Source organism: [Clostridium] symbiosum ATCC 14940 (assembly GCF_000466485.1).
In the GTDB taxonomy this organism is placed as follows: Bacteria; Bacillota; Clostridia; order Lachnospirales; family Lachnospiraceae; genus Otoolea; species Otoolea symbiosa.
Genome location: NZ_KE992946.1, coordinates 19,407 through 74,714 on the forward strand (window position 1 = coordinate 19,407; position 55,308 = coordinate 74,714).

Genomic DNA, 55,308 nt, shown 5'->3' on the forward strand with positions numbered 1-55,308 from the left:
CTCATTCGGGCCAAATCTCCCACAAAGTGTGACGTACAGCTGGCAGAAAGCAATTTTCAAACACGCTCTAAAACAGGACAACAATACTTCTGTAGAAAAGATAAGGTTTTTTGCATCTAATGTTTATGATACAATTAGCAGGGACAAGATATGAGGATAGTTACAGACCGAAACGGTATTATCAGGAGGCATATTTTTATGATGAAATTTATTAAAGCTGCATAGCACGGGCTTATGCAGTAAATGAAAATGAATTGTGTAGCCTTTGCTATATCCGGACAGAAAAATAGTTTGGAGGCGGCGATGCGCTATCAGAAAGCAAATGAGATCTTGCCGAAAGAGCTGGTGGAATTAATTCAGTCTTATATGGACGGAGGATACGTTTATATCCCCAGAAAAGAGGAAAACAGGAAAAGCTGGGGTGAGACTTCCAGTGCCAGAAAAGAAATTCAGGCAAGAAACAGAGAGATATATAAGAAATACCGGCAGGGAATGAAGGTACAGGAGCTGGCGGAACAGTTTTGTCTGTCGGAGAAGAGTATCCAGCGAATTGTGCTTCAGGAAAAAAAGCTGGCACAGAGGAATAAGAATTTAAGCATACATCAGAGTAATGAGAGCGGTGCATCGGATTAACGGATGCACCGTTTTTAGATCTCACAGGGAAATCACAGCCGCAGGACGGTTCCTTCGGCGTATTGTCATTTCTGGCGTGAGAAGGAGGTATAGTTCCGGCGCCTGCTGTGTTAAGGTTGTCATCGGAGGAACTTAGAAATGACACGAAAACACAGAATAAAGTGGCTTGTGGTGCCAAAGGAGCTTCCGGCAGTCCTGAGAAGATGTCCGAAGTGCGGTAAAAAAACGGAATATGAAAACAGCGGAAAATTCCGTGTAAACGCCAACGGGAGCCTGCTGGATATATGGCTGATATACCGCTGCGAAAGCTGTGAGACTTCCTGGAACATGGCCGTCTATGAGCGGATTGCGGCAAAGGACCTGGACAGCGGGGAATATATGGGATTTCTGAGCAATGATGCGGCGCTGGCGGCCAGATATGGCAGCAGCCGTGAAGTATTTGCAGCAAACAGGGCGGAGCAGGTGTTGCATGCGGGGGAATACACGGTCCGGGAAACTAAGCTTTCGGAGGTATGTCTCACACAGGAATGGGATGAGACGGAGATTTCTCTGGAGGGAGCCATAAAAATAAGGGTTGATGCATTATTTGCAAGGCAATGGGGAATTTCCAGAAGCAGGGTCAAAGAACTGTGCATCCGGGGACTGCTCCGGGACGGGAACGGGATGGTGGATCCGGGGATGCGGGTGAGGGATGGGCAGTTGTTTTACTCGAGAAATGAATGACACAGGCCCGGGATTGACCGGTTTAACAGGAAGGCAGTCTGTATCTGCGCCGATTTGTTTATAGGGCTGTCGGCTCTTGTTTTTAGTGCATATGTGGTTTTTCGTCACAGGCATTGCGGTTATTCTGATTACAATCGCTGCATTACTGGCAAACAGAAGTGCCGGCGACGGAGTAAATCCTGACTGAAAATGGAGGTGCGGCATAACCGGCTTAAACCGGTCCTGCCGCACCTCCGATGCGTTTAAAATCAAATCCGACTACTGTTTCTTATATCCGCATTTTGGGCAGATACCGTTTTCATTTAATGCGATGCCGCACAACGGGCACCGGTCGATCCGGTTCTTTGTCTGGAACTCTTCCGAAGCTTTATTAACACCGCTTGAAAAGGTGATTTTTGCAATGTTAAGCTTGTCCTTCAGCAGATCATATACGATCTTGATCATGCCCTCAACGGTCATCGTCTCTTTTGTGACAACCAGCCGGCATTCCGGATAAGCAGTTGCAAGGTCAGTGTGAAAAGCCGGGCCCTTCATCTGATTGTGCGGTGCGCCGTCTTTAATGCCCTGTTCCTCATAAACCTTGAGGATTGCAGGCAGCAGCGGATCGTCCTCTCTCAGAATCAGAGCATGGTCAAAGTTCTTTAAAACGTCCCAGGCTGTTTTCTGGATTTCGTTACAGGGGAAAACCATATTAACGCCGGGTTCTACAGAATCTTCTACTTCAATAGTAAGAATTCCTGTGTGTCCGTGTAAATACTGTGCTTCTCCTTTGAATCCAAAGAATCTGTGTGCGTATTGAAGGTCTAACGTGGTAATACTTCTCATAGTTTGTTCTCCTTTTCTTATTGTAGTGTTTGCGGGGTAACAGTTCAGCCGTGATGTATTCCGCGAGGTGTTTTCGCTGTTTTTTGCGAAAATCCCGAGTTGTGCGGCGCGAAACGGCGTTTTTTGCCGTTTCTGTGCATTATTTATTACGGTTTAGCCGAAGGCTGAACTGTAACTTTGCAGGGTTTCTATACTCCTATATGTATTGACAATGTAATTGTTCCGATATACGGCCATTGTTTTATAGGTATTATTTATTACAGTCCGGGCAGATGCCCTTAAAAATGATATCGTGGCTTGTAAACTCAAACCCATGGGTATTTTTAATGGTTTTCTCCAGATCCTTCATATAGTCCATGTCAACATCAAAGACCTGTCCGCATTTTGTGCATACTACGTGATAATGGTCGGTGCACAGGAAGTCATAGCGGTCGGCCCCTCCTGGGATTTCCCTTTTGCGTATCTCACCCAGTTCAGACAATCGCTGCAGATTACGGTACACCGTCCCTCTGCCGATGGTAGGGTGATCTTTGGCAATGGCATTATAAATCTCATCTGCGCTTGCATGCTTCCTCATCTTCTTAACTGTTTCTGAAACTAAAGCGTATTGAATTGTTTGACGTTTTACCATGATTAAAGTCCTTGCTATTAATATTTTGTTCTTAATGAGATTATATCCCAATAAAAATAAAATGTCAATAGAAAAATGAGAAAAAATTCCAGAGTGCGATCCTCCGGTTACTGTTCACACGGTTGCGTTACGCGAAGCGTGTTATTGTTCGCAGCACGCCGCTTTTTGGCGGGGTGTGAACAGTAACATCCTCCGCGGAGGGGTTTTTATTTAACAGGAGAACTCTCCTGTTAAATAAAAATAGAGCAGACCATATTTCACGGTCTGCTCAGGCCGGCATCAGCCGGGGGTTCCATATTTTTGGCGCCACCAGATATAAGACATAAGACATGGGACAAATGCGCTTGCTAGCAGCATTGCCACAATGACATAGCCGCTCCATCTGTCAGTTATGGACCAGCCCAAAATCACTGCGGCAGCTCCTGCGGCAAACATGGTTTTGCCTGCGAAACGGTGGGTTCTCAGCCAGATTTCTTCATCGGACAGTGTCCAGGGCGTCTTGATTCCCAGGTAAAAATTACTCTTGATTTTCGGCATGATATTGCCTATAAACATAAACAGGACTCCGATGGCCAGCGTAACAATTTTCCCAACAGAGATATGGCCGGGGAAGAAAGATTCACTCAGCGTAATTCCCAGCATAATGAGCAGGAAAACCTGTAAGAAAACACAAAAGGTGTCATAGTAGGCATTGAATTTCACATAATTTCTTCTGCGCGGATCAATTTGCGGCAGATAATCAAACAGGAATGCCATGAGAGGCAGCAGTCCGCAGCACAGCCAGATTCTGCTTTTCGGGCTGTAGGTGACGGTACCGTTAAAGCCCCAGTTCGTGGGAATCTGTTCAGGCAGCCGCGAATACACGGCGGCAGTTATAAGGATGCCGATGGCTGCCAGGGTGTAATTTAAAATTCTCAGTTTCTTACTTTTCATCGGATGTCTCCCCTTTCAATGTTAAAATCCAGTTCATAATATCATCCATAACGGTCGTGTTGAGAGAATAGTAGATATATTTCCCATTTTTTTCGTCGTCAATCAGGCCGGCGGATTTCAGGATAGACAGATGGTGGGAAATGGTTGCCCCCGTCATCTTGAAATGCTCTACAATGTCACCGGCAGCCATCGGGCCGTCCTTCAGCAGGTTGAGAATTTCCCTCCTGGTAGGATCGGATAGCGCTTTAAAGGTATCTCCGAAAGCCATGGCAGCCTCCCTTCTGTTTTGTGGTAATTCGGTTCACTGTATCAAAACATTTAGACGTTTAGAAAATTATCTAAATGTATTGTTCCTAAAGAATATCACAAGATATTGTCATTGTCAACATAACAGCTCAAATTAGTATTACCTGTATATTCCAACTGTGAAACTGACCGGTCGGCTTTCAAATATACGCAGAGAGTGTTCTTAAAAATAAAAAAGGATAAAATAAGTCAACAAAATTGATTAAAATCGTACCTTGTGGGGCGGAGAAAAGTATGTTACCATTTACAAAGAAAGTTAAAACTGAATAGAATAAAGCGAAGAAGAGGAAGAGTAATTGTTCTTACGGAAAATACAGAGAGCTGCCGGATGGTGCGAGGCAGCCGGGAAAGTGCAGTGAACTGGCCTCAGAGCGGCCGGCTGAAGGTCTTTTAAAGATTGGGTAGGTACGGACGGAGCTCCCGCCGTAAAAAGGGGAATGGCATGACAGTGCCGGTAAGTGCATGGCGTATCCGCCGTGAAATAGAGTGGTACCGCGTAAATGATTACATTGCGTCTCTATAAAAATGTCTCAGACAGGCATTTTTATGGAGATTTTTTTATTTAACAGGAACGTCCTCCTGTTAAATAAAAACCGCTCCGAGGAGAATCCCGCGGGCGGGATTTCATTAACAAAACAGGGAGGAACCGAAAATGAATGCAGAAGTAAAATATGGAAAATCTTATTTTATGCCTCCGGTCGTGACCTACGACTGGGTGACGAAGGATTATATTGATAAAGCGCCGATCTGGTGCAGCGTGGATTTGCGCGACGGAAACCAGGCCCTCGTGGAACCGATGGGACTGAGTGAGAAGCTGGAATATTTCAAGATGCTGATAGAGATCGGGTTTAAAGAAATCGAAGTGGGATTTCCGGCTGCCTCCGATACGGAATACCAGTTTATCAGGGCGCTTATTGAACGGAACATGATTCCGGACGACGTAACGATTCAGGTGCTGACCCAGGCGAGGGAGCATATCATTAAGAAAACGTTCGAGGCGGTAAAAGGGGCGCCGCATGCCATCGTCCATCTCTACAATTCCACTTCCGTTGCACAGCGGGAGCAGGTATTTAAGAAGGATAAGGAAGAGGTCAAGAAAATTGCGGTTGACGGCGCCGTGCTGTTAAAGAGCCTTGCCGATGAGACAGAGGGGAATTTTACATTTGAATACAGCCCGGAAAGCTTTCCGGGAACAGAGGTTGACTATGCGGTAGAGGTGTGCAATGCCGTGCTTGATATCTGGAAACCGTCACCTGACCGAAAGGTGATTATCAACATACCGACCACGGTCCAGATTGCAATGCCTCATGTATTCGCCACTCAAATTGAGTACATTCACAAGAACCTGAAATACAGGGACAGCGTGCTTATCAGCGTTCATCCCCACAATGACAGAGGATGCGGAATCAGTGATGCCGAGATGGGCGTGCTGGCCGGAGCCGACCGGGTGGAGGGCACGCTCTTTGGAAACGGAGAGAGAACCGGTAATGTGGATCTGGTCACAGTTGCAATGAATATGTTCTGTCATGGTGTGGAACCGGGACTTGATTTCAGCCGCATATCCAAAATAAGAGAGACATATGAGATTCTCACAGGCATGAAGGTACATGAGAGAACTCCTTATGCGGGTGATTTGGTATTTACCGCCTTTTCCGGCTCCCATCAGGATGCTATTTCCAAAGGCATGGCCTGGAGGGAGGAAGGTAAGAGCGGGGAACGGTGGGATGTTCCCTATCTGCCCATCGATCCGGCGGACGTGGGCCGTGAGTATGAGTCGGATGTAATCCGTATCAACAGCCAGTCCGGAAAGGGCGGCGTTGCCTTTATACTGAAACAGAATTTCGGAATCGATGTGCCGGATAAGATGAGAGAAGAAGTGGGTTATCTGGTGAAAGGCGTCTCCGACAGGAAACATCAGGAACTGGCCCCGGGAGAGATTTACCAGATTTTCGAGGATCACTATGTCTGCCCGCGCAGCGTATTTCATATTGCGGACTACAGCTTTAAACAGGCGGAGGACGGTATTGCGGCCCAGGTAACAATAGAACAGAATAAGGAAAGACGCGTAATTGAGACGACAGGCAACGGACGCCTCGATGCGGTCAGCAATGCAATCAAGCTTTACTTTGGCATCACCTATGAGCTGAATGTCTACGAAGAACATGCGGTGTCAAGAGGGTCTTCCTCAAAGGCGGCCGCCTATGTCGGCATCATGAACCAGGGCAATATGTTCTGGGGCGTTGGAATCGACGAAGATATCATGGCGAGCTCCATTGAAGCACTGGTATCGGCAGCCAACAAACTGGCGGCCAGCCAGAATGTGAAGGAGGGCAGGGAAGAGAGAATTGTCGATATCATGAAATATGTGCAGAACCACTATTATGATGTGACGCTGGAGGATTTGGCCGAGAGCTTCAACCTGTCTAAACCTTATCTTTCCAGATATATCAGGCAGAAATCAGGTATGACTTTCCAGGAGGCGGTCAAGAAAGCCAGGCTTAAACGGGCCAGGAAGATGCTCAAGGAATCAAACCAGACAGTGGAGTCCATTGCGGAAACAGTTGGATATGAGACGGTGGAGCATTTTAACAGGCTGTTTAAAAAGACGTATAACATGACACCGGGGCAGTACCGGTCGCAGAACAGATAGAAAAACAGAGAGAAATTTTCCGGGTTATGAAGCGCATGGTTACTGTTCGCGGAGCCGCGCTTTTCAGCAGGGCCGTGAATAGTAACAGCGCATGAATGCCGGGAAACAGTAAAAAGGGCCTCCCATGATTAAATTCAAAAATCATGGGAGGCCCTTTTTACTGGAGGCAGTAGCGGAAGCTATTGTATAGTGTGCAAAAAGAACTTATAATGAATTTATATAGGACAGGCGGATATATAACAGTTCAGACAACGTGAACTGCTGCGCGGATTGATAATATAACGAAGGGAGGTAACTGTATGGCAGTTGCGGGAGCTTTTATCGTTCCACATCCACCCCTGATTTTACCTGAAATAGGAAGAGGGGAAGAACGGAAAATCCAGAAGACAATTGATTCCTATCGGGAAATTGCAAAAGAGGCGGCTTTGATGGAGCCGGAAACAGTGATAATACTTTCACCGCATTCCGTTATGTACCAGGATTATTTTCATATTTCTCCGGGAACGCGGGCGAAGGGGGATTTCGGACTTTACGGATATCCTGAGCTTCAGATAGGCGGAGTTTATGACACGGAGTTTGTCTCCGAGCTGTGCGGTCTTGCGGAGGATTGGGGAATTGCGGCGGGAACAGAAGGCGGGAGAGGGCGTGAGCTTGATCATGCCACGATGATACCTCTTTATTTTCTGAGAAGAGAGCTTGCAGATTTTAAACTGGTGCGGATTGGACTCTCCGGACAGTCCTTTAATGAGCATTTCAGGCTTGGACAGTGTATCGCTGAGGCGGCGGACAGGCTTGATCGCAGAATCGCAGTTATCGCCAGTGGTGATCTTTCCCATTGCCTGATGGACAGCGGACCCTACGAGTACACGAAGGAAGGGCCGGAATACGATAAAAGGGTGACGGAAGTGATGGCCGGAGGCAATCTTCAAAAGCTGATCGGGTTTTCGGAAGAATTTTGCAAAAATGCGGGTGAGTGCGGGCACCGGGCTTTCTGTATTATGGCGGGGTGCCTGGATGGAAAGGTACTGCGTTCCCGTCTGCTGTCCTATGAGGGACCATTTGGAGTCGGATACGCGGTGGCTTCTTTCCGGGATGCCTATGTGGCTCTGGCCAGGGAGTCCCTGGCATATTACCTGGATACGGGAAGGGAGATGCCTGTCCCGGAGCATCTGCCGGACGTGATGATAAACAGACAGGCCGGGGTTTTTGTGTCTTTGAAGAAGGACGGGGAGCTGAGAGGCTGCATCGGAACCATACAGGGAACCTGTAAGAATATAGCCGGTGAAATTATACGCAATGCAGTCAGTTCTGGGATATACGATCCCAGATTTCCGCAGGTGGAAAAAGGAGAACTGGGGCAGATTATCTGTACGGTTGATGTTCTGGGAGAACCGGAAACGGTTCATTCGGACGAGGAATTGGATGTGAAAAAATACGGGGTCATCGTCAGCCATGGACGTCGCAGAGGCCTGCTGCTGCCGAACCTTGAGGGAATTGACACGGTGGAACAGCAAATATCCATCGCGCTCCGAAAGGCAGGTATTGACGAGGATGAAGCGTATGAGACGGAACGTTTTGAGGTGGTGAGACATTATTGAAAACTGTTTGCAGGGTATGTGCGGGCCGGTGTGCACTGGAAGAGGGGCAGACCGGATTTTGTAAAGTAAGAGTTAACAGGGACGGAATAATTACCAGTAACGCCTACGGAAAAGTGACTTCACTTGCTCTTGATCCGATTGAAAAGAAACCGCTTAATTACTTCTATCCCGGCAGCCGTATTTTATCGGTTGGGAGCTATGGATGTAATTTTGCCTGCCCTTTCTGCCAGAATCATGAAATTTCCATGGCAGGCGAACGAGAAATTATTGACGGGCTGCTTCCGATATACCATCTCAGTCCGGGGGAGGCGGTGAAAATGGCGGCGGAATACGTAAACAGGGGAAATATCGGGATTGCATATACGTACAATGAGCCTCTTATCAATTATGAATATGTGAGGGACTGTGCAATCCCTGCCAGGGAAATGGGATTGAAAAATGTGGTGATCACGAACGGCTCGGTTTCTCTGGAGGTCCTTGATGAGGTTTTGCCCTGGATCGACGCTTTCAATATCGATTTAAAAGGGTTTACCGATAATTTTTACAGAATGGTGCATGGGGAACTGGAGGATGTGAAACGGTTCATTGTCCGGGCTTCGGGAAAAAGCCATGTGGAAATTACAACCCTAATCATACCGGGGCTTAACGATACCGAAAGGGAAATAGAGGAAATGGCTGAGTGGATTGCATCGGTCAGGAGGGATATCCCTCTTCATCTGAACCGCTTTTTTCCTCGCTATAAGATGACGGACCGGGAGGCTACGAGTCCGGAGCTGCTGCTTCGGCTGGCCGGTGCCGCCCGGAATCATCTGGAATATGTGCGTGTCGGCAATTGCTGAGGTTTAAAGGCGTAATTGCCCTTTCTTGAACGGCTGCTTACGGTTTATACAATTTATCATAATAGTGGCAGTAAAGCGCTGCCACCGGGTTATGCCCGAGCACACGGTCTTTTGCTATCAGGGTGGTGACAGGCGCTTCGGAATGTTTGTTAAACAGTGCGTCATGGCCGACACAAAGTCCGATTACGATGTTTAAGTCGGTACCTGCCCGGTTGAGATATCTGGCCTGCAGGACCGGATTGCACATCGGCTCAAAGGTGCCCGGTTTTATCTTATCTTCCTCGGGCAGCCCCATCTCTGTCTTGTCCCGGCTGCCCACCTTACATATCACGCTGACATGGTCGATACCGTTTTTCTTGAGTATTTTGGAAAAGGTTTTGGCTTCGTTAATCAGGCCTGCACAGGTTGCAATTCCCACGCGTTTTGCCCCGATGGCCTTGATGAACAGCACCGTCTCCTCGACTCTTGTCTTTCTGCAGTAATAGTTTCCCTCAATTTTGGCCGAGGCTCTTGCAATCGTTCCGTCGATTGAATCAGATGCGTAGAGGGCGGCAATTTCATCCAGTTCGCCGCTTTCCGTCTGCATCGTTAAACAGAAGGGCGGGTAGTTTCCGTCCTCTTTCCGGCAGCCGGTCAGTCCGCAGTCCGTACAGGTGTATATCTGTCCGCTGTTTTTTGGGACTGTGCTCTGTTCCGGACACTGCGCTTTGTCTGCCGGTTCATTTTGCTTTTGTGTATTTCCCATCGAAATCCTCCTTTGGCCCGGTACGGGCTTTTTTTTCAGTATATAATCAGCGGAGGAGGATGTCAAATAAAGCTATTGTTTGGCGCCCGGCCATTTCGTGCTTTGCCATAAACCGCTTTTATAATAGGAGGCTCAGGTATCGATTGACAGGATTTTTCAAATGGATTAAAATAAAAATATCCATTAGAATATAAAATGAATTTTTATATTTATTTCGTGTCAATCGAAAGGAGCAGAGAAAATGTTTGGAAAACAGGATATTATGGAGGCCAGAGAACGGCTGGCACCATACATCTATCAGACTCCGGTACTTCACTTGCAGAATCTCGATGATATTCTGGGATGCCGGGTTTATATCAAACCGGAGTGCATGCAGCGGACTAATTCATTTAAAATCAGAGGCGCGTTAAACAAGATGCTCTCCATGCCGAAAGAGGAGCTGGAGAATGGCGTAGTTGCGGCATCCTCAGGCAACCATGGAAAGGGCGTGGCTTTTGCCGCAAAGCTTCTCGGTGTGAAGGCGACGATAGTCATACCGGATAATGCTCCCCAGGTGAAGGTGGACGGCATCAGGAAGCTGGGTGCTGAGGTGGTTCAGTGTAAGCTGAGTGAGCGCCACATCATTGCCGGACAGCTCAGCGAACGGTATGGCTACACGATTATCCATCCATATGACGATTATCAGATTATAGCCGGACAGGGAACTCTGGGACTTGAGATTGCAGAACAGCTTCCGGATGTAAATTATGTGGTGGTGCCGATAGGAGGAGGGGGGCTGATTGGCGGCGTGTCTGTGGCGGTTAAATCACAGATTCCAAAGGCTCAGGTAATCGGTGCGGAGCCGTATGTCCTCCGCCGATATGCAATGAGTGTGGAGGCAGGTGAGAGAGTAAATCTGGAAGAACAGAAATCAGTTGCCGACGCGCTCCTGACGCAAAAACCGGGGGAACGGAATTACCCGATAGTTACCGGTAATGTGGAAGGTTTCGTGGGTGTTAAAGATGAATCGATGCTGAAAGCGATGAAGCTCCTCTTAATGGAAGGGAAAATTCTGGCAGAGCCGTCTTCCTGCATTGGAATCGGCGCGGCAGTTCAGGGAGAGCTTCAGAAATGGAACGTGAAGAAATCGGATAAAGTCTGCTTTGTTGTCTCAGGCGGCAATGTGGGACTGGATCAGATAAAAAAACTTGAGGAGGTAGAATTAGAATGAAACAGGTTTTCAACGAGAACAGCCCGTCGGGCCACTACACACCGGGAATGATCAGCAATGGGGTACTCTACATATCAGGTCAGACGTCGGCCGATCCGGCAACCGGCCTTCCGGCTGTGGGGGGCATTGAAGCCGAGACAAAGATGGCTCTGGCCAAGATGGAAAGCGTCCTGAAAGCGGCCGGCTGTGAAAAAGAGGATGTCGTGATGTGCCGGATTTATGTCAGTTCGATGGATTACTGGGGCGATGTGAACAAGGTCTACAGTGAGTTCTTTGGGGAACATAAACCGGCCAGGATCGTCCTTCCGGTGGGCCGGCTGAACAAAGGCTGTCTGTTGGAGCTGGAGGCGACGGCAGAGGTGCATGAATAAGACAGGACGGCCGGTATAAACAGCCGGGGCAGGAGATTAGATGAAGCTGGAAGAAATGGCGGGGACAGTAAATTTATCCAAAAAAGAACAGATGATTTTTGATTATGTGCTTCGACACAGGGAAGAGGCTGCCGTGATGACCGGGGCAGAACTGGCCGAAGCAGCGGGGGTGGGAGACACTACCGTAATCCGGCTTGCCAGGACGCTGGGCTTTGATAGTTTAAAAAGTTTCCGCCGTTTCCTCCAGGAGGAGGCTCTGTCGGTAAAGCAGGCGCTGAGCCGTTCGGAGCTTCCCTATGAGAAGATTAAAAATGCCGACTGCCTGGCGGTGGAAGAGATACCGGATGCGGTTCGAAGACAGCACGCCAGCCGGGCCGCATGCGATCAGGTGGCAAACGGTGATGATAAGTATCTGAGAATTGCCGGGATGCTCATTGGGGCAGAAAAAAAATATATTGCGGGCTTTAGAAATACGGCAGGCCTGGCCGATTACTTTACAGCGGTTTTATCCCATGTTCTTGAGAATGTCAGAAATGTCAACCGGAGAGACGGATTTGAGGATGAGGCAATAGACATGGGGGAGAGGGATGTACTGATACTGTTCAGCCTCCCCAGATACTCGGGACATGCGCTTACCGTGGCGGAGATGGCCCGCAGGGCCGGGTGTCCTGTCATTGCATTCACAGACAGTGTTTCTTCTCCTGTCGCTAAAGGTGCCGGAATTACGGTGGTGAACCAGGTGGATTCCTTCAGCTTTGCAAACTCCATAAGTTCCCTGGCGCTTTCGATGGAAATCATCGTGACGCTGGTTGGGAAGCTGAGCGGGGAAAAAGGCCGGAGAAGACTTGAGAAGCTGGATGAATATATGACGAAAACAGGTCTTTATTAATCTTGCCGCACGTAACACAGCTGAATTGGCCTGCAGATAAGCATAACCACGCAGAAAAACGGCCGGGAGTCTGAAAATAAACTTTTCAGGCTCCCGGCCTTTATGTTATTCAGGTTTGAGATACAGGCTTATAATATCCGTGGGAAAATATTAATTTTATTTAGCCTTCTCAACCTTAGTAACCACGCAGTCGGAATCTCTGTCGGCCGGATCCCCGCCTTCATAGGAAACGATAATTTTATCTCCGTCTTTTATACCGTCCAGGCTCTTTTCGTCATCCAGAGAAAAAACATAGGATTCCCCGTCATCATCGGAAATGATAGTAAAGATGAAGCCCTTATTCTCTTCCAGCACACCTGTCATCTGTCCGCTCTTTTTAGATTCGGCATCCTTTGCTTCGTCCCCGGCTTCCGTCTGCTCTGCGGCAGTTTCCTCTTTTTCTGTGGAAGCGGCAGTTGTTTCTGCCGATGCGGCTACAGGCGTCTTAGGCGTTTCGTTTTTTTTACCCGCGCAGGCAGTTGCAGTCGATAAGGCGGCTATTGCCAGAATTGATACGATAATTAATTTACTTTTTTTCATGATTATTTCCTCCTCTTTTTGTATTCAGAGGTTAGACGGAGAGAGGAGGAAAAAAGTTTCAACTTCTTTTAATTATTTTTTAACCGCTGATCCAGCATCTCGCAAAGCAACGGAATCTGGGACTCAAATTCCACTGCATACCATCTCGCATTTTCAGCGGAGGCAGTGGCTTCGATGCAGGCCACAACGAAATCAGCCGCGAGGGAGAGGGCATTCCCAAGGCTTAATCCCCTCATCAGGCCGCCCAGAACAGTTGATGAGTATAAATCTCCCGTGCCGTGATAACTCTGCGGACAGTGACGGGTAAAATAGGAGAATGTATCACCGTTTCGATCAAGGGAAACGACTCCGAGGCGGCCCTTCTCATAACTGACTCCGGTCAGGGCTGCGGTATGGCAGCCCAGCGCCAGCAGTTTCTTAAGCAGCTCATGGATATAGCTTTCATCATAGGACGTCTTATAAGGCGTTCCGGTAAGCAGGCATGCTTCCGTTATATTCGGAAGAATAAGGTCTGCTTTAGCGCAGACCTTTGCCATCTCAGCCGGAAAGCTTTCATCAAAGGCCGGATAGAGCGAGCCGTTATCCGCCATAGCCGGATCCACCAGTATCAGATTATTACCGTCATAAAAACAGTCGAAGAAAGCGCATACTTGCGAGCACTGTTCGGCTGATGCAAGATACCCGGTGTAAACCGCGTCAAACGTAATATTTTCCTGCTTCCATGCATCTGCAATAGGGCCAATCTGGTCGGATAAATCTTTGCATGTAAAAGTCTTAAACATGGTGTGGGTGGATAAAACCGCAGTGGGGAGAATACCGCACTCCACACCCATGGCAGATATTACGGGAAGGGCAACTGTGATGGAGCAGCGGCCGACACAGGATATATCCTGAAGTGTAACAATTCGTTTCATAGGCAAACCTCCTGATTCATTCTTAATTGTGTACGACGGAAGCGGAAGAAACATCGTTTCCAGCTCTTATAACCAGCACTATAACAAAAACTGGACTGATTTAAAATAACCAGAATTAGAAATAATAAAGGGGACAGTTGAACGCAGAAGAAGTGCAAGTGATGGATAATAATAAAACCATCACTTTATTATTTGTATAATTACAAAAAACATTAAAATATTTTGAAAAATGACGGAGGGGAGGCCTGCAAGGTGACGGAAAAAAAACGGAGGGGTGATAAGATGGTAGCATGACAAAGGAAAGCAAGCTTGCAGAGAAGGTACTCCTGAATAAATGATTAGAGTTTGGCCGAACGATTACTAATGTGCATATTCAGGAATAAGAGGGTCAGGAAAAAGGAGGATATTTATATGGAAAAGACAGCCGCGACGGGTAAATCATCAAACGGTGCGCTGCTAAAGTTTCTGGTGTTCAGTGTGTTTGGGGTGTTTTTCTTCTTTATCAACGTGAGTATAGGCGGAGTCAGCAAGGTGCCGTTAATTCACCTAATCGATAATGCGAAGGCGGCTCTGGGACTGCCGGCCGGGTATGTCCTGGTTATGGTTATTTCACTGCTGGTGCTGGCGTGCAGCATCTGGGGGCGGACTTCCAATCCTCCCTCCATTATAAAAGAATACTTTGCCAATATCGGCGTATTTAATTCAATCTGTTATCTTCTGGCCGCAATATTCGGCGTGATGGTTGTTTTTGAAATTGGCCCCGCCTGTATTCTGGATCCGGCAGTGGGAACCAGTTCGCTGAAAATAGCGCGCGACGTATTCTTTGCCATTGTAGTTTCCGGCTTTTTCGTAACTACATTGTTGGAATACGGGCTGTTGGAATTTTTTGGAACAATTTTGGAGCCGGTTATGAGGGTGGTATTCAAATTGCCGGGAAAAGCATCGGTGGATGCCCTGACTTCATTTGTCTGCTCACCGGCGGTTGGGGTAATGGTTACAAGCAACCTCTATAAAGGCAATGTTTATACGGCGAAAGAGTCGGTGTCCATTACGACCAGCTTCAGCTTCGTCAGTCTGGGCGCCTACGCGTTTTTAAGCGGCCTGGCCGGTTGTGAGGATTATTATTCCGTTATTATTTTGTGCAGCCTGCTTCTGGCATTCGTCGTTGCCGCCATTATGATACGGATTCCGCCCATTTCCAGAAAAGGCGATACTTTTTATAACGGCTCTGCCCAAACACAGGAACAGAGAAAACCGCAGAAATTCAGTACGGAAATTTTTGTACAGGCATACCGGACGGCGCTTGAGAAGGCCGGAAACACGAAGCCGCAGGCTTTTATAAATGCATTTACGTCATCGATGATTTTTGGCTGCAAGGTGGTTTCTTATGTTATTTCACTGTCGATTATCTGTCTCGTATTGGCAAATTACACGCCTGTCATAACATGGCTCGGGATACCGATCCGGCCGGTTCTGGAGCTGCTGCGGATACCGGATGCACAGACAATCGCGCCTTCCGCCATTGCGGCGTTTGTGGCAATGTCACTCCCGGCTACTTTAATCAGCGGAACCGGAGTGTCGGTTATGGCAGGGTTTTACATCGTGGTTCTCTCCACCTGCCAGGTTATCTTTTTTACGGAAAGCGCAAATGCAATGCTGGATTCGGCAATCCCCGTTAATTTTGCGGATTTGGTAGTGATTTTCCTGGAAAGGACCGTCCTGTTAATTCCGCTGGTGGCTATCGTGACCCATATTGTATTTGGAATGTAGGCCTGCCGGGTAACACCCGGTGAAATATTAAAACAGAGGTGAGGAAATGACAAACGAGGAAATCGAAGAGTTTATGAAAATCAGGCTGGAAGAAGGGCTGCCTGAACCGGAGACGCTGGACGCAGCCGTGCGCAGGGCGCCAAAGAGGGAGGCGAAGCTTTCCCTCGGCGATAAAAAGCTGGCGGTCAAGAATGCGCTCCGTTATATTCCGGAAAAATATCACAGAAAACTGGCGGCGGAATTTTATCAGGAGCTGGAGACGAGAGGGAAAATTTATGGTTACCGTTTCCGCCCGCACGGCCTGATTAAGGCAAAGCCGATCGAAGCATACAGAGGCAGATGCCTGGCCGGCAAGGCAATCCAGCTCATGATTGATAATAATCTGGATTTTGATGTGGCTCTGTATCCCTATGAGCTTGTTACATATGGCGAGACGGGACAGGTGTGCCAGAACTGGATGCAGTACCGTCTGATTAAGAAATATCTGGAGGAGATGGAGGAGGATCAGACGCTGATAGTAAGCTCCGGACATCCTCTCGGTCTTTTTCCTACTGCCCCGGATTCTCCCCGGGTGATTCTGACTAACGCTTTGATGGTCGGAAAATATAATGACAATGACAACTGGAACAGGGCGGCGGCCATCGGCGTATCCAACTATGGCCAGTTCACGGCCGGCGGCTGGTTCTATATCGGCTCCCAGGGAATCGTCCATGGAACTTACTCCACACTCCTTTCGGTTGCCCGGGAAATCCTGCACCACAGCAGTGAGACAATGCTGGAGGGAAGTCTTTTTGTCTCATCCGGTCTCGGCGGGATGAGCGGGGCGCAGGGAAAAGCAGTCGAGATGTGCAACGGGGTTGGAATTATCGCCGAAGTCGATGAATCGAAAATCGAATTGAGACAGCGGCTGGGCTGGGTCAGCCTGAGAGCGGAAAGCTGTGAGGAGGCCTTTAGCCTGGCGGCGGAATGGATAGAGAAAAAGAAACCGATTTCCATTGCATACCATGGAAATATCGTGGATTTGCTCCAGTATGCGGTGGATCATAATGTACATATTGATTTTATGACGGATCAGACGTCCTGCCATGTCGCTTTCGACGGAGGATATTGTCCCCAGGGGATGACATTTGCCGAGCGGACCAGGATGCTTTCGGAGGATCCGAAGGAGTTTGTACACCGGGTTAAGGCGACAATCCAAAAGCACCATGAGCTGATTGAAACACTGCGTTCCAGGGGCACATTTTTCTTCGATTACGGCAACAGCCTGACAACGACAATGTATGAGACAGGGATTAAGGAGGTCTGTGTAAACGGCGAAAATTCCCTGGATGGATTTATCTATCCATCCTTTGTAGAAGCTTTTCTGGGGCCGAATCTCTTTGATTTGGGATACGGGCCGTTCCGCTGGGTATGCCTCTCCGGCCGGGATGAAGACCTTCATAAAACAGATTTGGCGGCAATGGAGTGTATTGAAAAAGACAGACGATATCAGGACTACGATAATTACATCTGGATACGGGACGCAGAGAAAAATAAGCTGGTAATCGGATCCCAGGCCAGGATTTTATACCAGGATGCCGATACGCGGATGAAAATTGCCCTGAGATTCAACGAGATGGTAAGAAATAAAGAGATCGGCCCCGTCATGATCGGCAGGGACCATATGGATACCGGCGGTACGGATGCTCCTTCCAGGGAAACCTCCAATATCCGGGATGGAAGCAATATTACGGCGGATATGTCGGCTCTCGTATTTGCCGGAGACGCGGCTCTCGGAATGACGCTCATGTCCATGCACAACGGAGGCGGAACCGGAATCGGTAATTCACAGAGCTGCGGCTACGGCCTGCTTCTGGACGGAAGCAGAAGGGCGGACGGAATAATCGAAAGAGCGGTGAACTATGACGTGATGTGCGGAGTAGCAAGGCGAGCCTGGGGACGGAATGAAAATTCGATAGAGACGGTGCGGGAACATAAACGCCAAAATGAGATTATTACCCTGCCCTATCTCTGCAGCGACACGCTGATTGACGAGATTATTAAATAGAAAATGAAAGGAACAGAACATGGATCGGAAACAAAAACCATTGGAAGGGATTACCGTGGTGGAGCTGGCGATGTTTGTCGCCGCTCCCAGCGCTGCCAGAATGCTGGCGGACTGGGGGGCTACAGTAATAAAAATAGAGTCTCCTAAAGGAGACCCGATGCGTTTCATGGGCAAGCTGGTATCCATGCCGATTGACGATGAGAGAGAGAATCCTGCCTATGATCAACAGAATTCGGGAAAGAAGGGCATTGTTTTAAACCTCAAGTCTGAAAAAGGCCGGGAAGTGATGCACCGGCTGCTGGAAAAGGCCGACGTTTTTATAACGAACAACCGACAGGATGCGCTGAAGCGTATGGGGCTTTCCTATGAGCAATTGTCGGAAAGATATCCGTCTCTTGTTTACGGACAGGTATCGGGATATGGCGAAACGGGGCCGGATAAGGACAAGCCGGGATATGATTTTACCGCTTATTATGCGAGAGGAGGTATCAGCGGCACTCTGTATGAGAAAGGTACTTCCCCGCTTCTGACGGTAGCCGGTTTCGGTGATACGCAGGTGGGCCTCTGTCTGGCCTCCGGAGTCTGCGCCGCCCTGGTGAAGGCAAAGCAGACGGGACAGGGAGAGAAAGTAAGCGTGAGCCTTTACCAGACTGCCGTTTTCTGTATGGAGCATCTGATAGCCTCCGCACAGTACGGGAATAACCCATATCCCAGAAGCAGGATGGATCTTGCCAATCCGCTTCAGAATGCCTATGAGACAAAGGACGGAAGATGGCTCCAGGGAGCGGTGAACGATTTCGACAACCGCATTCGGGAGGTGCTTCATCTGATTGGCCGTGATGACCTGGCAGAGAATGAAGAATTCTGTCATTTTGAGCGGATCAGCACCCACTCCAGGGATTTGATCGTTGAACTTGATAAGACGTTCAGGGAAAAAAACATTGATGAATGGCTTGAGATATTTACGGCCGCAGATCTGCCCTTTGACAAAGAGGCGGTGTGGGAGGAGATTTTAACGGATCCACAGGCCTGGGCGGAGAATATCCTCTGCCATGTGGGGGGATATCCGGAGCGGGAGGACATGGGCACAGACAGGATTCTGGTCCGGACGCCGGTTAAATTCCGGGAGGCAGGCCTTTGCGAGTACCGGAAAGGGCCTAAGATAGGGGAACATACGGAGGAAGTGCTTAAGGAGCTGGGATATTCCCGGAATGAAATAGATTGTATGGAGGCGGAACAGGCTGTTAAGGCCTATGCGGGGCCGGATATTTAAAGAAAACGCAGGTGGAAAATATGAGTGCAAAGCATCTTTTAAATGAACTGCTGGATCGTCATTACGACGAGGCGTGGAAGGCCAGGAAGGAGGGGCGCCCGGTGGGCTGGGCATCATCAAACTTTCCCCAGGAGTTTCTGGAGGCAATGGGGCTGACAGTCTGTTATCCTGAAAACCACTCCACGTCGCTGTCGGCAAAGCATGAATCCATGGATATGATTGAGAGGACGGAAAAGCTGGGGTACAGCAATGATATCTGCGGCTACGCACGTGTCAATCTGGGGTATCTGGAGGATGGGCAGTGTGAAAGCCTGAATATGCCCCTGCCCGATTTTGTGGTGTGTACAAATAATATCTGTACGGAGATGATCAAATGGTTTGAGAATATTGCTAAAAAATGCGATATACCAATGATAGTCTATGATATTCCGTACAATACCGAATATGAAGTCAGCCGGTCGCGGCTGGACTATATGAAAGCGCAGATTCCGGAGCTGATAAAAAGTTTGGAACAGATAGCCGGAAAAAAATGGGATTGGGAACGGTTTAAGGAAGTGATGGCAGTTTCAAATGAGTGCGGCCGTCAGTGGAGAAGGGCTTCCGCTTATTTTGAGTCGGATCCAAGTCCGGTTAACGGATTTGAGATGTTTAACTATATGGCCCTCATGGTCTGTGCGAGAGGCAGAAAAGACACGGTGGAGGCGATCAGGATGCTGGCCGATGAGATGGAGGAACGGTGCAGAAAAGGTGAGACCACCTTCAGGGGAGAACCCAGGCACCGCATTATGATGGAAGGCATTGCCTGCTGGCCCCATCTGCAGCATAACTACCAGACGCTCAAGAATCAGGGATGCAATCTGTGCGGCACGGTTTACACCGAGACATGGGGAAGAATGTACGGCAGCCTGGATGAAATGCTGCTGTCCTACAGCGTGGTTCTCGACAATACGAATCTGGAGCGATCCTGTGACAGAAGAGTCAATCTTGCCAGGAGAACTCGGTGCGACGGCGTGGTGATGCATCTGAACCGGAGCTGTAAGGCCTGGGACGGAATCCTTTTTGAGATGGAGCGGAAAATCAGGGAGGAAACAGGGCTGCCCACCATGATGTACGACGGTGATCAGTCCGATCCCAGGTGTTATGCCAATCAGCAGTATGAGACGCGAGTGGAAGGTCTGTGTGAGATTATGGATGAGAGAGAGGCCGCACGGAAATCCGGGATTGACGGTGCGGATAAAGATAAAGGAGATATCTAGTATGAGTGAGCTTGATAAGCTGATTTCGGAGCTTGCGGCAACCGCCCGAAACACTCGCGAGGCCGTCAGAAAGGCGAAGGAGGAAACAGGGAAAGAGGCAGCTGGCTGTTTCTTGGGATTTGGACCGGAGGAGCTGGCCGATGCCGCCGGTCTGCTGCCTGTATCAGTATGGGGGGACGACAGGGAGATAGAGAAGGCCCGGCGGTATTATCCGGCATTTTTCTGTGCCCCGGTCCAGCAGATGTTAGAGCAGGCCATGGGGGGAGAATATGACGGGCTGCTAAGCGCAATGATAATGCCGGTTTACTGTGACGCCCTCCGATCGGCCGGACAAAATTTCAAGACCGCCGTACCGCATATTCCGGTAATACCGGTTGTCTATCCTGCGAACAGGAAGGGGCGTTCCGGCAGGGAGTTTCTGGCCTCGGAATACAGAAGCGCCGGGAAGGCCCTTGAGAAAATAACAGGAAAAAAGATTACGGAGAAAGCGCTGCAGGACTCGATAGAAGTATACAACCGGTACAGGAGCGCGATGAGGGAATTTGTAAAAGAGGCGTCCGGGCACCCGGATATAATCACACCGTATCTGCGGCATATGCTCATCAAGGCGGCAGGCTGCCAGGATAAGCGAATTTATACTGAAAAAATCGGGCGTTTAACCAGGCTTTTGAAGAAGGAACCGGTGAGGGATTGGAATGGAAACAAGGTGATTCTGACCGGAATCCTGCTGGAATCAGAACAGATTCTGAAAAAGATGGAAAGCCATAACCTGGCGGTGCTGTCCGACTATCTGCTGCAGGAATCCCTGCAATTCCAGACAGACGCGCCGGTGGAGGGGAAGGATTCATTTTACAGGCTGGCATGCCGGTTTGCCGACCTTAAATTCTGTTCCGTTGCGATGGATCCGGAGAAAAGCAGAATCAGCAGGCTGTGTGAAGAGGCAATTGAAAATCAGGCAGGAGTGATTGTCTGTATCCCGTCCTTCTGCGATCCGGAGGAATACGATTACCCGCTGATGAGACAGGCTTTGGATGAAAAAGGAATCAAACATATCTGTCTGGAGCTGAATACCTCCTTCGTCAGTTCACAGGCGGAGACGCTGCTGCAGACATTTGCAGAGATGGAAAGGGGGAGAGAAAAGTGATTGAATCTGAAAAATACAGGCTCATACGCAGAGCAGTCAGGGAATTTGCAAAACAGGAGGTGGCCCCTCTGGCAGAGTCGATAGAGGAGACGGGACGGATACCCAAGGAGCTTTACCGGAAGATGGCGCAGAACCAGTATTTTGGCGTAACAATTCCGGAGGAATACGGCGGCTGCGGCGCAGGATACGTGGCCATGGCGATTGTCATGGAGGAGCTGGCCAGGGCCAGCGTATCGGCCACGCTCTATGTGACGTCTCCCAACACTCTTTTGGGGCTTCCCATCCTGAATTACGGCACGGAGGAACAGAAAGAAAAATACCTCGTTCCGGTTATGAAGGGCGAGAAGGAGGGAACGTTTGCACTGACGGAACCGTCGGCAGGCTCTGACGCCGCCACCCAGAACACCATTGCCAGGAAAGACGGGGATTATTATATTATTAACGGAAGAAAGGCTTTTATCACGGCGGCGCCGCTCTGTGATTTTGCCGTTGTATTCGCAGCCACGGATGTGTCGCTGGGAGCCAGGGGAATCACGGCATTTATAATAGAGAGGGATACACCGGGCTATTCGGTGGGACAGCCGGAGAGGAAGATGGGAGTAAACGGCTCACCTACAGCCGATATTATCCTGGAAAATGTAAAGGTACATAAGAGCCAAATCCTGGGAGAAGAGGGAAAGGCATTTCAGATGGCGATGAAGACGCTGGATTCCGGCCGTCTCGTGGTTGCCGCCCAGTGCCTCGGCATAGCGGAGGCGGCTATGAAGGAGGCGGTGGGATACGTCAGGCAGAGAAGGCAGTTCGGCGCGGCATTGTCGGAATTCCAGGGGATTCAGTTCATGCTGGCCGATATGGAGACGAAATTATGCTGTGCGCGCGCGTTGATTTATGACGCGGCTGAGAAGAAGGATGCCGGTATGAATATCACAAAGGAAGCGGCGGCAGCCAAGTATTTTGCATCCGAAATGTGCAATGAGATAGCGGCAAAGGCTCTTCAGCTTCATGGCGCTTACGGCTATATGAAGGATTATCCGATAGAAAGGATTTTCAGGGACGCCAGAGTGACGACGATTTATGAGGGGACCTCCCAGATTCTCCAGACCGTGATTGCGAAGCAGGTATTAAAGGGCCGATAGAGGGGCAATGACATTTGGGGCGGATTGCGGACGACAGACCGTAATGATAATACAGGAGGTTGCGGATATGAAAATAGCAGTTTGTATTAAGCAGGTTCCGGATACGGACGATGTAAAGATAGACAGGAAAACGGGGACCCTGAAAAGAAGTGAGGTTTCCGGAATTCTGAATCCGGAGGATATGAGCGCCGTCAGGATGGCGGCGGCCCTTCGAAGAGAGATGGAAAAGAAGGGCGAAAAATCATCTCTTACGGCAATAACAATGGGACCTCCGGCCGCGTCGGAGGTTCTTAGAGAGGCAATGGCATGCGGGGCGGATGAGGGAATCTTGTTGTGTGACCGGGCATTTGCCGGAGGGGATACCTTTGCTACCTCTCTGGTATTGGCGGAGGCGGTGAAAAAAGCGGGAGGTTTCTCCGTCATATTTACCGGAAGACAGACCACGGACGGTGAAACGGGCCACGTGGGGCCGCAGCTGGCAGAACATCTTGGAATTGGGCAGCTCACCCTGGTAAGACGGGTAAACTGGAACGGCAGGCTAACGGCCGTGCGCAGGTTCGAGGGATGTCTTCAGACCGTGGAGTGTGACACCCCGGCTGTTATTGTCTGTTCCGGGGAGGAGAGCGCGTTTGAGAGCATTCCAATCGGGGCAATCTGTAAAGCCTGCGAAAAGCAGCTCATCATATGGGACTGCGGACAGCTTGGGCTTCTGCCGGAGGAGATTGGACTTTGCGGTTCCAGGACCGCCGTGCGCAGGACCTTCCTGCCGCAAAGCGCGCCGAAGGGGCGTATGCTTGAGGGGAATATGGAGGAGATGGCGCAGACTCTCGCGAACGAGCTGAGAAAGAGGGTGAATCAGAAATGACAGAGGAATTAAAAGGGCAGGATCAGAAAAGAGGCATCCAGGTTCATGATAAAGACAGAGGGGGAATATGGATTTATGCGCAGACACAGGGGGAAGGATTGCACCCGGTAGTCATTGAACTTCTGGGAGAGGGAAGAAAACTGGCCGACCGGTTGGCACGGCCTCTCTGCGCCGTTCTGGTGGGAGAGAATGAAGCGCTGGCACAGGAGCTGTTTGAATATGGGGCAGATGAAGTATGCCTGTTCCGGCACAGTCTGCTGCAGCAGTATTCAACGGACGGATATACAAAAGCAGTGGCAACGATGGTACAGGAAAATCGGCCCTATGCTCTGCTGTTCGGCGGAACGGATGAGGGCAGGGATCTGGCTCCGAGAGTGGCGGCGAGAACCAGAACCGGGCTGACGGTGGACTGTACGGAGTTCAGAATAGATGAAGAAAATCAGATGTGCCAAATCCGCCCGGCATTTGGAAGCCGTCTGATGGCGGAAATAGTGACGGTTGGAGGAAGCGCGGCAATGTGCACGGTCCGGCCCGGTATGTTCGAGCCGGCCGTACGTAAAGCCGGCAGAAAGGGGAGGCTGAGCCGGGTCTGTTTAGAGCTATCCCCGGAAGAAATCCGAACAAAGACAGTATCCTCCGTCAGAGAGGAGGAAGGGCCAAAAGCTCTGGAAACTTCGGGAACGGTTGTTGCCGGAGGAATGGGAATAGGAGACAGGGAGGGATTTGAACTGCTTGATGAGCTGGCCGGATTGTTCGGGGGTACAACGGGAGGAACCAGGCCTGCGGCGGCGAGCGGCTTAATACCCCATGAAAGGATGATAGGGCAGACCGGCCGGGTCATTGCGCCGGAGCTTTATATTGCCTGCGGAATTTCAGGCGCCGTTCAGCATTTACTTGGAGTGAGCAAAGCTAAATGCATTGTAGCTGTCAACAATAATCCGGACGCGCCGATTTTTGAAGCAGCAGATTACGGCATTGTTGCAGATTACAGGGAATTTATTCCAAAATTGCTGAAAGAGCTGAAAAAAACGGACGGGAATAGTAATATATAGATAAATTGAAATGGGCAAAGGGCGTGAATAGGATGAAAGTGGAAGTGCATTTTCTGGGTCAGCCGGAAATATTGATTGATCATGTGAGACTTACAATAACGCAGAAGAAAATTGAGGCAATGCTGCTCTACATTCTTTTCAACGGAACTTGTACGAGAGACGAACTGGTAGCTATTTTCTGGTGTGACTGCGATGAGGAAGGTGCAAGGGGAAATCTGCGCAACAGCCTGTATAAAATAAGAAATCTGATTGGGAAAGACTTCCTGCTTACCGGCGGGAGGTCTTATATCAGTTTAAACCCTGAAGTTGAAATCTTCAGGGATACGGATTTATTTATTATGGAAAACAGCGAACAGAGGCTGCTGGAATTAAACCGATTCTGCTTTCTTGACAAATACTATCTGAAGAACTGTCCGGGGTTTGAAGAATGGGTATGCAGCATGCAGAACACCTATGAACGGCTGCTGAGGGAGAGACTTCTTCCAGCAATGCGTGGAAGCTTCAAAAAAGGTGATCACGTGATGGCGGAAAAATATGCGGAGTATATTTTAAGGTTTGATATTCATAATGAAGAGGCGGTATATACTCTGATTAAAATATGCGGACAGAATGGCGAATATAATAAAGCCGTTTACGCGTATACCCAGTATTCAGAGCGGCTGTACCAGGATATGCACCTGGAACCGGGAGCCGGGGTAAAAAAGGAATATGAAGATGTGATGCGGATGAAGACGGAGCTTAGGAGGAACACATCCAAGGGGCCGTTTTATCTGGGCCATATCAGGGCACTGGCCGCCCTGCAGGAGGAGTACTCCAAATACAGGCAGGGGTTTCCCTATGACACCTGTATTATCTGCGGGGAGGAGGGGATGGATAAAGAGGAGGTCTGGTGGAAATTCACGAAGGAGTATAACGCCAGGGATGTGATAAAAATCCATTTAAAAAGTACGGATGTGTCCGTCGATTACTATGCAATAAGGGAACTCATTGCCCAGACAGCAAAATGGCTGAAGATACAGCCGGATGATCTGATGGCAGGCAGCCCCGGGGAAAATGCGGATTTGTATTTTATGAACCTCGTAGGAAAGCTGGCCCGGAAAGCGAAAAGCGCCAGGAACCACTGTATCATGAGAATCGATAATCTGGAATATGCGGATCAAAAGAGTCTGTGCCTGATACTGGGCTGTCTGCTGGAATATCTCAGGAGTGAAATTTTTATAATGGCCGGATTTTCTTTAAACTTCCAGATGAATTTTAATCAATACGCCCGGGAGAGGGACAAGGCAGGACTCCGCCTTATCTGCCTGGAACCGTTAAAGGAAGGCGAATGCTCCAGGTATTTGAAGGAATGCTTTCCGGACGGCCGGACCTTTCAACAGGAAGAAAAGGAGATATACCGCTATACCGCAGGCAATCTGCTGATGCTGCGGGAGGTGGCCGCCAATATTGTAAAGGGGGAGGAGAATGTTTATGCGATGAGTCCCAAGGCGCAATGCCAGTTCTTCAGCCTGCTTGAGAATTTCAGCAGGGAGGAACAGGAGTATCTGGAATATCTGGCGGTAATGGAAAACGGCGTGGAGGTTTCTGTTTTATGTGAGATGTTACAGGTGAAGGCCGTTCATGCAATCCGCTGCCTGCTCCGGCTTCTGAACAGCGGCATATTGGAGGAAATAAACCAGAAAGGCCATGAAAGGCTGAGAATCAAATCTAAAATGCTGAGAGACATCATTTACAGCCGTACAGCCGCATTCAAGAAAAATGAACTGCACCGGATGGCACAGCAATATTATGAATCGGCCAGGGCACAGGGCCGGATTCAGTATGATTTGTTTGTGCTGTCTGAGCTGAAATATCATTCCGCACAGGCCGGGAGAGTAGACGATGCGCTGTATTATAACGTTTATTATCTCAGATATATATTAGATTACTATGATGAATTCTTCCCGGCCGTACCCCATGATGTGGAGTATCTCCAGACTTTTACTGTCTCAAGGAAAGAGATTTATCAGACGCTGGATACGTTTCAGAACTGCTACGATATGATGGAGGGGGACATGGATGCGGGGAGGTGCTACGAACTCCAGATGGAAATTTATTACCTGAAGGGAAGGACACTGAACCGGGATGGGAAAAGAGAGAAAGGACTTATATATGCGGAAAAACTGATCGGGCTGGCCGGCAGGGCGGGAGATGAGAGAATGCTGCTTTATGGGTATATTGAAGCGCTCTGTTACGGGGTGAAGGCGGAAGACTCCGCTCTGATGAAGCGTTATCTCTGTCTGGTAAAAGAGATGAAGAATCTTTCTTATTATCAGCCGGAATACGGGTCAATCCTGCGGCTTGAGAGCTATTGCCATATTCTGGACGGGGAATATGAAACAGCGGAGGAACTGCTGAACAAATCAATTGAAATTTTCAGCCGGCCACGGCTTAAAAACACCTATTTTTATCCTGCGGCCGGAGCGTATGATTATCTGGCAATTACATACAGATGCCGCGGTCAGTACGATAAAGCGCTGGAAGCCATAGAGGAAGCGCTGCGGCTCTGTAAGACCAGAGGAAGCAGAAAAGGCCTGGATCTGTTTTATGAAGATTACGCCTATATTCTCTTCCTGCAGGGAAGAATGGAGGAGGCGGAAAAATTTTTCTGTATCAGCGCCCGGATATATGATGAATTCGGGACTTACTGGCTGCGCTCCATCGGTGAAAGCTGCATGGCAATGATCCATCTAGAGAAAAAAGAGGAAAAGGAGGCGCTGGAGCATTTCAGGAGGGCCGAAATTTTCAGTAAAAAGGAAAAGACAAAGGAAGAGCTGGAAGTTCTGGAAATAGCCAGAGGAAAGCTTAAAAAAGCGAAGGTGCTGGCATAGAGGCAGGGAGAATTCAAATTTTGGATTCTCCCTGTTTTGCATCTGCAGCGGACAGCCGCCTGGAATGGCTTGTCATATTTTTTTTACCATCACATATATTGAGGTAAAAGGAGGCGGACAGGATGGAGAACAAAGACAGGCTGTTTCAGATTTTTTCAAAAAAGCTCAGAGGAGTGCTGGGAACGCTTGATGTGGAGCCGGAGGGTCTTGAGGAAATCCGCATGCGGATCGGCGCTCCGCTTTTTATCATTTATAAAAACAGGGAATATACGGTGACAGCGGAAGGAACACTCAAAGAACCGCCTGGAATATGGAAAAAAGACGATAAAGAGAAGTGCTGTCATATAACACGCGAAGACTTGGAGGAGACGCTTCAATGTGCGGTACGCTATTCCTTATATGCCTATGAGGAGGAGCTGAAACAGGGATTCATCACGGTTGCGGGAGGACATAGAATCGGAGTCGCAGGACGGGTGATTTTGGATAAAGGAACCGTGAAGACGATTCAGCCTGTTACATTCCTGAATATCCGTTTATCCCATCAGGTCAGGGGATGCGCGGATAAAATCATGCCTTATCTGTATGATGATAAGACGGGAGAATTTTTACATACGCTTATCATCTCACCGCCCAGATGCGGTAAAACAACGCTCCTGCGCGACATTGTCCGGCAGGCCTCCGACGGCGGAAGCTCAGGAAAACGTGTCAGGGCAGGAAAAACAGTGGGAGTCGTTGATGAACGTTCTGAAATTGGAGCCTGCTTCCAGGGGATACCCCAAAATGACGTGGGTCTGCGGACCGATATACTGGACTGCTGTCCAAAAGCCGCCGGCATGATGATGCTGATACGTTCCATGGCGCCTGATGTGGTTGCGGTGGATGAGATCGGCGGGGACCCGGATTTGGAGGCGCTGCGCTGCGTGATGAACTGCGGCTGCCGGATTCTTGCAACGGTACATGGAACTTCAATGGAGGACATCCGGAACAAACCGGGATTTTGCAGGTTTCTGGAGGAAGATATCTTTGAACGGTATGTGATTCTGGGAAATAAGGCGGGACCGGGAACCGTTCTTGATATCTGCGACGGACGGGGAAGGAGTCTTTTATGTGGCTGAAAACGTTGGGACTGATACTGGTGATAGCTTCCTGCAGCGGTATCGGCGCTGAAGCGGTCCACCGCCTGCGTGAGCGGCTGAGGCTCCTTGAAACGCTCCGGAGAATGGCATCCCATATGAAAGGGGAAATTTTGTACGCTAATGTCCCGCTGGCCGAAGCGCTTTACAGAACAGGGAAACGAAATAAAGGCGCTGCCGGTGAACTGTTCATCGCGATTGCAACAGAGCTGGAACAGGAGACGGGAGAGAGCTTTGAAGCAGTCTGGAGAGCAAAAGCGGGGAAGTTTGCCGCCGGCAGCGTACTTAATAAAAAGGAACAGGAACAGCTCCTGCGGTTTGGGGAAAGCCTGGGGTACCTGGATCGTGATATGCAGGAAAAGGCAATCTTATTTTATCTGGAAGATTTGGAGCATTCCATAGAGACGCTGAGAAAAGAGGAGCCGGAAAAAAGCCGCCTGTTCTTTGGAATGGGTATCCTGTCCGGGCTATTTCTGGCAGTGGTGCTGATATGATAGAACGAATAGATGCAGGAGGATTTTACATATGGGGGTAAGTTTGATTTTCAGGATAGCGGCAGTGGGAATACTGGTGTCGGTCATCTGCCAGATACTGAAGCACAGCGGCAGGGAAGAGCAGGCCTTTCTCACCAGCCTGGCGGGGCTGGTTCTGGTGCTGTTCTGGATGATACCGTACATCTATCAGCTGTTTGAGACGATGAAAGAGCTGTTTGCGCTGTAGCCGTCTGATTCGGGGAGCAGCGCGACGGGAAGCGGAGAATGAAAGAAGGGAAGGTGCGGTTATGTCGATTATTACGGCATCGGTACTGGGGCTGGCAGCCGTGCTTCTGGCCGTTCAGTTCAAAAGCAAGGGCGGTGAGTATGGAACCTACCTGATTATGGCGGCCGGGCTGATTCTGTTCTTTTACGGGACAGGCAAGATGCAGATCATCATCGATACGGCTCATCAGATACAAAGCTATATTCATATAAACAGTGTCTACCTGACCACGCTTTTGAAAATGGCCGGAATTACTTACATAGCGGAGTTTGCTTCCGGCATCTGCAAGGACGCAGGATATGGGGCAATAGGGACACAGATAGAAATATTTGCCAAGCTGTCAATCCTGGCCGTCAGTATGCCGGTACTGCTGGCATTGCTTGAGACACTTCGGGATTTCCTGGCCTGACAGAACGCGGCAGATAGGCAGAAAGGCGGATTGTATTTCTCTATGGCGGATGCAGTAAAAGAAAAATATGGAAAAATAAGAAAGTATATTAAAAAATTTATTCCCATCCTGTTTGCCACTGCCATAATTTTTCCGGGCTTTTATTTTCAGGCAGCGGCGGCGGAAGAGGAGCAGGGGGAAACGAAGAGCTGTGAAGCAGAGGCAGATAACCTGCTCAATGATTTTGATCTGGCGGCAATCGAGAATTTTATGAATGAGGAGAGTGGAAACGGCTCATTTTCTTTTACATTTAAAGAGCTGATTAAGGAGCTGATAAAGGGCAACTTTTCGGAAGTTTTCCATGAGTGTCTGCTGACGTTACGGGACAGCCTGTTTGGTGAAATTACGAAGAACGGAAAATGGATCGGCCAGGTTTTGATATTAGGGCTGATAGGGGCGGTATTTGCTAACTTTTCCAGTATATTTTCCAACAGCCAGATTGCTGAGACGGGATTTTATGTAACCTATCTTCTGATGTTTACCTTTCTGGCATCCAGCTTTCTGACAGGGATTTCGATAACAAAGGAACTTCTTTCACATATTATTGAATTTATGCGGGCGTTGGTCCCGACCTATTTTCTGGCGGTTTCCTTTGCCGGGGGCAGTATTACTTCGGCGGCAGGATACGGATGGATGCTTTTTTCCATCAGCATAGTGGAATGGCTGGTGCTGAGGCTGCTGATGCCGCTCCTTCGGATTTATATCCTGTTTGTCCTTGCAGGTCATATGGTGAAAGAAGACATTTTTTCCAAAATGACGGATCTGTTGGACAGTTCCATCCGGTGGGGACTTAAAACCATGATGGGGGTGGTGCTGGGCTTTCATCTGCTCCAGAATCTGGTGACTCCGTATGCCGATGCCCTGAAGAATACATCCCTGCAGCGGTTCGTCAGTGTTATCCCGGGGCTGGGACAGGGGGCGGCGGCCGTATCACAGATGGTCATGGGAACCGGAGTGCTGATTAAAAACAGTATCGGAGCCGGAGCCGTAATTATACTGGTACTGATATCGGCCATACCCCTGCTGAAGCTGGTAATTCTCTGCCTGTTCTATCAGGGGGCGGCAGCACTTCTGCAGCCGGTCTGTGATAAAAGAATGGTGGCCTGCATCAGCGAGGTTGGAAATGGCTGCCGTCTGCTGCTTTCGATGGCCGGCGCCGCACTCCTGCTGTTTGGCGTCTCGCTGGCAATTATATGTACGGCGGCCAACGCCACCTATTTTGCAGGTTAAAGGGGGGCTGAGATATGGAAGGAATATACCGCTGGGTCAGCAATATCGTTTACTACCTGATATTTGTGACAATTATTACAAACCTTCTGCCGGCTGGAAAGTATGAAAAATACCTCAGGCTGTTTGCCGGCTGCATCCTGATACTTCTGGTTCTCCAGCCTCTGACCGGGGGGCTGAGGCTGGATGAAAAAATCAATGCAATTTTCCGGTCCGTCTCCTTTGAGAATGAAGCGGGCGAACTGAAAGGCCGGCTCGATGAGATGGAACAGAAAAGGCTGGACCGGGTGATTGGCCGGTATGAGGAAGCGGCGGAGGATGAGCTGCTCCGGCTGGCTAGAGAGGAAGGGCTTGAGGCGGCGGAGGCTTCCGTTGTGATAGAACAGGACAGCAGGAACCCTGATTTTGGAAAAGTGAAAAAAATCGTGCTGAAATTCAGGAAAGAAGATGAGGCTGAAAGCGCTCCCGCCAATTCAGGGGCCGGAGGCGGCGTGGACCGGATTACGCTGGAAGAGGTGGAGAAAGTGTCGGTACGGCTGGATAAAAAAAGTGCGGAGGGAGAGGGCGCAGAGGCGGAAGAAGTACGCAAAGAAAAACGTGACAAGAAGAATGCCGCGCCTGCTGCGGGAAAAGTTATTGCACAGCAGGAACCGTATGGGCGGGATTCGGAAGCGATCAGGCAGTTCAGACGGACGATAGCCGGTTATTATCAGATGGAGGAAGAAAATGTGGAAATCGGGCTGGAAGATTAATAAAGACTGGGTGAAGGGAAAAGAAAAATGGATGCTTCTGCTGGTGTGTGGACTGATTCTTCTGATTCTGTCATTTCCGCCGGGGAGCAAAAAAGACAAAGAGGAGGAGGCGGGGTCTCCGGTCGTCCAGGGGCAGCTGGTGCCGGAGGCAAAAGAAGGAGATTCGGACTCGCAGACGGCGGCCGGGAAAATATCCGGGACGCAGGAGGATGAGGAGAGGAGATACGAAAAAGAGATGGAACAGCGTGTGAAGGATATTCTTAAAAACGTGGATGGAGTGGGAGAGGTTGACGTGATGCTTACGCTCAAGTCATCCAAAGAAAAGGTTCTCCATGTAGACAGGGACAGGAGCCGTTCCACCACGGAGGAAAAAGACAGCGCGGGCGGTACCAGAAAATCACAGACAGAGGAGATGAAAGAGTCGTCACTGACGACAGGAACGTCGGGAACTCAGGAGCCGGTAATTGAAAAAGAATTGCAGCCTGAAATAGAAGGAATCATCATCAGCGCCCGGGGCGGAGGCAGCGCTCAGGTAAAAGCAGAAATTTCCGAAGCAATGGAAGCATTATTTGGGCTCCCGGCACATAAAATAAAAGTATTAAAGCGGGTGGAATAAAGGAGCATAAAGTTATGAAGATGAAAAGAATCTTTAGGAGAAACCAGATAATCATTACCACACTTGCCATCATGATTGCAGCAGCAGGGTACCTGAATTATTCAGGAAAGAAAGAAGTAGCGGGCGGAGACGTCTATGAGGCCGGGGTGACAGAGATTTCCGATGAGGATATATTGGCAGAGAACCAGGCTGTATCGGGCGGAGCTGCCGGCCAGAATGCTGAAAATGTGTCATCCGGTGATGTGAACGGAGATGGCGGACAGTTACAGGAGATTGCAAGTCTCGACGATCCGAACGAGGGTGACAGCGCCCTTACCGGTTCCGATCAGGCAGACGGAAGCTCATCCATCGACAATCCGGGAGAAGCCGTACTGACCGGCGGAACCAGCGTAACGGATTACATAGCCAATGTCCAGCTGAACAGGGAGCAGGTTCGCGCAAAGAGCAAAGAGACATTGATGAGCATAATTAATAATGAAAGTGTGGATGCGGCATCGAAAGAAGCGGCAACCCAGAGCCTGATGGCCCTGTCTGCAATTGCTGAAAAGGAAAATGCGGCAGAAACGCTTCTGATGGCAAAAGGATTTGCCGACCCGGTTGTCAGCATCACGGACGGAAAAGTAGACGTTGTCATTAATGCGTCCAGCATCACCGATCCGCAGCGCGCCCAGATTGAAGATATTGTAAAAAGAAAAACAGAAACAGGAGCTGAGAATATCGTTATCACTCTGATGAATCTCCAGGAATAATCGGAATTATGGACTAAAAATGCGCCAAAGAGGGAAAACTCCTTTGCAAACCACAGCCTTTTTGATATAATGGAATTATCATGTGGATTCAGGAGGAAACAGAGGTGTCGAAAGAGATGGAAGATAGAAATACCCATATATTATATGAAAAAGACAAGATCGGCGAGGTACAGATTGCAGATGAAGTAGTGGCAATCATAGCCGGACTGGCAGCAACCGAGGTAGAAGGCGTGGATTCCATGGCCGGCAATATTACCAACGAACTGGTGGGTAAGCTTGGCATGAAGAATCTGAGCAAGGGAGTCAAGGTGACGGTGACGGAAGAACACGTGAGCGTGGATCTGTCCCTGAATATGAAGTACGGCTACAGCATCCCTGCTGTCAGCGAGAAGGTACAGGATAAGGTGAAGACTGCCATTGAGAACATGACGGGACTGACGGTTTTGGAGGTAAATATCAAGATCGCAGGCGTTAATATGGATGAGAATAAGTAGGCGGTAAAGAAACCGTAAAGAATACCAGAATCCCAAAGTAATCTCTTTTTTATTCTTGACTGCCATGGCGACATGTGGTAAGATGAAGCCGTTAAAAGGGAGTAGTTGCAACATGTAATCAACATACCCTGGGCCGGATTGACGGGTCCATGGTTACATGCCTGTATGATTTGTAGAGGAACAAGACTTTTAGCATATGAAAATATGCTGAAAGTCTTTTTTATTTAACAGGAAAGTTCACCTGTTAAATAAAAACCGCTCCGCGGAGGATCGCACTGCGGCGGTAGGGAATAATGTCGCCGAAGCGACCCGCCGCAGGCGGAGAATCCCGCGAGCGGGATTCTTTCTTGTTTAACAGGAAAGTTATCCTGTTAAATAAAAACCGCTGTATCATTCAATACATAAGAAATATCCTCTAAGGTATGTTTTCCGGATTCTGTGTGAACAATCTAATTGGCTGACAGGAACTCGGCGGTTTTTTGGAAGCCGGTTGTAACAATTCATGCTGTCAGAACTGTTACCGCCGGTTTCGAGCAGGGATTGATTGCAGAGAGCAGCGCCCAACAGTTAGGAAGAAAATGCTGATTAAGCAAATTTAAGGAGGAAGATTCATGGATTTTTTACTGGAAGGTATTTTGGCGATTACGCCCCAACAGCTTGTAATGTACGTTGTAGGTATCCTGCTTATCTGGTTAGCCGTGAAAAAAGAGTATGAGCCGGCACTGCTTCTGCCGATGGGGTTTGGTGCCATATTAGTAAACCTGCCGTTGTCCGGCGTCATTGATCAGGTTATGCCGGGAATCGGAGAGACACATGGTGTTATAGAGTGGCTGTTCCAGACTACAATTGAGGCGTCCGAAGCGCTGCCGATCCTGTTATTTATCGGTATCGGCGCGATGATTGACTTTGGCCCGCTTCTTTCGCAGCCTGTTATGTTTTTATTCGGTGCCGCCGCACAGTTTGGCATCTTCTTTGCCATCTGCGTAGCGACATTAATGGGATTCGATTTAAAGGATGCGGCTTCCATCGGTATTATCGGTGCTGCCGACGGTCCTACATCTATTCTGGTATCACAGATAATGCGTTCCGACTATGTCGGAGCGATAGCGGTTGCGGCCTATTCCTATATGGCTCTTGTGCCGATTATCCAGCCGTTTGCCATCCGTCTTGTAACAACGAAAAAAGAACGTCAGATTCATATGACATACAGCCCGAAGGCGGTTTCAAGGTCAACGAAGATTGCTTTCCCGATTATCGTTACCATCATTGTAGGCCTTATCTCACCGGCATCCGTGGCTCTGGTGGGCTTCCTGATGTTTGGTAATCTGATCAGGGAGTGCGGCGTATTACAGTCGCTTTCCGATACGGCACAGAATGAGCTTGCAAACCTGATAACACTGCTGTTGGGTATTACGATTTCCTTCAGTATGAGGGCAGATGCATTCGTACGTGTAGATACGCTGATGATCATGGGTATCGGACTTGTTGCGTTCATATTTGATTCCATCGGCGGTGTGCTTTTTGCCAAATTTATTAATCTGTTTATTAAAAATAAGATTAATCCGATGATCGGTGCCGCCGGAATTTCCGCATTCCCGATGTCGGCCAGAGTTGTCCAGAAAATGGCTTCAGAAGAAGAGAAAGGCAATATTATCCTGATGCATGCGGTAGGCGCAAACGTATCCGGCCAGATTGCCTCTGTTATTGCGGGCGGACTTGTAATCAAACTTGTCAGCCAGTATCTGTAAATTGTTGAAGCAGGCAGAAAAAGGAGGATCATTTTATGTGGAATAATTTATTAATCGCTCTGGAAATAATGGGTAAGGGGATGGGCGGAATCTTTGTCGTAGTCCTTATTATAACAGTGGTAGTTATGCTGTTAAGCAAGTTGAAATAATTCAAGACAGAAGACCGGCCGCCGCAGATTTTCAGCGGCGGCTTTTGGTTGAAGGCGGTGACCTGTGCGCGTAGCGTGCAGGTTATCCTTTGAATAGAATTCCCGCGAGCGGGATTCTTACGTGTCATGTTTCATGGGTTGCTTGCTGACTGGCAGCTTTCTGGAATACGAATATTAGCTACATTATGGAACTTATATTTCTCTACCATATGCTTCTTCACACTAATCAAAATATAGCGGTAGCAGTCTGCTATGCCGCCGGCAAAGGAACCCGTATTACCCTCATTTAACTGCTTAAGCGCCAGAATGACTTGCTTATTGAGATGGGAAAGCGTATGCTTTTTAGCCGGATAGTAAGCAAAATGATGTCCCCATTCAAGAAGATGATTGGTTTGAGATAAAATAACACATAAAGGTTTTAAAGAGGTATGTTTCATTATGGTTTCTAAAATAACTGCTAAATGAACAGAGCCTGAAGAAGTAAATCTATCTGTTAACTCGTCTATTTCCTCTCTGGTAAACTGCGGTGCTGCAGCTAAAGCCGCCGGGCGGATAATTAATATCATCAGCTGCAGGGCGTGAAGGTAACGCAATGCCTTTTCTGCATATCCGCAATTAAGAGCCAGACGATGAAGTTTCGTATCATCTGGTTCTATAACTACAGTGCCTTTACCGTTTAAAGTCTTTACAAATCCTCTTTGTTCGAGTTCTGACAATGCCTTTCTGACTGTTGATATTGAGACATCGTACTGTCTGGCCAGCTGCTTTTCGTAAGGAAGATACATTCCGACAGCATATTCCCCAAGGCCAATTTTCAGATTCAGTTCGTCGACAATTTTTGAGTAGTAGTAATCATGGCCGCGCATGGGATTCCACGAAAATGACAGACCGGTTTGAGTTGGACAATCTGGCGCCGTATCTGACAAGTATTTTAAAGTACTTTCAATAGAATCCGTAAGATTTTGATACATATATGATAATTGTTCCTGTTTTGCAAATGGCTCACTGCCTTTCAATATATCTATAATAACTCCTGTTACAGATACCGAACCCTGTAAAAAGCATTCAGAGAAATAAGGGCATTCTTCCGTGAAAAATGTGAGTTTATTGTAAAGGTCAAAGGTTGAATAAAGCTCGCTGAACAATTCATTTCCGCCGATTTTTAGTATGTCTGCCCCAAAGCTGGATGGAACGCGCCATCCTCCGGCCGCCCTCCCTAAACGTGATTCTCTTACAGCTTGTTTATAGTGAGGCAGAAACTCTAATTCGCAGTTCTGTGAGGCAAAAACCAGGAGCGGAGGGATAATCAGCCCAAAAGTCTGATATACCTGTATAATATTGTCTTTTTGCTTTAAAATATCTGTCAGAGTGTCCGATACACCAGAGATATCTCTTTTAAAAGTAACGGTTGGCGCAAGACGCGGTTGAATTTCAATAAAATTTTCTTCCCGCAATGTGTCAAAAACACGGTTAATTGTGTATCTGCTTACATGGAACTGCTCACAAAGCATTCTTGAAGAGGGAAGACACTTTCCATAAGGTATCTGGCCGGACAAAATACGCTGCTTAATTTCGTTATATACAAATATGTATTTTGTTTCTTCTTGTTTCATAACCTGCCTCCTATCTGTCTGAATTATATCATGAGAAAGCTATTTTGTCAGTATTAGAGGACACAAACCTATTTGCATACCTGACCAATATGAATGTTGCCATTATATAAGGATAACATTTATAATAAAACCGTAAATTTATCAGGGAAAGAGTTTCAGTATTATGGAAAAACAAAAAATCTTAATCGTCGATGATTCAGAGATGAACCGCTCTCTTTTGGCGGATATCCTGGAAGAGCAATATGATGTGGTGGAGGCTGAGAATGGTGTGGAAGCAATTTCTCTTCTCTCGCGGCAAAGAGCCGATTTTTCCCTTCTGCTTCTGGACATTATGATGCCTGAAATGGATGGATTTGAAGTATTAGCCTACATAAACAAATACCACTGGAATGACACCTTTGCCGTTATTATGATTTCTGCCGATGATTCCCCCGCAAATATAAAGCGGGCTTACGACTTGGGCGCATTTGACTATATCAGCCGTCCTTTTGATTCGACCATTGTACAGCGCCGGATTTCCAATACGATGTTTTTATATGCAAGGCAGCAGCGTCTTGAGAAAATTATCGCAGAACAATTCCATGAGCAGGAGAAAAATAATAAGCTGATGATTTCAATCCTGTCTCATATTGTGGAATTTCGGAATGGAGAGAGCGGCTTACATATCCTGCATGTCAATACGATTACTAAGTATCTGCTAAAGCAGCTTGTCCGGCGTACCGAGCAGTATCCCTTGTCCAAAGCTGATATTTCCTTAATCAGTACGGCTTCAGCGCTGCATGATATTGGAAAAATCGCAATTTCCGATACAATATTGAATAAACCTGGACGTCTTACGGAAGAGGAGTTTGAAGTGATGAAAACCCATTCGATGGTCGGCGCTAACATGCTTTTAGACCTGCCCGTTGAGCAGCAGGAGGCTCCGCTTGTCAAAGTAGCTTCTGAGATTTGCCGGTGGCACCACGAACGGTATGATGGAAACGGTTATCCGGACGGGCTTAAGGGAGACGAAATTCCCATAGCCGCCCAGGTGGTCGCGCTGGCCGACGTATATGATGCCCTGACCAGTGAGCGGTGTTATAAGAAAGCTTATTCACATAAAGAAGCTTTGAACATGATTTTGGAAGGACAATGCGGAGCATTTAATCCGACTCTTTTACTGTGTCTGCAAGAGATTGCGGATACGCTGGAAAGTGAGCTGACTGATAATTCCCCTGAACAGGAGACTAAAAATATTCAGGATATAAGAAATAAAATAGACTATGACAGGTTGTTTTCCTATGAAAAATATACCTTCCTGTCCCGCAAACAGCGGCACCTGCAATTATTATATATTGATTCATTAACCAGTGTCTATAACCGTCGTTATTATGACGAGCATTTTCAAGGCTCAGATAATATTCAGGCGATGGTCGTAATAGATGTGGATAACTTTAAGCATATCAATGATAATTACGGCCATGACGTAGGCGATATTGTGCTGCAGAACATTGCACAAACTGTCTTATCCTGTGTGCGAAAGACAGATGCCGTAATCCGATATGGCGGCGATGAATTTGTAATTATCTTTTTTAGTATTCCTGCCAATATATTTGAGAAAAAACTGGAGAGGATTCGGTATTCTGTCGATAGTCTGATCATTGACGGCCATCCCGAATTACATATGACAGTAAGTATAGGCGGGGTATATGGAACAGGAACTGCAAAAGGACTTTTCAAGGCTGCAGACAGTATGATGTATCAATCAAAAAACACGAAAAACAAAGTGACTATATGTTATCTTGATGAGAATAAAGACATCGCGGACAATATCTAAAACGGAGGAAAAGTGATTATGAACCTGAAAGATTGCTATTTAAAATTTGGCGGCGATTTTGATGAGGTACTGGGCAGACTGCGTCGGGAACAGACCGTCCGGAAATTTGTATTTAAATTCCTGGACGATAAAAGCTTCAGCTTATTTGAAGCGTCTATGGTGAAAAAGGACTATTCCGAGGCCCTCCGAGCCGTTCATACACTCAAAGGTATTTGCCAGAATCTTTCTTTTACCAGATTATTTGAAAGCAGCAGTCTGACAACGACAGCGTTAAAACAAAACGACTGGAATAAGGCTGTGGATATGATGCCTCAATTATCAAATGACTACTATGAAATAGTTGATATTATTAGAGCGTATAAGAACTCCGGGGAGGAATAATGTCAATGAAAAACGGTAAAATGAAAAATACTACAACGCGTTTTTTAATAGGCAGCTTCATCGGGCTTCTGAGCTTTAGTATTATCATGTTCAGCCTGCTGGGAATTTATATGAGCCGAAAGAGTGAAAAGGCTGTTTATGAAATCGGGGAAATTTATATGTCCGGAATGAATAAACAAATGTCCAGACACTTTGAAACCGTCATTAAACTGCGTTTTGATCAGGCCGGCGGAATTGTATCTGTTGTCTCAACCGATACTGACGATAAAGAGCTGCTATATGAGGAACTCATTTACAGGGCACAGGTCAGGGATTTTAGTTATTTAGCACTTTGTTCCGCCGAGGGAGATTTCCAGACACTTTATGGACAGGCAATTCAGCCGCTTAACCCGGAACCTTTTGTAGAAGCATTATCACAGGGGGAACAAAGAGTCGCTGTAGGCATTGACACTGCCGGAAATGAAGTGGTATTGTTTGGCGTTGATGCTGCCTATCCAATGTCTAATGGCGACAGAAGCACCGGACTGATAGCAGCCGTTCCTCTGGAATACATTACGGATTTCCTCTCCTTAAAGGATGAAGGGCAGCTGATGTATTATCATATTATCCGGCCGGACGGTAGTTTTGTAATACAAAATCCCAACACGGAGCTGTGGAATTTCTTTGAACAGCTGCAAAAACAGTCTGATTCACCGGTGAGTGAATCATCTGCTGACAATCCGGTTGAAAAATTTAGCGTTGCTCTGAAAAAACATGAGGAATATACGGACACATTGGAAGTAAATGGTGAAGAAAGGCAAATCTATGGAATTTCATTACCTTATTCTGAGTGGTATTTAGTATCGGTGATGCCGTATAGTATATTGGACGATACCATAAATAGTCTGAGCAGCCAGCGTATGTTCATGACATTGTTGTCTTGTGCTTCTGTTTTAATCATTCTAACAGCGATTTTCCTCCGGTATTTTTCCATAACCCGTTCGCAGATGAATGAATTGGAGAAGGCCCGGCAGGCGGCTCTTGAAGCGAACAAAGCCAAAAGTGAATTTTTAGCGAATATGAGCCATGATATCCGTACACCTATGAACGCGATTGTAGGGATGACTGCGATTGCCACAGCCCACATCGATGACAGGAAGCAAGTTGAGAACTGCCTTAGAAAGATTACATTATCAAGCAAACATCTATTAGGGCTGATCAATGATGTTCTGGATATGTCTAAAATTGAAAGCGGTAAATTAACGTTAACAACGGAACAAATTTCATTAAAGGAAGTTGTTGAAGGCATAGTTAACATCATGCAGCCACAGGTTAAGACCAAAAAGCAAACCTTTGACATCCATGTTGAAAATATTTTTACAGAAAACGTATGGTGCGACGGCATACGCTTAAATCAGGTTTTGTTAAATCTTTTATCGAATGCAACGAAGTATACACCGGAGGGAGGCTCAATACAATTATCCCTCTCCGAAGAAAAATCTCCGAAAGGAGAAAATTATGTACGAATTCATATCAATGTCAGGGATAACGGAATTGGCATGTCGCCGGAATTTCTGAAAAGAATATATGAATCCTATAGCCGTGCGGATGGAACCCGGATACATAAAACCGAGGGGGCCGGTTTGGGCATGGCGATTACGAAGTACATTGTGGATGCAATGGAAGGAACCATTGAGATACAAAGCGAACCTGATAAGGGCAGCGAATTTCTTCTTACGTTTGATTTTGAAAAAGCGGACGCAATGGAAATAGATATGGTTCTTCCCGCCTGGAATATGCTGGTGGTTGATGATGACGAATTATTATGCAAGACAGCCATGGACGCGCTGAAATCCATCGGAATAAAAGCGGAATGGACATTAAGCGGAGAAAAGGCAATAGAACTGGTAATTGAACACCACAAAAAGAGAGAGGATTATCAAATTATTTTATTGGACTGGAAACTGCCCGGCATGAATGGGATTCAGGCGGCAAGAGAAATCCGGCGAAATCTGGGAGATGAAGTACCGATTCTGTTGATTTCTGCATATGACTGGAGTGAATTTGAAGCAGAGGCCCGTGAAGCCGGTATCAGCGGTTTTATTTCCAAGCCGCTTTTTAAATCTACGCTGTATCATGCTTTATGTCAGTATATGGACGTTGGAACAGAGCATGAGCAGACATGGAATCAAAATATTGATCTATCCGGACGCCGCATCCTGCTTGCCGAAGATAATGAGCTTAACTGGGAGGTGGCAAAAGAACTGCTGTCCGATTTGGGCGTGGAACTGGATTGGGCGGAGGATGGCCGGATTTGTCTTGACAAATTCCAAAAATCACCGGAGGGTTATTACGATATCATTCTTATGGACATACGAATGCCGCATATGACAGGGTATGAGGCCACACAAGCAATCCGCGGACTGGTTCATCCTGATGCCCTGTCGATTCCAATTATAGCTATGAGTGCAGATGCTTTTTCTGATGACATACAGCATTGTCTGCAGTGCGGCATGAATGCCCATATAGCAAAGCCTATCGATGTTATTGAATTAACCCGCTTATTAAAAAGATATTTAATATAAATCCGCCTCATAAAGGGAGTATCGCACAATGGCATGAAATCATTTTGATTTCGTGCCGGGAGCAATACTCCTATTTTTTTACGTCGTAAGGCTTAACCTCCACAGTCCGGCTATCGAAGTCAATAAAAAGCTGATAGGCGTACTGCCCGTCGCTGGTATCCCATACTTCCACATGTTTTGGCGTCACTTGAATCAGAATTTCCGTATCCACATGGCTGTAGGCATTGTAGCTGTTCCAGAGAAATTCCTTATAGCCTTTTTCAAAACGCTTTCCCGGTTCGTCTGCCACCAGTCCCTTGTTTTCGGCAAGGCCCTCCACCTGGATGCCGCTCCAGCACAGAGCGACCTGCGGGTTCTCAAAAAGCTGTTTTGTTTTTCTGAAGTTTTTGTCTGTTTTAAAATAGATTTTATTGTCGTAAAACAGGCAGCTTACATTTCTGACCGTCACATGGTCATTGACGCTGGTTGCAAGCGCCATAATTTTCCAGTCTCCGAGCTGACGGAACATGATTTCCACGGCTTCTTCAAATGTCAGATGTTTTTCTTTGCTGAACTTCATTATTTTTATCCTTTCATATACCGGAGAATGCCACAAACTCCATTTACCGGAAAGCAGCGGATTCACCGCGGTGCAGATTTGTCTATGGCTAATCCTGAAAACGATGCATAAAACGGAATAATTAAGTAAAGATTATTAAATACAGAACCTTCCTGTGAAACGATAACCTGCACGCTTCGCGCACAGGTCACCGTCATCAATAAAAATGCCTGAAAACAAACAGTCTTCAGGTATGCTGCAGAAAACGTCTTTCTCATCCGGACTGTCACCGCCGGTTCAGGAAGTACACAAGCTCAATAAGTCTGTGTTAAAACGTCATTTATGAGTGAAGTATATACCTGCGGTCTGAAAATGTAAAGTGTGAATTTTGAAAAAATATGAAAGACTGGACGAAAAATAGCAGACTGATTTTTGAGGTTCGTCACATACTAACAGCGTGAATGACAAACAAATGATTTAAAAGCCGAAAAGGCGGTAACAATTGTGTAAGGAGGAAGGAAAGGTGACCAGGAAAGAAAAGCTAAGAAAGTCTCTTATTGTCCTGTTCTGGGCCGGGCTTGTGGTATTAGCCGGTTCGTCGTATTTTTATATGCAGTGGTCCATTCCGGACCGTCTGAACGTGGTGGTGGACCAGGAAGAGAATTTCCATTTTTCCCTTCCGGTAAAAGTATCGTTAAAAAGCGAAAGTGAAGAGGTGGTTTTAAACAACGGCTCCAATATCCCCTCAGATGAAATACATCTGCAGTTGGATCAGCCATTTTCCCTTTATTCGGAAAATGAAGGAACATACCATCTGAACATGAAGTTGTTTGGCCTGTTCAGCTTGAAAGACATTGAGGTGGATGTCTCTGATACAAAATATGCGGTCCCCTGCGGCCTGCCCATAGGGATATATATGAAATCCGACGGTCTGATGGTGATAGGAACAGGGGAAGTTACAACGAAAAACGGCGATATTATCGATCCGGCGGACGGTGTCTTAAAATCCGGTGATTATATTGAGGCTATCAACGGTGTCCCGGCGGTCAACAAGAAGGACATGATTCAGGCCGTCAACAGCTCAGGAGGCGGCGCTCTGACGCTTTCCGTGAGGAGAGACGGGGAAGAGATGCCTGTGGAGATGACGCCCGTGGAAACGGCCGATGGTGACTTCAAGCTGGGTCTGTGGATCCGTGACGATACGCAGGGTATCGGCACAATGACCTATATAAGCACCAACGGGGAATTCGGGGCATTAGGGCACGGAATCAGCGACAGCGATACAGGAATGCTGGTGCAGACCTCGGGCGGCGAATTATATGATACCGAGATCATGGGAATTGAAAAAGGCACTTTTGGCAAACCGGGAGTCATGTCGGGTGTGATTTACTATGGGAACCAGTCTAAACTGGGAGCCATTGAAGCCAACACAAATGAAGGGATATTCGGGACTGTAAACGAAAAATTCCGCAACCGCGTAAAAAGCGAGGCAATCCCAATCGGCTACCGCCAGGATGTAAAAAAAGGGAAAGCATATGTTAGAAGCAACGTATCGGGAGAACTGAAGGATTACGAAATCGAAATACAGAAGGTTGATTATTCCACAGCCAGAAAAAGTAAAGATATGATTATCAAAGTGACGGATCCGGAACTGCTGGAGCTGACAGGAGGCATAGTGCAGGGAATGTCAGGATCGCCGATAATACAGGATGGGAAACTGATCGGAGCTGTGACCCATGTATTCATCCAGGACTCGACGAGGGGGTATGGGATATTTATTGAAAACATGCTCGAGCATTGAGTCCGGGCAGGACAGGAGGAAAAAAGATGCGATGCAGGCTTGCTTGTATGAGCATCTTTTTTGCGAGTGGCCTATGCGGCGACAAGGTGAATTGGCCGCAGGCCAAGAGAGTGCCCTCTGGAGGGAAGCCGCACAACCGCTGGTGCGCGCAGCGAACCAGCGGTTGCCGCCCGGCCGGAGTAGTGTAACGCGAAGGAACCCGCCACTCTGCCCGGTCAGTGTTCGCGAAGGAGCCTGGCAGTGAAACACAAACAACAAACCAAAAAAATTTACAGCTAAATAACAAAAAATCCCCTCTGATCCGCCCTCCAAAATCAAGTCAAATTCCGCCAAAATCCCGGGCGGCTTGACCACATCCCGTATAAATTGCCGAAGATACCGTCATCCGATCGTCAGCCGGGAACAAAATCACTCCCGGTAAATATTTTTTTAAAAGTCCGTGACATATATTCTTTCACAACATCTTGTATAAGCAATAAACGGGTTATATAATACAAAAGGGAAACCGTCAGGCAAAGGTCTTACTAGCTCTGGTATTTATTATAGAAGAAATACACCAGGTCTTGTCATCATCGGCCAAATGAAAATATGATATATCATCCCTCTCAATTCTAAACAGCAGTATTTACAATCAAAGCCGATAACATCATCTTGATTAACCCGGCAATTTATTTCACCGCGTTAGTGTGCTGCTAAATTTCCGACATCATTTTGCATCTTTCCTAAAAATGGGCTATAATAAAAAAGCCGGAAAAAGGAAATATCACGGGAGTCTACAGAATTTTATCCGGTATGACAATATGAAACCAGGAGCCAAAACCTGACATTTCGTGTCGAATTATGCGGTGAGATCGAGTTGAAAGGAAAACGGGGTCGAGTCTATAATCATCATTACCATTTAAATTTTTAGGAGGAGAGTATCATGGCAGAACTTAACATTGCAATTGCGGATGACAACAGGCAGACTTTGGAGATGCTTGGCGAAATACTGGAGAGTGAAAAAGATTATCATGTCGTTGGAAAGGCGGATAATGGTAATGAAGCATACAATATGATTATGAGAACAAAGCCGGATGTTGTCTTACTTGACATAGTTATGCCGGGAATGGACGGAATCTCGGTTATGGAGAAAGTAAAAAGCAACGAAGAATTCAAAGAAAATACATCTTTCATCATGGTTACGGCAGCCAGCAGCGAGAATCTGACAGCAGATGCTTTTAAACTGGGCGCCAGCTACTACATCATGAAGCCGTTTACGAGAGACAGCGTACTCGACAAATTAAAAAGGCTGTCAGGTTATAAAAATAAAACAACGATGCTCGCAGGAAGCAGAAAAGTGAAACCTTATGTAAATAAAACGGATTATATGGAGCAGAATCTGGAAAATGATGTAACGCAGATGCTTCATGAAATTGGCATCCCGGCGCATATTAAAGGTTATCAGTATCTAAGGGATGCTATTATTATGTCTGTCAGTGACAAGGAAATGCTGGCGTCGGTAACTAAAATCCTGTATCCGACGATTGCCAAAAAGCATCAGACTACACCAAGCCGTGTGGAGCGGGCAATCCGCCATGCGATTGAAGTGGCATGGAGCCGGGGTAAAATGGACACCATCAATGAACTGTTCGGCTACACGGTCAGCACCGGAAAGGGCAAGCCTACCAACTCAGAATTTATTGCCCTGATTGTGGATAAGATACGCCTCGACTACCGGAGAATGAATTGACAATAAAAGGTTGAAAAAGTTCTGATACTACTTTCTAAATTCATAATTCTATTGTATAATGATTATAATCATCGTGTGATGTATAACGTGAATCGTTTACAATATAAGGCAGTCGGGGAGGTAGTAGGTATGAAGAATATTCTCTTTATTGCATCAGAAGCAGTTCCGTTTATTAAGACGGGCGGGCTGGCGGACGTTGTCGGTTCGCTTCCGAAGTGTTTTGATAAAGCGTATTTTGATGTCAGGGTTATCATTCCAAAGTATCTTTGTATCAAAGAAAATCTCCGGAATGATATGAAGTATTTGAACCATTTTTATATGGATTATCTTGGTCAGAGCCGTTATGTGGGCATTTTGGAGTATGTGTATGAAGGAATCACTTTTTACTTTATTGATAATGAAAGCTACTTCTGGGGTGCGAAACCATATGGGGACTGGTATTATGATCTGGAGAAGTTTTCCTTTTTCTGCAAGGCGGCTCTGTCGTCTCTGCCTGTAATCGGGTTTAAGCCCGATGTCATACATTGCCATGACTGGCAGACCGGTCTGATTCCGGTACACTTAAAAGATAAATTCCGCGGCGGTGAGTTTTTCCGCGATATTAAATCGGTTATGACAATTCACAATCTGAAGTTTCAGGGTGTTTGGGACGTTAAGACGATTCAGCGTTTCTCCGAACTGCCTGATTACTATTTCACACCTGATAAACTGGAAGCATACAAAGACGGCAATATGTTAAAGGGCGGCCTTGTTTTTGCTGACGCGATCACTACCGTCAGCAATACGTATGCGGATGAAATAAAGACCCCGTTTTACGGGGAAGGCCTGGATGGGCTGATGAGAGCCAGGAGCAACAGCCTGAGAGGAATTTTAAACGGCATCGATTATGATGAGTTCAATCCTGAGACAGATACGATGATTGCGCAGAATTATAATGCGAGAACGTTCCGCAAAGAAAAGGCGAAGAATAAGAAAGAGCTTCAGGCGCAGCTCGGCCTGGTTCAGGATGAGAAAAAATTTATGATAGGCATCGTTTCCCGCCTCACGGATCAGAAAGGTTTCGATTTGATTCAGTTCGCGATGGATGAGATTTGCTCGGATGATGTGCAGCTTGTGATTCTGGGTACCGGAGATGAGAAGTATGAGAACATGTTCCGCCATTATGACTGGAAATATAATGACAGGGTATCGGCCAATATTTATTATTCCGAAGAGATGTCTCATAAGATATACGCTGCCTGTGATGCCTTTTTAATGCCTTCACTGTTTGAACCCTGCGGTTTAAGCCAGCTGATGGCGCTCCGATACGGAACGGTACCGATCGTCCGTGAGACAGGCGGTCTGAAAGACACGGTTTGGCCATACAACGAATATGAAGGCACGGGAACCGGTTTTTCATTTGCCAATTACAATGCACATGAGATGCTGGACTGTATCCGTTATGCGAAATATGTATATTATAATAAAAAACGCGAGTGGAATAAGATTGTGGACCGGGGCATGGCGGCAGATTTTTCCTGGCATGCATCTGCGATGAAGTATCAGGAACTTTATGACTGGCTGATTGGATATTAAGGAGAGCGATGAAAGCGTGGGACAGATAAGACTGAGCAGGCAGGAGAGGGAAGCGGCCAGACGATGGGCGGAGGATAACAACTGGGCTGCACGGGGAGAGTATAAAAAAGACGTCGGATATATGGACTGTGTCAAAGATATTCTGGAAGATCCCGTTTTTCAGTCAATGGATAATTACTTCCAGCACGGGAACACTACCTGTAAAGAACATTGCATCCGTGTCTCTTACATGAGCTACAGAATGTGCAGGAGATACGGGTGGGACTACAGACAGGCGGCGAGGGCAGCTCTTCTCCACGATTTATTTCTTTATGACTGGCATACCCATGCGAAGGAGACCGGCGAATATTTCCATGGCTTCACCCATCCCAGAACGGCGATGAGGAATGCCGAGATATATTTCCAGGTTACGGAGATGGAGAAGAATATGATACTCCGTCATATGTGGCCCCTGACCCCGATCCCTCCAAAATATAAAGAAGGCTATACTATCATTTACGCCGATAAATTCTGCGGCCTTGTGGAAGTCGGAGCGCGGATGAAGGACTGGTTCCTTTATAATCTGCATCCGGCTTGGAGCAGAAGGTAAAAAATGGAGAGCGGTTTTTCGGTTTTACACTGCCTTCAACAAGAGTCCGGCTGTCGGCCGGACTCTTGTTGAAGGCAGTGACCTGTGAGACCGGCGTACAGGTTACCGCTGACCTGCGGTGAAAGAACCGCGGAATACTTACAGATTCGGCAATGATAAAAGGAAAATACAGGAGATAAACATGACATTTTTTCAGCAAGTAACCGGTAACCAGACATTAATGAGCGGTGTGGCAGGATGGGTGATCGCCCAGGTTCTCAAGACACTGCTTGATATAGCATTGAACCGCTCTTTTAACCCGGAACGGATTTTCGGTTCAGGCGGAATGCCCAGTTCCCACTCCTCCACCATGTGCGCATTGACAACAGCGGCGGGGATGAGATACGGGGGCGGAAGCTTTGAATTTGCAGTCTGTTTTATTATGTCAATGGTTGTAATGTATGACGCTATCGGCGTCAGGCAGGAGACTGGCAAACAGGCGAAGGTATTAAACCGGCTTTTATTTGATGATTTCCTGAAGCTGGACGGCGTGGTGCTGCAGGAAAAATTAAAGGAGTACGTTGGACATACCCCGATTCAGGTTGCTGCCGGTGCGATATTGGGAGTGATAATTGCTGTGGTTATGGATCCGATGTTTATTTAATCTGAATAATTATAACAGAGAAAGCTCACATTGTGGGCTTTCTGTTTTGTTGAAGACGGCGGTTGTTAAAAAATTGCTACAACATTATTGATTTATGTATTAATTCATATTATACTGGAAAAAATTATTAGGAAGTTTCCGGCAGGGGACAACGATGCGAGACTGAAAGGACGGGAATTTGCGAATGAAGACTACAGTAGATTTATATTTCTGGATTAACTGTTTTTTTACTTTTAGCCTGATTGGCTATATTCTGGAGTGTATTGTTCTGACGGTGGAAAACAGGAAACCTGTTTATAACCGAGGATTTGGTCATGGGCCTTTTTGCATTATCTATGGTTTTGGAGCCGTTGGGGCGGCTGTTTTACTTAGACCGGTTTCTGATGACATGGTAAAGCTTTATTTTGCCAGTATGCTGATGGCAACAACGATGGAGCTTATCACGGCGAAAATAATGATTCGTCTGTTCGGAGCATTCTGGTGGGATTACAGTAAGAAGAGGTGTAATTATAAAGGGATCATCTGCCTTGAGAGCAGCCTGGGATGGGGCCTTTTAGGTATTATCTTCTTCCGGATCCTGAATGTCCAGGTGCAGAATACGGTTGCGAGAATACCTTCCCATGTGGGGAAATATGTGGCCCTGGCGCTGCTGTTTTTCTATGTATTTGACTTCTTCTACAGCTTCAGGCTGGAACTTCGTGAAAAGAATTGTGAAGATAACCGTGAGATAATCGGCAGGATGAAGATAAACTGACCGGGGAGTTGACAGATTATAAAATAAGGTATGGTTTAGGGCGCAGAACGGAAGATTCCGGAGTGCGTCCTTTTCATTGTCCGCGCCCTTGTGTTCAGAGGGGCTTTTATGGTATAAATAAGAGGATGGCAAGGCATAAAACGATAACCAACAATGGGAGAACAGGAAGAAGATATGGATAATATAAGAGTAGTGCTGGCTTCTGCATCGCCGAGAAGGGAAGAACTGCTCCGGCAGATAGGAATTATACCGGAAGTGATACCGAGCGAGATAGAGGAAAAAGTGACGGAGAAAGAGCCGGATCGGGTAGTAACCGAGCTGTCGAGGCAAAAGGCAGAGGAGGTTGCCGCGAGGCTTGGTGAAACCGATACCCAAACGACCGTTGTCGTCGGATCGGATACCGTTGTCTATGCAAACGGAGAGATTCTGGGAAAACCGGCGGATGAAGCCGATGCGGCCCGAATGCTCCGGATGCTTCAGGGAGACAGCCATTACGTGTATACAGGAGTAACGCTGATAGCCGGAAATAAAAAAAGAAGCTTTGCAGTGGAAACCAGGGTGGACGTATACCCGATGTCGGAAAAGGAAATCGAAAGCTACATTGCCTGCAAAGAGTCGGACGATAAGGCGGGAGCATATGGAATACAGGGCAGGTTTGCCGCATATATCAGAGGCATTGACGGTTCCTACACGAATGTGATGGGACTTCCGGCAGGAAGAGTGTATCAGGAAATGAAACAGCTATTGGAGGACAGGAATGATTAAATTAATTGTATCGGATATAGACGGTACTCTCGTAAAAGACGGGGAAAACCAGATTAATCCGGAGATTTTTGATGTCATTATGGAACTGAAAAAGAAAAAGAAGATTCATTTTGCGGCTGCCAGCGGGCGTCAGGCCGCCAGCATAGAATATACGTTTTCACCCATAAAGAAGGAGATTTTTTATGTGGCGGAGAATGGCTCCTATCTGGGATGCTACGGAAGAAATCTTTTTCTTTATCCCATTGAGCGGGCACTTGCCGATTCCATTGCAGTGGATATCAGAAAAGATCCGGAGCTGGAAGTGATGGTTAGCGGGGCAAAGGGAACTTATCTGGAGACAAAGGACAGGGAATTTATCGACTGGATGACGAAGGGATATCATTTCAATATTATAGAAGTTGAGGATGTCACGAAAGTCGATGACGAGATTATCAAAGTAGCGGCATACAGAAAAGACGGGATCAGCCATGCCACGGAAGGTTTTTTTAACAAGTACGGCGACCGGCTGAAGATGACGGTGTCGGGTGACATGTGGATGGACTGCATGGCTTCTGAAGTCAATAAGGGCGAGGCGGTGAAGACGCTTCAGGAGAGTCTGGGGATTGCGCCGGAAGAGACGATGGCATTTGGCGATCAGTTAAATGACATTGAGATGCTGAAACGGGCCTACTACAGCTTTGCAGTGGGAAATGCCAGAGATGAGGTTAAGAATGCCGCGAGATTTCAGGCAGATCTCAATGTAAATGACGGAGTCATGAAAATACTGAAATTATTATTATAACTTTTCACCACAATCAACGGTGTTTTTTAGATTATCACGACAGGAGCTGAAATTGGATAATATGATATGTGGAAATAGAAACAGAACAAGCCCGGCGCCGTTTAGAATGCCGGTGCTGCTTCTGGCCCTCTGCCTCCTATTTCTGGCCGGATGCGGCCAGGGGGCATCTATGCCGGCCGGCAGGAAGAGTGAGAAGGGATATTCCCTTCCGGAGATCATGGTGATTGCCATGACAGAGCAAAACCGCTATGAGGAAATCTGCACGGATCAGATATGGAATGTGGAGATAGCGGAGGAAGGGGAGAATTTTGCCTCTTATCTGACCGGACAGATTAAAAATTTTATGGAAGAGCTGAAAATCATGAATCTCCTGGCACAGGACAGGAATATGTCACTTTCGCCGGAAGAGCGTTCAGAGATGGCGGCGGCAGCGGCGGAATACTTTGGAAATCTTACCGCGGAAGATATCGAGCATATGGGTGTCAGCGAGGAGGACGTGAGAGCAGTATTTGAAGATTACTGTCTGGCTGAGAAGCTGGTGGAGGAGCTGACAAAGGGCATAGATCTGGAGGTCAGTGACAGTGAGGCGAAGGTTATTACGGTGATGCAGGCTGAAACAGCCGACAGACAGACGGCGGAGAACCTCAGTCTGGCTGCGGCGCAGGAGAATGCGGATTTTGAAAAATGCGCCAGTGATGCAGGCCTGTCTGCCACTACCAGACAACTGGGGAGAAAGGAAGAATCCCAGGAGTTTGAAGATGCGGCGTTTGCGCTGTCTGCCGGGCAGGTTAGCCAGGTGATTGAGTCGAATGGAACCTATTATGTGATTAAGTGCATCAGCGATTATGACGAAGAGGCTACAGCGGCAAGAAAGAAAATCATCTTCGAGGAACGCAAGAGAAAAGCGTTCAAGGAGATTTATGACAGCTTTCGGGAAGGAATCAACCTGACCTATTCGGGGGATCCCTGGAATAAGCTGGAGCTTGGGTCCGGACGGTACGCGGCAGGTGCGGATTTCTTTGAAATTTACAGAAAGTATTCAGGAAAATAACGGGCGAAAGGCTGGACAGAGAATGGAAGAACGTCAACGTGGTCAGAGCAGAAGAAATCCGAAAAGCAGAAGACGGCAGAGAGGCCCGGCAGCCGGGTGGCTTGTTCTATTGCTGGTTGCGGCAGCGGCGGCGGCAGTTTCGGTGTTTTTTCTGCGCCATCTGAAGGTGCAGGAAGAAGAGAGGGCCAAAACGAGGGATTCCTCGGAGGCTGTGGTGACAGAGTACTTCCCCGGTGACGACAGAAACGAAGCGGCAAAAGATTCGGCTGCCTCTGAAGAAAATCTGGAAGGGAAAACGCCGATGACAGTCGAAGAAGCGCTGCAAGAGATGACACTCAGGGAAAAGGTGCTGCAATTATTTATGGTGACGCCGGAGGCTCTTACCGGGGTAGACGAGGTCTATGCTGCCGGAGCTAAGACGGAAGAATCAATCCGCGAATATCCGGTCGGGGGAATCGTCTATTTTAAGCAGAATCTGCGTTCACCGGATCAGGTGAAAGATATGCTCACGAGAACACAGAAATATTTCAGGGACAATACTGGAATCGAAGCTTTTCTGGCGGTGGATGAAGAGGGAGGACAGGTTTCCAGAATCAGCGGAAGAGAAGAATTTGGCATTGCGTCATTTCCTGATATGAGTGAGATCGGGGCCTCGGGTGAACCGCAGAAGGCATATGAAGTTGGAGATAAAATCGGAACTTATCTGGCTGATCTGGGCTTTAATATGGATTTTGCCCCGGTAGCAGATGTGCTGACCAATCCGGAGAATACCGTTGTGGCCAGGCGTTCTTTCGGAACAGACGGAGCTGTGACGGCAGCATTTTCCAACGAAGTGGTCAAGGGACTGCAGGCTCATGGCATAAGCGCTGTCCTGAAGCACTTTCCGGGGCATGGCGGCACAACGGCGGACAGCCATGACGGATATGCAGCCACAGAACGTACGCTCGAGGAACTGATGGCGGAAGATTTTGTACCCTTTCTGGAGGGCGGCCGAGCCGGGGCACGGTTCATCATGTCCGGCCATATTGCCGCGCCTGCCGTGACCGGCGACAATACGCCGGCATCCATGTCACCAAAGATGATAACGGAGATTTTGCGCGGGACCCTGGGATATGACGGTATCATCATCACAGACGCCCTCAATATGGGGGCAGTCACCTCGTCATACAGTTCCGCTGATGCGGCCGTCAGGGCATTGCAGGCGGGGAATGACATGCTGCTGATGCCGGAAAATTTTCAGGAGGCATACCAGGGAGTCCTGACGGCGGTGGAAAACGGGACGCTCTCGGAGGAACGGATTAATCAGTCGGTGGAGCGGATCCTAAAGGTGAAGTTTCATTGAGGCAGGGAGCAGACGGGGCGTGCCGTTCAGCGTAACAGTTCAGCTTTTATACTATGCAAGGAATGCTCTGGTAAGCTGCGCCAGCGCCCACTGATCCTTTATGCCCATCAACTCGCGTGACGAATGCATCGCGAGTATTGGCGCCCCGGCATCAACGGCAGGCATGGTCATCATACAGGAGGAGATGCTTCCCAGAGTGGAACCTCCTCTGATATCGGAGCGGTTGGAAAATTTCCTGTATGGAATGATATTTTGGCGGCACAGCTCTTCGACGACACTGACGTAGGATGCATCTGTGGCATAGGCCTGGGATACGGCCAGCTTCAGGGCAACGCCCTCATTCAGGCTGATGCGGTCTTTGGGATCATACTTTTCCGCCTGATTGGGGTGCAGGGCATGGGCAACATCGAGGGAGAGCAGGAATCCGCCAAATAATGCATCCAGAAAAGAACTCCGGCCGTAACCAAGGCTCAGATAAAGCTTTTCCAGAACGCGTTCCATAAGCGGTGATGCGGCTCCCTGTTTTGTACTGCTTCCAATCTCTTCATTATCATATAAGACGGCGGCGCTTATGCCGTGTTCCCTGCGGCTGTTCATGATCCCGCTCAGGCAGGCATGGACCGAGGTGAGGTTGTCAAGGCGCGGAGAAGACAGCATCTCACCATGAATGCCCAGCCGGCAGGGAGTGTCACAGTTATAAATGTAAAATTGATAATCCAGAATATCATCCTTACTGCAGCCTGTTTCTTCTGCCAGCAGATCCAGGAAAAAAGAGTCTTTATTCAATGTCTCATCCAGAACAGCCAAAAGCGGCTGCATATCTTTCTGCGGATTTAATTCCACCCCTTTGTTTACTTCACGGTTAAAATGTATTGCCAGGTTGGGCACGGTCAGAAGCGGGCGGGCGAAGTCTACCAGCAGAACCTCAGGATGGAAGGGATCCGGGCTTCGCAGGCATACTTTACCGGCCATCGACAGAGGACGGTCCAGCCATGTATTAAGTATCGGCCCGCCATATACGGATACGTTCAGTTTTGCGTATGAGCCGCATGTCAGCTCAGGGGACGGCTTTACCATCAGGCAGGGCCAGTCGGTATGGGAGGCGGCGATGCGCAGGGACGGCACCCCTGATTCGGCGGCAGTGATATCCCTGCCGATCACGAAAGCGGCAAGCGTGGTGTCAAAAATGTTGACAAAATAGCCCATGCCGGCTTTGGGGAACCAGGCGGCATCCAGCTTCAATTCTTCAAAGCCCCGCCCCTTCAGAAGCTCTGCCGAATACTGAACTGTATGAAACGGAGAAACCCCGGCATTTAAATGCGCGGTCAGTTCCTCAATGTCTTTCGAATATAAATTGTAATTCATGTGAAAATCCTCCTTGAATTTTTATGGCCGGCCCGGAAGGAGAAAACAGCGTGCTTCCCACCGCCGGTACTGCTACAAGTATAAAGAATAGCAGGAAAATATGCAATATTTAGTTAAGCAGGTGAGGACGCCGCCGCAGGCCAGCGGACGGGGTGGTGTGGTGTGTATATGAGTCTTTCGCCCCGGGGGAAGATTGTCGTAATTTGGGGCTGCGGGCGAAGATAAAGTCTGCGGAGCACGCTCCCGCTCTGTGAAATGCATCGCGCTGCTAGGCTCGAAAAGACCTCGCCAATCAGCGATGGATTTAGGCGGCATGACCTCGCTAATCAGCGATGGATTTAGGCGGCATCCGCAGACTTTGTCTTCCCCTCCGCCCCAAGGTCAGGGATTCGCCGGGACGAAAGACTTAAGGCCAAAGGTATCTCCCGTCCACTGGCCTGCGGCCGCTGAATGTCTCATGCGTTAAGTGCGGGCGCGGACCTTGTCGCGGAGCGGAATCAAAGGCGAAAGAATAACTGGCAGCGGCAGTTCCCTCCCCCCTTTGAGACTGGAGACAATCAGCGTCCGGAGCGGACCGGGTCCGGTGCCGCAAAAATTATCGCCTGAGTCTTCCGTCCCCGGCGATAATCTGGGCCGGGGAAGTAGGCGGAATCAATTGCGGAGGGGA

General features: G+C 47.9%; 52 protein-coding genes and 1 other annotated feature. Of the genes, 41 read left to right on the forward strand and 11 right to left on the reverse strand.

All coding sequences use genetic code 11. The annotated features are described in order from the left end of the window. Positions 1-84, reverse strand: an 84-nt coding sequence (locus tag CLOSYM_RS24280; protein ID WP_416985214.1) for a DUF6783 domain-containing protein, incomplete at its 3' end; no start/stop codon positions are given. A gap of 219 nt (positions 85-303) precedes the next feature. Between CLOSYM_RS24280 and CLOSYM_RS13730 the strand changes: the two genes are divergently transcribed. Both CLOSYM_RS13730 and CLOSYM_RS13735 read left to right on the forward strand, forming a co-directional pair. Next, positions 304-633 carry a CD3324 family protein gene (locus CLOSYM_RS13730; RefSeq protein ID WP_044902435.1) on the forward strand — a complete coding sequence of 110 codons (330 nt, stop codon included), beginning with the start codon at positions 304-306 and terminating at the stop codon, positions 631-633. A gap of 138 nt (positions 634-771) precedes the next feature. Continuing rightward, positions 772-1,356 (forward strand): DUF1062 domain-containing protein, encoded by a 585-nt coding sequence (locus tag CLOSYM_RS13735; RefSeq protein WP_021642565.1) that lies wholly within the window; start codon positions 772-774, stop codon positions 1,354-1,356. Positions 1,357-1,614: 258 nt separating this feature from the next. Here CLOSYM_RS13735 and CLOSYM_RS13740 read toward each other — a convergent pair whose 3' ends face one another. From CLOSYM_RS13740 to CLOSYM_RS13755, 4 genes are all read right to left on the reverse strand, one after another. After that, complete coding sequence (locus CLOSYM_RS13740; RefSeq protein ID WP_003505159.1) at positions 1,615-2,181, reverse strand: 6-pyruvoyl trahydropterin synthase family protein; 567 nt, start codon at positions 2,179-2,181, stop codon at positions 1,615-1,617. Between the two features lie 250 nt (positions 2,182-2,431). Beyond that, positions 2,432-2,812, reverse strand: a complete 381-nt coding sequence (locus tag CLOSYM_RS13745; protein ID WP_003505161.1) for a Fur family transcriptional regulator — start codon at positions 2,810-2,812, stop codon at positions 2,432-2,434. A gap of 279 nt (positions 2,813-3,091) precedes the next feature. Beyond that, complete coding sequence (locus tag CLOSYM_RS13750) at positions 3,092-3,745, reverse strand: SdpI family protein (protein WP_003510244.1); 654 nt, start codon at positions 3,743-3,745, stop codon at positions 3,092-3,094. After that, positions 3,735-4,013, reverse strand: coding sequence for an autorepressor SdpR family transcription factor (locus CLOSYM_RS13755; protein WP_003505164.1), 279 nt, complete (start codon positions 4,011-4,013; stop codon positions 3,735-3,737). Before CLOSYM_RS13755 ends, CLOSYM_RS13750 begins: the two co-directional genes overlap by 11 nt. Before the next feature lie 308 nt (positions 4,014-4,321). Further along, positions 4,322-4,573: a binding site (T-box leader), on the forward strand. Positions 4,574-4,703: 130 nt separating this feature from the next. On the opposite strand from CLOSYM_RS13755, the gene CLOSYM_RS13760 reads away from it, so the two are divergent. The 3 genes from CLOSYM_RS13760 (at position 4,704) to amrS (ending at position 9,138) form a co-directional block, all read left to right on the forward strand. After that, positions 4,704-6,701, forward strand: a complete 1,998-nt coding sequence (locus tag CLOSYM_RS13760; RefSeq protein ID WP_021642566.1) for a 2-isopropylmalate synthase — start codon at positions 4,704-4,706, stop codon at positions 6,699-6,701. A 299-nt stretch (positions 6,702-7,000) separates the two neighbouring features. Further along, complete coding sequence (amrA, locus tag CLOSYM_RS13765) at positions 7,001-8,299, forward strand: AmmeMemoRadiSam system protein A (protein WP_021642567.1); 1,299 nt, start codon at positions 7,001-7,003, stop codon at positions 8,297-8,299. Continuing rightward, the gene (gene amrS, locus CLOSYM_RS13770; protein ID WP_044902436.1) at positions 8,296-9,138 is read left to right on the forward strand and encodes an AmmeMemoRadiSam system radical SAM enzyme; all 843 of its coding nucleotides are present in this window, start codon (positions 8,296-8,298) and stop codon (positions 9,136-9,138) included. The genes amrA and amrS overlap by 4 nt, the downstream gene beginning before the upstream one ends. 37 nt (positions 9,139-9,175) lie before the next feature. Here amrS and CLOSYM_RS13775 read toward each other — a convergent pair whose 3' ends face one another. Then, positions 9,176-9,883 (reverse strand): DUF1847 domain-containing protein, encoded by a 708-nt coding sequence (locus tag CLOSYM_RS13775; RefSeq protein WP_021642569.1) that lies wholly within the window; start codon positions 9,881-9,883, stop codon positions 9,176-9,178. Between the two features lie 241 nt (positions 9,884-10,124). Between CLOSYM_RS13775 and CLOSYM_RS13780 the strand changes: the two genes are divergently transcribed. The 3 genes from CLOSYM_RS13780 to CLOSYM_RS13790 are packed head-to-tail and all read left to right on the forward strand — an operon-like array spanning position 10,125 to position 12,353. Next, positions 10,125-11,093: a threonine ammonia-lyase gene (locus CLOSYM_RS13780; RefSeq protein ID WP_021642570.1), complete on the forward strand. Its 969-nt coding sequence runs from the start codon at positions 10,125-10,127 to the stop codon at positions 11,091-11,093. After that, a complete protein-coding gene (locus CLOSYM_RS13785; RefSeq protein ID WP_003505173.1) occupies positions 11,090-11,464 on the forward strand; it encodes a RidA family protein in 375 nt (124 codons plus the stop codon). Before CLOSYM_RS13780 ends, CLOSYM_RS13785 begins: the two co-directional genes overlap by 4 nt. A gap of 40 nt (positions 11,465-11,504) precedes the next feature. Beyond that, on the forward strand, positions 11,505-12,353 hold the full coding sequence (locus tag CLOSYM_RS13790; RefSeq protein WP_021642571.1) for a MurR/RpiR family transcriptional regulator: 849 nt from the start codon (positions 11,505-11,507) through the stop codon (positions 12,351-12,353). A gap of 156 nt (positions 12,354-12,509) precedes the next feature. Here the strand turns inward: CLOSYM_RS13790 and CLOSYM_RS13795 are convergent, their stop codons facing one another. Further along, entirely contained in the window at positions 12,510-12,932 is a 423-nt protein-coding gene (locus CLOSYM_RS13795; protein ID WP_021642572.1) for a hypothetical protein, read from the reverse strand. A 68-nt stretch (positions 12,933-13,000) separates the two neighbouring features. After that, positions 13,001-13,846, reverse strand: a complete 846-nt coding sequence (locus CLOSYM_RS13800) for a pyridoxamine kinase (protein ID WP_044902437.1) — start codon at positions 13,844-13,846, stop codon at positions 13,001-13,003. 411 nt (positions 13,847-14,257) lie between these two features. Here CLOSYM_RS13800 and CLOSYM_RS13805 point away from each other — a divergent pair, with 411 nt between their 5' ends. The 20 genes from CLOSYM_RS13805 to CLOSYM_RS23660 all read left to right on the forward strand — a co-directional run bounded on the left by CLOSYM_RS13805 (position 14,258) and on the right by CLOSYM_RS23660 (position 35,334). Then, complete coding sequence (locus CLOSYM_RS13805) at positions 14,258-15,616, forward strand: YjiH family protein (protein WP_009298442.1); 1,359 nt, start codon at positions 14,258-14,260, stop codon at positions 15,614-15,616. Between the two features lie 46 nt (positions 15,617-15,662). Next, complete coding sequence (locus CLOSYM_RS13810) at positions 15,663-17,663, forward strand: urocanate hydratase (RefSeq protein ID WP_021642575.1); 2,001 nt, start codon at positions 15,663-15,665, stop codon at positions 17,661-17,663. Positions 17,664-17,682: 19 nt separating this feature from the next. Beyond that, entirely contained in the window at positions 17,683-18,936 is a 1,254-nt protein-coding gene (locus CLOSYM_RS13815) for a CaiB/BaiF CoA transferase family protein (RefSeq protein WP_021642576.1), read from the forward strand. 20 nt (positions 18,937-18,956) lie between these two features. Beyond that, on the forward strand, positions 18,957-20,192 hold the full coding sequence (locus tag CLOSYM_RS13820) for a 2-hydroxyacyl-CoA dehydratase subunit D (protein WP_021642577.1): 1,236 nt from the start codon (positions 18,957-18,959) through the stop codon (positions 20,190-20,192). Between the two features lies 1 nt (position 20,193). Next, positions 20,194-21,336: a 2-hydroxyacyl-CoA dehydratase subunit D gene (locus tag CLOSYM_RS13825; protein ID WP_003505189.1), complete on the forward strand. Its 1,143-nt coding sequence runs from the start codon at positions 20,194-20,196 to the stop codon at positions 21,334-21,336. Further along, complete coding sequence (locus CLOSYM_RS13830; RefSeq protein WP_003505191.1) at positions 21,333-22,472, forward strand: acyl-CoA dehydrogenase family protein; 1,140 nt, start codon at positions 21,333-21,335, stop codon at positions 22,470-22,472. Before CLOSYM_RS13825 ends, CLOSYM_RS13830 begins: the two co-directional genes overlap by 4 nt. 67 nt (positions 22,473-22,539) lie before the next feature. After that, positions 22,540-23,337, forward strand: a complete 798-nt coding sequence (locus CLOSYM_RS13835; protein WP_024739196.1) for an electron transfer flavoprotein subunit beta/FixA family protein — start codon at positions 22,540-22,542, stop codon at positions 23,335-23,337. After that, entirely contained in the window at positions 23,334-24,389 is a 1,056-nt protein-coding gene (locus CLOSYM_RS13840; protein ID WP_021642579.1) for an electron transfer flavoprotein subunit alpha/FixB family protein, read from the forward strand. Before CLOSYM_RS13835 ends, CLOSYM_RS13840 begins: the two co-directional genes overlap by 4 nt. 32 nt (positions 24,390-24,421) lie before the next feature. Then, complete coding sequence (locus CLOSYM_RS13845; RefSeq protein WP_021642580.1) at positions 24,422-27,259, forward strand: tetratricopeptide repeat protein; 2,838 nt, start codon at positions 24,422-24,424, stop codon at positions 27,257-27,259. A 122-nt stretch (positions 27,260-27,381) separates the two neighbouring features. Then, positions 27,382-28,374, forward strand: coding sequence for a stage III sporulation protein AA (gene spoIIIAA / locus CLOSYM_RS13850; protein ID WP_003501120.1), 993 nt, complete (start codon positions 27,382-27,384; stop codon positions 28,372-28,374). After that, positions 28,365-28,886 (forward strand): stage III sporulation protein AB, encoded by a 522-nt coding sequence (locus tag CLOSYM_RS13855; RefSeq protein WP_003501122.1) that lies wholly within the window; start codon positions 28,365-28,367, stop codon positions 28,884-28,886. The genes spoIIIAA and CLOSYM_RS13855 overlap by 10 nt, the downstream gene beginning before the upstream one ends. A 31-nt stretch (positions 28,887-28,917) precedes the next feature. Further along, positions 28,918-29,112: a stage III sporulation protein AC gene (spoIIIAC, locus tag CLOSYM_RS13860; protein WP_003501123.1), complete on the forward strand. Its 195-nt coding sequence runs from the start codon at positions 28,918-28,920 to the stop codon at positions 29,110-29,112. Between the two features lie 61 nt (positions 29,113-29,173). Continuing rightward, entirely contained in the window at positions 29,174-29,560 is a 387-nt protein-coding gene (locus CLOSYM_RS13865; RefSeq protein ID WP_003501125.1) for a SpoIIIAC/SpoIIIAD family protein, read from the forward strand. A 42-nt stretch (positions 29,561-29,602) separates the two neighbouring features. Further along, positions 29,603-30,829 carry a stage III sporulation protein AE gene (locus tag CLOSYM_RS13870; RefSeq protein ID WP_021642581.1) on the forward strand — a complete coding sequence of 409 codons (1,227 nt, stop codon included), beginning with the start codon at positions 29,603-29,605 and terminating at the stop codon, positions 30,827-30,829. 14 nt (positions 30,830-30,843) lie between these two features. Then, entirely contained in the window at positions 30,844-31,578 is a 735-nt protein-coding gene (locus CLOSYM_RS13875) for a stage III sporulation protein AF (RefSeq protein ID WP_021642582.1), read from the forward strand. Continuing rightward, complete coding sequence (locus CLOSYM_RS13880; RefSeq protein WP_003501131.1) at positions 31,553-32,194, forward strand: stage III sporulation protein AG; 642 nt, start codon at positions 31,553-31,555, stop codon at positions 32,192-32,194. The genes CLOSYM_RS13875 and CLOSYM_RS13880 overlap by 26 nt, the downstream gene beginning before the upstream one ends. 14 nt (positions 32,195-32,208) lie before the next feature. Continuing rightward, the gene (locus CLOSYM_RS13885) at positions 32,209-32,943 is read left to right on the forward strand and encodes a SpoIIIAH-like family protein (RefSeq protein ID WP_003501145.1); all 735 of its coding nucleotides are present in this window, start codon (positions 32,209-32,211) and stop codon (positions 32,941-32,943) included. A gap of 116 nt (positions 32,944-33,059) precedes the next feature. Next, positions 33,060-33,437 (forward strand): Asp23/Gls24 family envelope stress response protein, encoded by a 378-nt coding sequence (locus CLOSYM_RS13890; RefSeq protein ID WP_034555832.1) that lies wholly within the window; start codon positions 33,060-33,062, stop codon positions 33,435-33,437. A 611-nt stretch (positions 33,438-34,048) separates the two neighbouring features. Further along, on the forward strand, positions 34,049-35,185 hold the full coding sequence (locus CLOSYM_RS13895; protein ID WP_003501147.1) for a sodium ion-translocating decarboxylase subunit beta: 1,137 nt from the start codon (positions 34,049-34,051) through the stop codon (positions 35,183-35,185). A gap of 35 nt (positions 35,186-35,220) precedes the next feature. Further along, positions 35,221-35,334 carry an OadG-related small transporter subunit gene (locus CLOSYM_RS23660; RefSeq protein ID WP_009298384.1) on the forward strand — a complete coding sequence of 38 codons (114 nt, stop codon included), beginning with the start codon at positions 35,221-35,223 and terminating at the stop codon, positions 35,332-35,334. Positions 35,335-35,465: 131 nt separating this feature from the next. On the opposite strand, the gene CLOSYM_RS13900 is transcribed toward CLOSYM_RS23660, so the two are convergent. After that, on the reverse strand, positions 35,466-36,947 hold the full coding sequence (locus CLOSYM_RS13900; protein WP_021642586.1) for a GntR family transcriptional regulator: 1,482 nt from the start codon (positions 36,945-36,947) through the stop codon (positions 35,466-35,468). A gap of 163 nt (positions 36,948-37,110) precedes the next feature. Here CLOSYM_RS13900 and CLOSYM_RS13905 point away from each other — a divergent pair, with 163 nt between their 5' ends. The 3 genes from CLOSYM_RS13905 to CLOSYM_RS13915 are packed head-to-tail and all read left to right on the forward strand — an operon-like array spanning position 37,111 to position 41,708. Beyond that, the gene (locus CLOSYM_RS13905; protein ID WP_021642587.1) at positions 37,111-38,763 is read left to right on the forward strand and encodes a diguanylate cyclase; all 1,653 of its coding nucleotides are present in this window, start codon (positions 37,111-37,113) and stop codon (positions 38,761-38,763) included. Between the two features lie 18 nt (positions 38,764-38,781). After that, on the forward strand, positions 38,782-39,144 hold the full coding sequence (locus CLOSYM_RS13910) for an Hpt domain-containing protein (protein WP_003510280.1): 363 nt from the start codon (positions 38,782-38,784) through the stop codon (positions 39,142-39,144). A 5-nt stretch (positions 39,145-39,149) separates the two neighbouring features. After that, a complete protein-coding gene (locus CLOSYM_RS13915) occupies positions 39,150-41,708 on the forward strand; it encodes a hybrid sensor histidine kinase/response regulator (RefSeq protein ID WP_181900358.1) in 2,559 nt (852 codons plus the stop codon). A gap of 70 nt (positions 41,709-41,778) precedes the next feature. On the opposite strand, the gene CLOSYM_RS13920 is transcribed toward CLOSYM_RS13915, so the two are convergent. After that, the gene (locus tag CLOSYM_RS13920) at positions 41,779-42,267 is read right to left on the reverse strand and encodes a pyridoxamine 5'-phosphate oxidase family protein (protein ID WP_003501152.1); all 489 of its coding nucleotides are present in this window, start codon (positions 42,265-42,267) and stop codon (positions 41,779-41,781) included. Positions 42,268-42,769: 502 nt separating this feature from the next. Here CLOSYM_RS13920 and spoIVB point away from each other — a divergent pair. The 10 genes from spoIVB (at position 42,770) to CLOSYM_RS13980 (ending at position 53,276) form a co-directional block, all read left to right on the forward strand. After that, positions 42,770-44,047 carry a SpoIVB peptidase gene (spoIVB, locus tag CLOSYM_RS13930; RefSeq protein ID WP_003501153.1) on the forward strand — a complete coding sequence of 426 codons (1,278 nt, stop codon included), beginning with the start codon at positions 42,770-42,772 and terminating at the stop codon, positions 44,045-44,047. 922 nt (positions 44,048-44,969) lie between these two features. Next, positions 44,970-45,776, forward strand: coding sequence for a sporulation transcription factor Spo0A (gene spo0A, locus CLOSYM_RS13940; protein ID WP_003501155.1), 807 nt, complete (start codon positions 44,970-44,972; stop codon positions 45,774-45,776). Positions 45,777-45,905: 129 nt separating this feature from the next. Beyond that, positions 45,906-47,351, forward strand: a complete 1,446-nt coding sequence (glgA, locus tag CLOSYM_RS13945) for a glycogen synthase GlgA (RefSeq protein ID WP_003501157.1) — start codon at positions 45,906-45,908, stop codon at positions 47,349-47,351. Between the two features lie 16 nt (positions 47,352-47,367). Beyond that, positions 47,368-47,940, forward strand: coding sequence for an HD domain-containing protein (locus CLOSYM_RS13950; protein ID WP_003501161.1), 573 nt, complete (start codon positions 47,368-47,370; stop codon positions 47,938-47,940). A gap of 181 nt (positions 47,941-48,121) precedes the next feature. Beyond that, the gene (locus tag CLOSYM_RS13955) at positions 48,122-48,583 is read left to right on the forward strand and encodes a divergent PAP2 family protein (RefSeq protein WP_003501162.1); all 462 of its coding nucleotides are present in this window, start codon (positions 48,122-48,124) and stop codon (positions 48,581-48,583) included. A gap of 184 nt (positions 48,584-48,767) precedes the next feature. Further along, positions 48,768-49,337: a putative ABC transporter permease gene (locus CLOSYM_RS13960; RefSeq protein ID WP_003510283.1), complete on the forward strand. Its 570-nt coding sequence runs from the start codon at positions 48,768-48,770 to the stop codon at positions 49,335-49,337. A 153-nt stretch (positions 49,338-49,490) separates the two neighbouring features. Continuing rightward, positions 49,491-50,102: a Maf family protein gene (locus tag CLOSYM_RS13965; protein ID WP_021642595.1), complete on the forward strand. Its 612-nt coding sequence runs from the start codon at positions 49,491-49,493 to the stop codon at positions 50,100-50,102. Then, positions 50,095-50,883 carry a Cof-type HAD-IIB family hydrolase gene (locus CLOSYM_RS13970; RefSeq protein WP_021642596.1) on the forward strand — a complete coding sequence of 263 codons (789 nt, stop codon included), beginning with the start codon at positions 50,095-50,097 and terminating at the stop codon, positions 50,881-50,883. The genes CLOSYM_RS13965 and CLOSYM_RS13970 overlap by 8 nt, the downstream gene beginning before the upstream one ends. Positions 50,884-50,944: 61 nt before the next feature. Beyond that, positions 50,945-51,934, forward strand: coding sequence for a peptidylprolyl isomerase (locus CLOSYM_RS13975; RefSeq protein ID WP_049943740.1), 990 nt, complete (start codon positions 50,945-50,947; stop codon positions 51,932-51,934). 22 nt (positions 51,935-51,956) lie between these two features. After that, positions 51,957-53,276: a glycoside hydrolase family 3 protein gene (locus CLOSYM_RS13980; RefSeq protein WP_009298372.1), complete on the forward strand. Its 1,320-nt coding sequence runs from the start codon at positions 51,957-51,959 to the stop codon at positions 53,274-53,276. 51 nt (positions 53,277-53,327) lie between these two features. On the opposite strand, the gene CLOSYM_RS13985 is transcribed toward CLOSYM_RS13980, so the two are convergent. Further along, a complete protein-coding gene (locus tag CLOSYM_RS13985; RefSeq protein WP_003510289.1) occupies positions 53,328-54,641 on the reverse strand; it encodes a M18 family aminopeptidase in 1,314 nt (437 codons plus the stop codon). Positions 54,642-55,308: the final 667 nt, after the last annotated feature.

Coding starts and splice junctions, on each gene's coding strand:
- CLOSYM_RS13730 (WP_044902435.1), top strand. CDS start 304: ATGCGCTATCAGAAAGCAAATGAGATCTTGCCGAAAGAGCTGGTGGAA.
- CLOSYM_RS13735 (WP_021642565.1), top strand. CDS start 772: ATGACACGAAAACACAGAATAAAGTGGCTTGTGGTGCCAAAGGAGCTT.
- CLOSYM_RS13740 (WP_003505159.1), bottom strand. CDS start 2,181: ATGAGAAGTATTACCACGTTAGACCTTCAATACGCACACAGATTCTTT.
- CLOSYM_RS13745 (WP_003505161.1), bottom strand. CDS start 2,812: ATGGTAAAACGTCAAACAATTCAATACGCTTTAGTTTCAGAAACAGTT.
- CLOSYM_RS13750 (WP_003510244.1), bottom strand. CDS start 3,745: ATGAAAAGTAAGAAACTGAGAATTTTAAATTACACCCTGGCAGCCATC.
- CLOSYM_RS13755 (WP_003505164.1), bottom strand. CDS start 4,013: ATGGCTTTCGGAGATACCTTTAAAGCGCTATCCGATCCTACCAGGAGG.
- CLOSYM_RS13760 (WP_021642566.1), top strand. CDS start 4,704: ATGAATGCAGAAGTAAAATATGGAAAATCTTATTTTATGCCTCCGGTC.
- amrA (WP_021642567.1), top strand. CDS start 7,001: ATGGCAGTTGCGGGAGCTTTTATCGTTCCACATCCACCCCTGATTTTA.
- CLOSYM_RS13775 (WP_021642569.1), bottom strand. CDS start 9,883: ATGGGAAATACACAAAAGCAAAATGAACCGGCAGACAAAGCGCAGTGT.
- CLOSYM_RS13780 (WP_021642570.1), top strand. CDS start 10,125: ATGTTTGGAAAACAGGATATTATGGAGGCCAGAGAACGGCTGGCACCA.
- CLOSYM_RS13785 (WP_003505173.1), top strand. CDS start 11,090: ATGAAACAGGTTTTCAACGAGAACAGCCCGTCGGGCCACTACACACCG.
- CLOSYM_RS13790 (WP_021642571.1), top strand. CDS start 11,505: ATGAAGCTGGAAGAAATGGCGGGGACAGTAAATTTATCCAAAAAAGAA.
- CLOSYM_RS13795 (WP_021642572.1), bottom strand. CDS start 12,932: ATGAAAAAAAGTAAATTAATTATCGTATCAATTCTGGCAATAGCCGCC.
- CLOSYM_RS13800 (WP_044902437.1), bottom strand. CDS start 13,846: ATGAAACGAATTGTTACACTTCAGGATATATCCTGTGTCGGCCGCTGC.
- CLOSYM_RS13805 (WP_009298442.1), top strand. CDS start 14,258: ATGGAAAAGACAGCCGCGACGGGTAAATCATCAAACGGTGCGCTGCTA.
- CLOSYM_RS13810 (WP_021642575.1), top strand. CDS start 15,663: ATGACAAACGAGGAAATCGAAGAGTTTATGAAAATCAGGCTGGAAGAA.
- CLOSYM_RS13815 (WP_021642576.1), top strand. CDS start 17,683: ATGGATCGGAAACAAAAACCATTGGAAGGGATTACCGTGGTGGAGCTG.
- CLOSYM_RS13820 (WP_021642577.1), top strand. CDS start 18,957: ATGAGTGCAAAGCATCTTTTAAATGAACTGCTGGATCGTCATTACGAC.
- CLOSYM_RS13825 (WP_003505189.1), top strand. CDS start 20,194: ATGAGTGAGCTTGATAAGCTGATTTCGGAGCTTGCGGCAACCGCCCGA.
- CLOSYM_RS13835 (WP_024739196.1), top strand. CDS start 22,540: ATGAAAATAGCAGTTTGTATTAAGCAGGTTCCGGATACGGACGATGTA.
- CLOSYM_RS13840 (WP_021642579.1), top strand. CDS start 23,334: ATGACAGAGGAATTAAAAGGGCAGGATCAGAAAAGAGGCATCCAGGTT.
- CLOSYM_RS13845 (WP_021642580.1), top strand. CDS start 24,422: ATGAAAGTGGAAGTGCATTTTCTGGGTCAGCCGGAAATATTGATTGAT.
- spoIIIAA (WP_003501120.1), top strand. CDS start 27,382: ATGGAGAACAAAGACAGGCTGTTTCAGATTTTTTCAAAAAAGCTCAGA.
- CLOSYM_RS13855 (WP_003501122.1), top strand. CDS start 28,365: ATGTGGCTGAAAACGTTGGGACTGATACTGGTGATAGCTTCCTGCAGC.
- spoIIIAC (WP_003501123.1), top strand. CDS start 28,918: ATGGGGGTAAGTTTGATTTTCAGGATAGCGGCAGTGGGAATACTGGTG.
- CLOSYM_RS13865 (WP_003501125.1), top strand. CDS start 29,174: ATGTCGATTATTACGGCATCGGTACTGGGGCTGGCAGCCGTGCTTCTG.
- CLOSYM_RS13870 (WP_021642581.1), top strand. CDS start 29,603: ATGGCGGATGCAGTAAAAGAAAAATATGGAAAAATAAGAAAGTATATT.
- CLOSYM_RS13875 (WP_021642582.1), top strand. CDS start 30,844: ATGGAAGGAATATACCGCTGGGTCAGCAATATCGTTTACTACCTGATA.
- CLOSYM_RS13880 (WP_003501131.1), top strand. CDS start 31,553: ATGTGGAAATCGGGCTGGAAGATTAATAAAGACTGGGTGAAGGGAAAA.
- CLOSYM_RS13885 (WP_003501145.1), top strand. CDS start 32,209: ATGAAGATGAAAAGAATCTTTAGGAGAAACCAGATAATCATTACCACA.
- CLOSYM_RS13890 (WP_034555832.1), top strand. CDS start 33,060: ATGGAAGATAGAAATACCCATATATTATATGAAAAAGACAAGATCGGC.
- CLOSYM_RS13895 (WP_003501147.1), top strand. CDS start 34,049: ATGGATTTTTTACTGGAAGGTATTTTGGCGATTACGCCCCAACAGCTT.
- CLOSYM_RS23660 (WP_009298384.1), top strand. CDS start 35,221: ATGTGGAATAATTTATTAATCGCTCTGGAAATAATGGGTAAGGGGATG.
- CLOSYM_RS13900 (WP_021642586.1), bottom strand. CDS start 36,947: ATGAAACAAGAAGAAACAAAATACATATTTGTATATAACGAAATTAAG.
- CLOSYM_RS13905 (WP_021642587.1), top strand. CDS start 37,111: ATGGAAAAACAAAAAATCTTAATCGTCGATGATTCAGAGATGAACCGC.
- CLOSYM_RS13910 (WP_003510280.1), top strand. CDS start 38,782: ATGAACCTGAAAGATTGCTATTTAAAATTTGGCGGCGATTTTGATGAG.
- CLOSYM_RS13915 (WP_181900358.1), top strand. CDS start 39,150: ATGAAAAACGGTAAAATGAAAAATACTACAACGCGTTTTTTAATAGGC.
- CLOSYM_RS13920 (WP_003501152.1), bottom strand. CDS start 42,267: ATGAAGTTCAGCAAAGAAAAACATCTGACATTTGAAGAAGCCGTGGAA.
- spo0A (WP_003501155.1), top strand. CDS start 44,970: ATGGCAGAACTTAACATTGCAATTGCGGATGACAACAGGCAGACTTTG.
- glgA (WP_003501157.1), top strand. CDS start 45,906: ATGAAGAATATTCTCTTTATTGCATCAGAAGCAGTTCCGTTTATTAAG.
- CLOSYM_RS13955 (WP_003501162.1), top strand. CDS start 48,122: ATGACATTTTTTCAGCAAGTAACCGGTAACCAGACATTAATGAGCGGT.
- CLOSYM_RS13960 (WP_003510283.1), top strand. CDS start 48,768: ATGAAGACTACAGTAGATTTATATTTCTGGATTAACTGTTTTTTTACT.
- CLOSYM_RS13965 (WP_021642595.1), top strand. CDS start 49,491: ATGGGAGAACAGGAAGAAGATATGGATAATATAAGAGTAGTGCTGGCT.
- CLOSYM_RS13970 (WP_021642596.1), top strand. CDS start 50,095: ATGATTAAATTAATTGTATCGGATATAGACGGTACTCTCGTAAAAGAC.
- CLOSYM_RS13975 (WP_049943740.1), top strand. CDS start 50,945: ATGATATGTGGAAATAGAAACAGAACAAGCCCGGCGCCGTTTAGAATG.
- CLOSYM_RS13980 (WP_009298372.1), top strand. CDS start 51,957: ATGGAAGAACGTCAACGTGGTCAGAGCAGAAGAAATCCGAAAAGCAGA.
- CLOSYM_RS13985 (WP_003510289.1), bottom strand. CDS start 54,641: ATGAATTACAATTTATATTCGAAAGACATTGAGGAACTGACCGCGCAT.